The following is a 49,783-nucleotide window of genomic DNA, read 5'->3' as shown; positions in this document are numbered from 1 at the left end:
GGCGGGCTTGGGCAGGCGTGCTTGGGCCGGTGCGGACGAGCTTGGGACGGATCGGCAAGGATCCCTCCTCTTTGGGGACAGGCCCGCCCCGGGCAATCGGGGGCGGCGGAGCCGTCCCCAGCGCACAGGCCGCATGGGCCGACGCAGGTCTGCCGGAATCCGGCACCGTCACCGCAGACTCCTGCGGGTGGACCAACGGTTGGTCGGGTCGGTCGGGAAGCCGGTTGCCCGAGCCGGGTCGCCCGAGGAAGCTCTGCCTCGGGCGACCCCTGACGTGGGAGCCACGGCGGTGCTCAGTCGTCGAGGGCCTGGTAGAGCGTTGTCCAGAAGTCGTGCATGAGGTGTACGGAGTCCGGTACGGATGCCCCGACCTGGGTGAGCAGGATGCCCGTGAGCTGGTGCTGGGGGTCGGCGTAGGTGGAGGTGCCGCTTCCGCCGTCCCATCCGAACTGGCCGACGGGTGCGTAGTCGCCGCGGTAGGTGCGCACCGCCATGCCCATGCCCCACCCGCCGTGCTGCCCTTGGCCGAACGAGACGTGGACGTTGTCGCGGGCCAGGGTGTTGCGGGCGCTGCTCTGCTCGGGTGTGAGGCGGTTGGTGGTCATCAGCTCGACGGCGGGGCGGGACAGGATCCGCTCGCCGCGGTGCAGGCCGTGGTTGAGCAGCATGCGGAAGTAGGCGTGGTAGTCGTCTGCGGTGGAGACCAGTCCACCGCCCCCGCCCTGGAACGCCGGGGGCCGGCTCCACCGCCCGCCCTCGGCCTCGTCCCAGACGGTGAATTCTCCGGTGCGCGGGTCGGGGGCGTAGAGCGTCGGCAGCCGCTCGACCCGGTCTGCGGGGACGTGGAAGCCGGTGTCCCTCATGCCCAGAGGATCGAAGATGCGCTCGCGGAGGAATGTCTCGAACGGCTGGCCGGTGACGCGGGCGACGAGTACGCCGAGCAGGTCGCTGCTGATCTGGTACTGCCAGCTCTCGCCGGGCTGGTGCATGAGCGGGAGCGCGCCGAGGCGGCGCATCCACTCGTCCGGTTCGGGCATTGGCTGCGGCAGGTTCGGCGTGAGCCCCTGCTCGAAGACCGCATTCATAATCGGGGTGCCGAGCACCGTCATGTCCATACCGAGGCCGAAGGTGGAGGTCAGCACGTCCCGGATGGTGATCGGCCGCCTGGCCGGCACGGTGTCGTCCAATGGGCCGTCGACGCGAGCCAGCACCCGGGGGTCCGCGAGTTCGGGCAGCCACGGCTCGACCGGGTCGTCCAGGCGCAGCCGGCACTCGTCCAGCAGGACCATCGCCGCGGCGATGGTGACCGGCTTGGAGGTGGAGGCCATCCGGAAGATCGTGTCCCGGCGCATCGGCGCGCCGCCGCCGTGGTGCATCGTCCCGAGCACTTCGACGTGGGTCTCCTCGCCCCGACCGACCAGTGCGACGAGTCCGGGGATCCTCCCGGAGTCGACGTGCCGTTCCAGCACGTCGCGTATCCTGATCAGCCCGGTCTTGGAGAAACCGGTGTTGCTCGTGTCCATCACGAATCTCCTTGGGTATTGCGCGCCAAACCGTCAATTCCGCTGTGGGAAAGCTCCGTCGGGCCTGGCGGGCCGCGATCGGCGCGCCGGGGGACACCGTGGATGACACCCGTTGGTGGCCGGTTCCCCGACACCACCTCCACCTCGGGGTCGGTCCGGGTCAGGGTGGAGGAAAAGGCGTACTGCCGCAGGTGCGGATAGGGGCTGGTGACGCCGATCCGCAGGGCGGGATCGGGCGGGATCGCGACGAGACCCAGTGCCTCACGGGCATGGCCGGGGAATCGTCTCGGGGTACTCGGTGAGGATCGCGTCCTTCAGGTCGCCGTCGAAACCGGAGGAGTCGGTCTCCCCGCCCGGTCCGGCGATGAAGCCGTCGAGACTGCAGCCGATGTAGTAGGTGAGCCGGCGCATGAACCGCCTTTCACTTCGCCGGGTGAGTGTCGGGCCGCGGGCGACCGACGAGGACAGCCCGAACCTAGGCCCCGGTCACCGCCCCGGGCATCGGTCACGACGACCCAATGTGCCAGTCCGACCTGCCGGCCCTGCCGGCTGCCCTCGTCAGCCGTCAACCTGGACAGCCCCCGGATCGCGGCAGCGCTCCGGACGATCCGCCAGTGCTGCGACCACATAGGTCGCCGAGCTCGGAGTAACCGTGCGGCGTGTGGGCCGTCCGATGTACGGGCGCGCCGGCTTCAAGCTCTTGCGCAAACGAGTCCTGCTGGCATCCTGACGGGGCCGTCACGAGCCCTGCTGGAGTCGCTCCGCAGCCTGAGCAGGGGTGTCGTAATAGCCAGGCCGTGCCAGCAGCACCGAGTTGAAGAAGTAGCCCTGCTCTTCCTCTGGCTCGTCGTCGGCTGCGAACGGGCGCCAGAAGCTCAGGAGCAGGTCAGAGGCGATAAAAGACGCCGGGTCGTCGGGGTCTGGCTCGATCGAGGTGTACTCGCCCATGCGTTGCACCAGCTCGCAGGCCGGGATCGCGAACACGTCCAGGCCCCGGAAGATGACTCGGTCTGTCTGAGCCGCCGGCCTCCCGAGCTCAACGGCTTCGAGCACGTCTCGCATGCAGTGGATGCTGATCATCAGTCCACCGGGACGGAAGACACGCTGACCCGGCCGGTCGGACTCCGAGACCGCTGAGAGATCGCGGAACGAGTCCAGCGCCGTGTTGGCCGATTGCCGACTCATACCGATCCGCAATGGGCCAACACCGCTTGGTGGGGCGAGGTCGAAGTCCATGCGGGCATGATCCCAAACGGGTCTGTCAACGAGCCACGAAGGACCATCCACTCCCCAGGCGTTACAGAGCGTGAGAGCTCCACAGAAGTGATGCTGTTGGTGATCTCTAGGTTTGGAGCCTTCGGCAGAGTTGCGGGGCCGATCGCATCACGGAGGGCGGTCTCGCCCTCCACAACCCGGCGAAGATGCGGGTCGAGCGCTACCGCTTCCGCGGAGCGCAGATCAGCACGCCCTACAACATCGACGAGGTCGATCCAGACGGAGCTCGCTTCCGCCGGACCAGCCACGACGATGCGGCCTTTGTCGGCCAGGTCAGCGAATACCTCGCCTGATCCAGCGGATCACGTGGAGAGCCGGATGCTCGGCCAACGGGCACGTCCGGTTCGGCGGGCGGGGGCGGGAAAACCGACACCCGAGAGGGTGCACGGCGTCCCGTCCCCGACCCAACACATGGAACTCGACGAACGCGGCGCCGAGTTGTTGTTCCAGGTTTTGACCGGTTTTGGAGGCTGGACGAAAACCTTCACGGATCCCCGGCTCTGCGCGGCCATCGTCGACCGGCTCACCTTCGGCGGGAACATCATCGAGACCGGCACCGACTCCTTCCCCCTCGCCCAGACCCGAGCCCGCAATGAGCGCAGCAGCGACACCGACTGACGACCCGTCTGCTGTGAGGATCACAGATCAGCAGGTTCAGGCTCCGATGAACCTCACCGTTTCGGTCATGTCCGCCCGCCCGGTACGCAGCCGTGGCACGCCTTCTTTCTCAAATCCCACCGAGACACCGCAGAACAGCACGAGTTCGTCATCGGCTCCGACTATCTGGCTGACGGTCTCGCGATACATCGTCCACATCACCTGCGGACAGCTGTGCAACCCCTCCGCCCTCAGTAACAGCATGACCGTCTGCAAGTACATCCCCGCGTCCCCCCACTGCCCCGGCCCCATCGTCCGGTCGAGGTAGCAGAACAGCACCACCGGTGCCCCGAACGCCTCCGAGTTCAAAGCGGCGATCTTCACGGGCCGGGCGGGGTCGTCACGCTCGATTCCCAGCGCTTCGTATCGCTGGGCGGCCGCGGCGGAAAAACGGTCCAGATACGGCGAGGCCAGTTCGGCCGGGTACATCGGATACTCCCGCTCATCACCCGGGTCTCCCACCAGTGCCCTGGCCGTCGCACGCCTCTTCAGCTCCGCCAAAGGCTCACCGGTCACGACATACACATGCCACGGCTGCAGGTTCCCACTCGACGGGGCCCGCGTCGCTGCCGCCAGCACTCGTTCAAGGACAACTCGGGGCACCGGCTCATCGCTGAACGCTCGCACCGCCCTGCGACTGACCACGGCTTCATACACATCCACGTCTTGTGGTCCTCTCACTCCATGCCGGGCAGCGAAGACACGAAGATGATCATCGCACCCGGCCAGCAGGCCAGGCGGAGCCTTGATGCTGCCAAAACTCACCTGCATGCCTCCGCCGACCGATCACGAAGCGCTGCCAAAACTCACCTGCATGCACTGTCGGTTCTCAGCGACAAAGCCATCCCTGCTGTTCGTCCCGGACGGCTGTGGCGTGCATCCACGCGCCCGGGTCGCGAAGCTCCTCGGCCGGGGCGGGCCGCAACGCCCGCCGCTCGATGCCGCCCAGACCCCCGTCCCGGATGGCCAAGTAGCAGCCGCAGGCGCCGACGGCGACGGTCACCTCAGCACCGCAGTGCGGGCAGGACACCGGGGAGAAGTCGTCGGTGAAGTCCTCCAGGGCGGCGCTCCCGTGGTACTGCCCTTCCAGCGCGAGCAGATCGCCCACGATCCGGTGGTAGGGGGCCGGACGCGTCCGCAGCCGCTGCTGTCTTCTTCCGGGTCTTCTCGCCACGGTCTTCTCGGTCCGCTGCCGGGTGGTGTGCCCACGCCGGTGACAAGGGGATCCTTCCGCCTACAGAGGCTCGGCAGGCCGTGGAGCCGGTGCGGCATCCTCAGGAGCGCCCCGTTCGGAAGCCCCCCTCAACACCGTTCCCGGTCAGCCGAGGTGGAGGGCGCTCAGGGCGGTGGTCCAGTCGGTGACGATCGCCTTCTGCGCGGCGGCGAGGGTGACCTGCCCGTTGCAGACCGCGGTGTGCAGCTTGGTCTCCACCGGGTCCTTCTTATTGTTGACGCCGGAGCCCGAGCGGTGGCCGGGGTCGGCGGGTTCCACCCACAGATTGCGGTAGTCGTTGTGGTCGCCGCCCAGCTGAAGGCTGATCAGGTGATCGTACTCGGCATCGCCCATGCGCCCGGTGTAGCCATAGGAGGCTGCGTTCAGCCGCTTCTCCTTGCCCGTCACGTACGCGGACGGGCGGATGCCGGCGGTGTAGCCGCCCTTACGGCAGATCGTCGAGGCCAAGTTCGCCTGCGTGACCGCCGGGGAAATCGCACCCGGCGTTCTGCTCGAGCAGCGCGCCATTCGTGACCTCTGGCGCAGCGCCACCAGACGTTGCGCCGTGCCTCGTAGGGGATTTGGTCCGGTGTCAGGTCGTTGTGGCGAATGGGGTGCCACCGTGCTGCGAGTTCCGGGTGCTGAGTGGCGAGGTCGTTGCCGTATCCAACCTTTTGATCGGCACGGTACGGGCATTCGGAGCCCTGGGGCGGTGCGGTTCGCTACGGCTGCCCGCCACTCGTGACCGCAGGATCCCAGCCATCAAGCTTTCCGGTGGACTTGGGGACGATCCGGTATCGGGTTTCCGGTAGGACAGGACCAGGCACGCTCGCAGGGTTCCGGGGTGCCCACATGGCCGGGATCTGACGCAGCTTGGCTTGCCGTGTCGCCATCACGCTGAGCCAGACACCGCTTGCCCGCACCATTGACCACGTGTCAGCAACTGATGACCATGAGCCTGGCATCAGGCGGGCGCAGGATGCGGCGAGGGGGCGTGATGACGAGGGGGCGGCGGGGTGCGTCAGTTGCGGGGGCGGTGGGGCTCGTTTGCGGGCTCGCTCTGATTCTGGCGCTGCCTGGCGTGCTGCAGGCAACGGGCGTCACCACCGCGTGGGTGCTGGCGCTGGGCGTGGTGCTCGCCGGTCTCGCGGCTGCTTTCACCAGCATGGCGCAGCGCTCCCTGGAGAGCCGCTCGAGCAGCCGGGTGGCGGTGCAGGATGGGTGTCTCATCGTGCCGGGCGGCAAGGGGCTTCCGCGGGTGAGCGAGGTGGACGATCCCACGCTGCTGGGCGTGCGCCATGCCTGGCGGGCACCTGGGACGACGTCGCTGCCGCCCTATGTGCCACGGGATGTGCATGGCGAGCTGGTATCGCTGCTGCATGCAGGCATGTTCGTGCTGCTGGTCGGTGACCATCTGTCGGGGGCGAGGCGCACGGCCTACGAGGCGATGCGCGCCGCCGTGCCCGACCACACGCTGATCGCCCCGCATCCTGCGGTCGACAAGCTGCGGGTCATCCTCGATCGCGCCAAGAAGAACTCCCGCGCCGTCCTCTGGCTGGACCAGCTGGATCAGTATCTCGTGCCTGGCGGGCTCACGCTCAGCGATGTGCGGCACATCGTCTCGGCCAGCAGACAGCGGGCGATCATCGCCACGATCAGGCCCGACCTGCTCTCCCAGGTGGAGGCTGCCGGGTCGGCCTACAGCAGTGAGTTCGGGCCGTTGGTGCACGATGCCCGCCAGGTCTGGCTCACCCGAAGGTTTTCCACACACGAACTCGAGCGGGCCCAAAGCCGCACCGGTGATCCGCGCATCAAAGAGGCCCTGCAGTTCACGGCCGACTACGGTCTGGCGGAGTACATCGGCGCCAGCCTGACGCTCTACACCCACTGGCGCAGCGCGCTGGAGGCCGGACCCCACGCACGGGGCGCTCTGCTGGTGCGAGCGGCGGTCGACTGCCGGCGCCTGGGCCTGACCCGGGTATTGGGTCGTGAATTGCTGCAGGACCTGCACACCGCGTATCTGGCCGACCAACCCCGGTTGCAGCACGAACCGTTGGCCGCGGCCTGGGAGTGGAGCACCCAGCGGCGCGTGGGCACCCTGTCGCTGCTGCTGCCCCGCGGGGAGGGCGGGGGCGCTCCCGTTGATGTCTTCCCACACCTGGTCACCGCCACGCAGCAGCATGAGGAGCAGCGCGAGAGTCCTCCGCGGTGGGTCCGTGACGACGTTTTCGCCCAGGTTCTGGCCTGCACCACTGGGGACGAGGCGCAAACCCTCGCCTGGAGCGCGCACACCTACGGCCGGCGTCCGCTGGCACGCCGCGCCTACCAGCACGCCGTCGACGCCTCAATACGCCATCATGGCCTCGCAGATGAGCGCACCCTGCTCGCCCAGACGGACTTCGCCCGGTGGCTGCACCTGACCGGGGACTTTGCCCCAGCCGAAGACATCGCACGCACCGTTGTGCAGGCCCGCCGCCGACAGTGGGGCGCAGAGCACCCCACGACTCTGGCTGCCCGTCACCTGCTCGCAGTGATCATGTTCGAGACAGGGCAGCAGGACACCGCCCTCGCCGAGTGCGAAGCCGTGCTTGTCCTGCAGAGCAGGCTGCTCGGGGACGACCACCCGGACACCCTGCACACCCGCTTCACCCGGGATGCGCTGCGCGGAGAGCAAGAACCTCCGCACGTCGCCGTGGCCCGCCTGCACAGCGACCTCCAAGCCCGCATCAACCACCCGGAGCTGGGCGAGCACCACCCCGCGACCCTCACCACACGCTTCACTCTGGCCGTCACCCTGTGGCAGACCGGCCAGAGCCGGCAAGCCCTGGACGAATGCCGCACCGTCCTTCAAGGACGGCGCCACACCCTGGGAACGCACCACCCCCACACCCTCGACACCCTGAACACCATGGCGACCTGGCTGGGACAAAGCGGAGACGCCACCCAAGCCGCAGCAGCCTTCACCGAACTCCTCGCCCTCCAAGAGCATCTGAACGACCCCCGCCTGCACGACACCCGCGCCAGCCTGGCCCACTGGCTCGCGCAGATCACCGGCCCCGGCACCGCCTGACCGCGCTCGGCCGCACAGCCGGCGGGAGTACCCGTCGGCACCCGTCCAGGACTCCGAGACGCCACCTCCCCGCACCAGGGCCGTCACAGCGCGCCGGCCGCCGCGCGCATCGCGAAGGGCACGAAGGCTGGCGCGGGCTCCGTCCCGTCGTCGTGTGCCCTTCGTTCATGCCCTGGTAGGTCTTGGTGCCGCGGCGACGGCGCCGGCTTCGTCGACCCGGCCGTAGGGGTGCCGCCGGTCGCGGTGAGGATGATCCCGCCCTCATTTCCCCCATCACTTCCACGACGGCCGTAGGGTCGCTGCCAAGATGTCCTGAGCCAGCCGCTAGAGCAGGCCGAGAGCGCCAGCCCAGGCCCGCCCCACCCATGACACCGGAGGGATGAGGAATGAGCCGGCGATTCCGATGACCAAAGCAGCTCCTGCGCATGTGGCGAGCAGGCGATACACGTCTGCCTGCAACTGGCTGCGACGGGCCCTCTCTATGCTCGGCCACACCAGAAACACACACACGCCGAAGCCAACGGGGAACACCAGGACGACGTAGGCGTTGAGCTGGCCGAGGGTCAGCCCCGTGTCAGCCCGCCAAGTGGCCACGAACGCCGACAAATTCAGGCTGAGCACGGCTGTACTGAGCCCGGCTGCGCTCCGGCTGTAGATCTGCAAGGGACGATGCTGCCTCCAGCGTAGTGCCCTGGAGGCCGATGTCCGGCGGAGGAAACCGCCCGGAACGTCGCGCGTGATCGCCGCGGAGTCCGTACCCTCGCCTGCGGAGGCATCCGCCCTGACGCCACGACCCGGCGTCAGCTGATGTACGAGCTCGTGCAACCCATCGAGTCGGCCGAGCAGTGCTTCTGCTTGCCGCAGGTCTCGGGCGATGTCCTGCTGTGGCCTTGGCGAAGCAGTGCGATTTGACAACACCAAGGCCCCAAGGGCTATGCGCGCCCCGGCGCTGCTCAGCTCCGCACGCTTGCGCTCAGCCTCCAGGTCGTGCTCGACGCTTTCCAACTGGCGCCTCAAGTCCCTCACCTCGCGCTCACTATCCCTAAGCTTCTGCTCAAGGTCGTGAACGCGGCTGCGCGGGCCAGCGTTGTACCTGTGCTGCAGGTCATTCAACTGGGTCGTCAGCCGTTCGATCTCCTCCTTGGCCACCGCCAGCCGCACTTCCGCCGAACGACTGGCCTTTTGAGCAGCACGCCGCAGCGCATGCAGATGCTCGACGTCGCATGGTGTGCCTGATCCGATTCCACGCGATATGGCGAAGTCTCTGAGTCTGTCCACGAATTGCTGTGGAGCGATGCGTACACCGCTCAGGTAGTTGCTGACCGCAGCCTCGGAGAGGTAGGTGAAGCGGGCCAGGTCCCGCTGCGTAGCGCCCGTCTGCCGAAGACAGGCAGCGAGCGCTGCACCGTAGGCCCGAGCCTCCGGGCCCACTTTCTCCCGTCGCGGCGACGCGTCCTTCCCTCCCGCCACCCCGGCCCTCCCCCCGATGCCCCGGGCTGCATGTCCGCTGATCAGAGAGCGCAGCGAAGGAGTAATTGTCGCGCCATGGACGGGTTTCGTGAACCCTAATTCCCCCACGCCCTTGCCAGATGCCGTAAAACCGCTGGCAGCAGGCCTTTTTCGGTACGGAAAGGCGGATCGGTCGCCCATGCTGGCACCACCGCGGTCCAACCGACGAAGGGCACACCATGTCGCACACTCCCCGCCCCCGCCCCAGCGCCCCAGCCGTCGACCTGCGCCTCGGCGGCCTGCGTCTGACGATCCAACGTCTGCCCTATCCCCTGTTGACGTTCCTCACCGCCCTCGCGGGCTCCGCCGGCGGGGTGATGTGGTCCGGCCGCTGACAAGCTCCCAGCCAGACACGGCACTCACCGCCCGCCCACTCTTCCCTCAAGTCGAACGGGCCGCCCTCCAGCGGCTGCCGAGGATGTGCCCCGCTACGTCGCCCTCGCCTGCACCGACCAAGCCCGCACCAAACTACGCACCCAGCCGACACCCGGCGCGTACGGCGCTCTCGCCCACGCGCGCCGGCTCGCCTGCAGCCTGGCAGCCCTGTGCGACCACCACGAGGCGTTCACCGGCGTGGTCATGTGTCTGGCCTGCGATCAGCCTCTACGCCAGGACGAGGACACGCTGCCCTACGAGCACGTCAGCCCCAGCGGCCCGGCCGGGCGGGTGGGCCGTATCCACGCCCACTGCGCCCACATCCATCGCCGCCGCAGACCCGCACCGTGCCGGGCCCACCAGAACTCTGCAACAGCCGCTGCCCTTGACCGACAGCCTCTGTCACCCGCCCCAAGCCTCAATCCCGGACAGGTCGAGCCTCGCAGCGGGTCCCTCCCCCCTCAGCCAGCAGCCCCACGCCCACACCCTGAATCCCCTGCAGCGCGGCAAGCAAAGGCCTCGCCCGCACCGGGCAACCCACGACACATCACACGATCACAGCAGGCCGACCGCCACCGGCGCCCGCCCACCGGAGACCATCATCATGGACCCCCGCATCCACCCCACCCCCACCGAGTCCGCGCCCCTGCCCCTGCGCAGCGACAGACACCCCGATCCCCCCGAGGCCGTCAAGCACTGGCTCGCCACCGCCCGCTTCAACGCCATCCGCATCCCCGGCACCCTTATCCACGCCGCCACCGGCAGCGACCAGCCCGCCACCTCGCCCAGCCCCTGCAGCACACGCTCGAAAGGCCGGTCATCCACGACCACCTCACCACCGGACCCACCTACGACGCCCTCGTCCCCTACCGGCCCGGCATCCCCGGCGGATGGCCTGCTGGAGCAGGCCGTTTAGGTCGCCGGCGCCGGCTAGGCCGCGGTGCATGGGCGCGAGGTCTTCGGCCCCGTCATCACCCTCCAGTCCTTCGCGGACGAGGACCAGGCCGTCGAGTACACCCTCGCCTCCTCGGTGTGGACCAAGGACCACGGCCGCGCGATGCGCATGCCCAAGAAGCTCGACTTCGGCTGCGTGTGGATCAACACGCACATCCCGCTGGTCACGGAGATGCCGCACGGCGGCTTCACGAAGTCCGGCTACGGCAAGGACCTGTCGGCGTACGAGTTCGAGGACTACACGCGGTCAAGCACGTAATGACGTCGCTGGACAGCTGACACACCCGGCGCGCGGCCCCGGACGGGTTCACCTCCCCGTCCGGGGCCGCGCTGTTCCCCCCGATGGCGGCCGGGTGCTCGCCACGACGGCTCAGCGGCCGATGCAGCGCAGGTGCAGGGATACTCGTGTGCCCCAGTCCGGGTCGGGTGCCTGGACGATGATCCAGAAGTTGGCCGGGTCAAGCGGGCTGTCGTACCGGCCGCTGACATGTACCGTCGCCGACTGGCCCGGCTCCAGCGTGCCCGAGGACGGCTGGATGACCACGTCCCGCGCGATGTTGCCGGTGCTGTACTGCCGCTGGCTGCTCGGCGGGTCGTAGTCCAGGGCCACCGCCCGCCAGCGGGTCCTGGTGTTGTCGGGAGTCACCGTGAACTGTGCGTCGAGCGCCGAACAGCTGACGCGGTGACTGCCGTCGGCTTCAAGAGGCGGGCGCATGTCGTTGACGCCGGCGTAGCCCGTGTAGGGGTCGGGCGGAGGGGCTGCCCCGCCCCGGTGCGGGGAGGGTGTGGTGGAAGGCGACTTCCGGCCCTGGCCCGGGGGTGCGGAGCGGGCCGGGGCGGGGACCGAGGCCGCCGGCTGTCCGCCGCCTGGCGCGTCGTTCGTGCCGACGTCGCACTTCGCGGCTGTGGTCGCGAGTGCGGCCAGCACCGTGGCGGCGGCGAGATATCCCCGGTATGTGCGCATGCGTTCCTCCTGGTTGCCGTTCACGGGGTGGGTACGTCGCTGGGCGGGGCCGGTGGCGTGATGGTGGGCATGGGCAGGTCCGGGAGCTGCGGGCGGACCGAGTTCAGGAAGTGGTCGACGGTGCCGGGGTGGGTCACCGCGTAGATGATCACGCCGAGCGTGAGAAGAAACCCGATACCCGCTCCGGGGCCGCGGTAGTAACCGTCCCAGGTGAAGTAGCGGTTTCCGGCCATGGCATGCTCCTTCGTGTTGTCGGTCTGCGGTCAGGGCCTCGCGGGGCCCGGAGCCGGGCGGGACAGGACCACCATCCGCTCGGTCGCGGCCGGGCAGCTGGCGGCCTCCTCTGAGAGGGAGGGATGACCGCACCGCCCCCGACCGGGAACGATCAGCTCTTCCGCGCGGCGAGCAGTGACTTGACGATGGGAATCGACCCGGCGATACGCGCCGCGGCGATGGGCAGCGCCAGGGCGCCGATGCCGGTGACGATCGCGACCGGGAAGAATCCGCCCAGGCCGATGCCGACGGCCGCCCAGCGGGGGACCGATCGGGCCCGCCACAATGCCACGGCAAGCAGCACCGATCCGAGGAAGTAGAGCGGGAAGCACCACAGGACAGCCAGCGGTGGGCTGTCCAGACGGGTAGCGAGGTGATCGAGACCAGCATGGTCGTCGATGCCGTTCATGAGTACCAGCGGAACGCTGAGCATCGAATTGCCGTACATCGCCGCCAGGCCGAGCATCGACATCGCCAGTCCGGTGCCAGCCGTGAGCCGGGAGCGGCGCGCGGCGGCCGCAATGGCGACGACCGAGCCGAACAGGAACGGAAACGACAGCGCGGCCAGATTGAACGACCACATCAGCAGCGTGTGGCGGCTGTTGATGGTGCCGTAGTCGGGTTGGTTGCCGTTCCACGGGTCGACGAACGTGGCCAGGGCGAGGGCGATCAGAGCCGGCCCGGCCACCAGGCTGACGCTCGCGAGCAGGGCGCCCATCGGGCGGTTGCCTGCCCGTTGCGCCGTGGGAGTTGCTTGGAGTGTGGTCATGGATGGAACTGTGCGGCCTGGAAGGCCTCCCCGTCCTGGGTGCCGTCCGTGGACTTGACTCCGGGTTTTCCCTGAGGCCGAATCGGGGATCGCATCGCTTGTCACCAGGCGGCGTACCAAGGATTCTGCCAAGGTGGCAATCGCGGCGACGGAGGGACAGCGGCGGCTGGACGCACTGCGTGCGCTGGCGTTGGTCCTCGGGGTGCTCGGCACGCTGGTCGGCCTGCTCGGCCCGGTGTGGGCGGGAGCACCGGACGCAACGTCGCTGGTCGGCGTGGTGAGCGGGGCGGGCGCCTGCGTGCTGGGGGTGGTGATCTTGGATCGCCGGCCGGCCAACCGATCCGCGTGGGGATTCCTGGCCGGAGGGCTGCTGCTGGTAGCGACCACCGCTGTCTACAGCGTGGCGGCGGGACAGACTCGGGCCGGCGCCATGTCGCCGGCCGACGCTTCGACGGTGGCGGACCTGGCGGTGGTCGGCGAGGTACTCGGCGCGCTGGCCGGTGCGTCGCTGCCGCTGTTCCAACTGTTCTACCCCGACGGGCGGTTGCCCTCGCCGCGGTGGCGGCCCGTCCTCGTGCTGTACCTGCTCGGCTGGGTCGCGGGTGCGATCGCCGTCGGGGTCGTGGCCTGGCCGCGGCGCGACCCGGGTCTGCTGGCTGATCTCGGGGACGTCGACCTGACCGTGCCCGGCTCGCTGGACCCGGCGCTGCAGGTCATCGCGGCGACCGAGGGCTTCGCTGTGCTGGCGCTGGCGATGGGCGTGGCGGCAATGGCCGTGCGCCTGCGTCGCACGCGCGGGAACGAACGCGCACAAGTGCTGCTCGGCCTGTGGGGCATCGGTACGACGGCCTTCCTTATCGCAGCAACGGCCGTACTGTTCCAACTGGGGCTGGACGCGGCCTCAACCGTCGCGTCTCTCATCGCCCCGCTGCCGCTGCTCGTCTCGGTGGCCGTCGCCATGCGCCGGCACCGGCTCTTCGATGTCCAGCGGCTGGTCGGGCAGACCCTCACCTACGCGACGGTGACGGTGCTTTTGGTGGGGCTGTACGCAGCCGTGGCGGTGGGGCTCGGTTCTCTGGCCGACCACATCGGCCTTGGCTCCGGGGTGCCGGTCGCGGCGGCCACGTTGGCCACGGCGGCGGCCTTTCGGCCCCTGCTCGGGCTGGTGCGTACCGCGGTAGACCGCCGCTTCGACCGGCGTACCTGGCTGGCCGTGCGCACGATCGACGAGTTCACGGCACGCCTGCGTGCCGGAACCGCCGAACCGGCCGATCTCGTGGAGGCGCTACGCCGTGCCGTCGACGACCCCACCGCCTGCGTCGTCTACCTCGACAGTGCCCATGCCACCGGCGAGGTCGATTCCTGCCCGGTCACAATCGGGCTGGACGGCGCCCCTGCGGATCTCGGGGAACCCCGACCCGGGCGGATGCGCCGGACCGTGGAGGCGGGCGGAGCACCCGTCGCCCTCATCGATCTCGACAGCAGGCTGACCGACGAGCCACACCTTGTGCAGGCTGCGCTTACAGCGGCGTCGCTGCCCTTGGAGAACGCCGCGCTGCACGCGCGGGCCGCCGTACGCCTTGCGGAAGTTGCCGCGTCCCGGAGTCGTATCGTGGCCGCCGACGACAGCGACCGCCGACGGATCGAGCGCGACCTGCACGATGGCCCGCAGCAGCGGTTGGTGGCGCTCGCGCTGCGGCTGCGCATGGCGCAACGGCAGCCAGCCGCAGGCGACCGGGCGGCAGCGGACGTGCTGGGCGACGCTGTGGCGGAGCTGCGCGCCACCGTTGACGAGCTACGTGAGCTGACTCGGGGCATCCTGCCGCCGGTGCTCACCGACGAAGGGCTCGCCGTCGCACTGCGCACCGCGGCGGCCAGACTGCCCATACCAGTCACGCTCGACGTGAGCCCGCAGCGTCTGGCGCCCGGGCTCGAGGCGACGGTGTGGTTCGTCGCCTGCGAGGGCATGACCAACGCCGTCAAACATGCCGGGGCTCAGACCGTGTCCGTACAGGTGCGCTCGGACGCCGCAACCGTGCGACTGCTCGTACGCGACGACGGCGTCGGAGGCGCGGTGATCGCCCCTGGCGGCGGCCTGCAAGGCCTTACAGACCGGGTCGCCGCCGTCGGCGGGCGGCTGCGCATCCACAGCCCGTCGGGCAGTGGCACCACCCTGGAGGCCGAGCTGCCATGCGCATCGTGATCGCCGACGACAGCGCACTGCTGCGCGAAGGCATCGCCGGCCTGCTGACGCAGGAGGGCCATACAGTCGCGGCCACCGCAACGACCGCCGAAGAACTGCTCGTTCAGGTCGAAGCACACCACCCCGACCTGGTGATCGTCGACATCCGCATGCCGCCCACCCACACCGACGAAGGCCTGCGCGCCGCCGCCACCTTGCGCGAACGCCACCCGCAGCTGGGAATCCTGCTGCTCTCCCAATGGGTGCACGCCGGCCGGGCCCTGGACCTGTTCCGCACCGGCGGCTCCGCCTTGGGCTACCTCCTCAAGGACCGGGTGACCGACATCGACGACTTCCTCGACGCCCTGCGCCGCATCGTCCGCGGCGGCTGCGTACTGGACCCCGACGTGATCGCCGCCCTCATCCCCTCCCAACCCGCACAAGATCCGCTCCACGCGCTCACCGCCCGCGAACGGCAGGTCCTCGGCCTCATGGCCGAAGGCCGTAGCAACGCCGCCATCGCCGAACTGCTGTTTCTCGGCCGCAAGACCGTCGAGACCCACGTCAACGGCATCTTCACCAAACTCGGCCTCGGACCCACTCCCGACGACAATCGTCGCGTGCGCGCGGTTCTCACATGGCTGCAAGGCCAAGGCACGGTCGGTTGGGCGTCCGACACGAAGACAGAGTCCCCGCCCTCTTGAAGTGGCCGGTCGGCGGGGTGGCGCCTCGCTACCGTCCTTGGCCGAGGCCTACGAAATGCGCTCCCCTGTCCACTTCGGCGAGACGCGCACGGGGTGATCTCCACGCATCAAACCCCGGCATAGCCGGGGCTTTGACATTTCCAGACGGTGCGGCGGCCGCGCGTCTTGTCTCGCCGCGGACGAGCGGGAGCTATTTGATCTTGCGGTGCTATCTGCACCGGTTCAGTAGCCGCCGAAAGTCCGCCCAGATTGCGTAGGGCTCGTAGCCGAACATCAGTTGGCATCCACGGACTTGATCGGGGGCAGCAGGCCTTCGCCGGGCCACAGGGGAGATCCGGCTTCCACCCAGGCCAGTTGCCTGCCGACCTCGACGAGGACCTCGACACGGTCGGCCGGCCCGTACGTTCGATGCGCCCCGGACGTGGGGTCGATGGCGCGGATCTCGCTGTGCGGGCCCACGCACACCAGGGCGCGAGCGATTTCAGGCAGGCCCAGGTTGAGGGCGTCGCAGTCGTGGTCGCGGATGAGCTGCAGCAGGTTTTCGGGACCGTCTCCCAGTCGCCGACCTCCGGCCAGCGTGCGCCGCCGCCGAGTTCGTGGGTGAGCGTGGACAGCGGCACAATCTCGCCCGGCCGGCGGCCGCGGACGAGGAGCGCGTGGATGCGGGCGCCGTCGAGCTGCCGTACACGGGGGTGCAGCAGGCAAGCTGCGGCCACGACCGTGGTGTTGATCTCCTGCGCAGCGGCCGGGTAGTAGGGCTCGTGCGCGAACAGGAGGTAGACATCCAGAGAGCGGGCAACCGGGCTGGCTTCGGACGGGGGCATGGAGAGGGTTCCCTTCTGCAGTAGTGGGGTCGGTGCAGGACGGGGGCCCAGATGGGTCGCCGTCCGGGCGCCAGGCGACGGGCTCAAGCACCGTGCGAGAGCAGGCCTGGTTCGTGCCGAGTGCGTTGCCGTCCGCGGTGTGCTTGAGGATCTGGGCGACCTGGTGGGCGAGTTGGAGCATCAGCCGCTCGCGGACGATGAGGCCGCCTGAGGCCGAGCGGGTGTCCCGGGACCGGAGCAGGTGGGCGGCGCCCCACCCCAGGTGGTGGCCTATCTCGGCCGAACGGCGCAGTTCATAGCGGTCACTGCCGGCGGCGGCCTGGACGAGCCAGATGTGCCAGGCGGCGAGGCCCTGCAGGCAGCGGCAGGCAGCGTCGCCCTCGACGGTGCGGACGTGCTCGCGGGCCCGGCCATCCAGCCACTCGGGCAGGCGTTCGGCGAGCAGCGGGGCAAGGAGCACCGCCGGCAGGGCGACGCCGACGGGGACGTGGTGGCTCACGGCGACCAGGCCGACAACCAGACTGACGAGTGCGACGGCCGCGGCGGAGGGCCGCAGGGACCAAGCCCTGCCCAAGGTGATGCGCTGGGCGGGGCGCCGGGCGGCCAGCGCAAGGCAAGGCGCTGCGTACGCGTCGCGCCGGGGGCGAGCACCGCGATCCGGTAGGGGATCTCGGGCGGGCTGCCGTCGCCGGGGACGCTCCAGGCGAGCCAACCCCACCGGGTGCGCTCGTGGACGAGCACCGGCTCGCAGACGGCCGAGCATGTGTGGTCGCGGGTGTGGCCGGTCCGCAGGGCGCGGCAGCGTTCCCTTTCCCACCGGCCCGGCTCTGCGGTGAAGGGGCGCGCGTGGTGCCCGGCCGTGGCCGGGGGTGGGGTGTGGCGTATGGCGGTCACGGGCTGATTCCTTCCGGTTGGGCGCTCAAAGCCGAGGCGCACGTGGCGCAGCGGCCGTCGCCGTCGGGGTGAGCGCGCCGAGGGGTGGGGCCCGGGCAAGTGCGGCATCCCGGCCAGCCCAAGCAGGCCGGGCAGAGGTCCTCGCCCAGGGCGGTTGCGGGAAGGCCGCAGCCCGCGCATTCCACGAGGGCCCGGTAGGTCAGGGCCTCGCCCACCGTGCGCGTGGCAGCGGAGCCGGCCACCGGCTGCGGAGGCGGGTCGTCCCCCACCGGCACGTCATGGTGAGGGCCGGCGGCGCGGGCGGGCGGCGGGTAGGCCCGGGCGGCACGCAGACGGGCCGCGACGATCGCGCCGACCGTGGTCCGCACCGGATGCGGCAGCGGCCGGGCGGCGATCACCTGCCGCAGCTGCTCGCGGCTCCAGCCGGCATCCAGCATCACGCTCACCACGCGGCCCTGGTCGGTCAACGCCTGCCCGGTCAACAGCAGCTCGGGACGGGCCGCACCAATCTCGAGCAGCAGCCCGATCCCCGGATGCATCTCATCCGCAGCGGGCCCGGCCGGCGCGGACACCGGCGAGTTGGGCCGGTCCGTCCGTCCCGGTGCGCGCGACGCGTTACCGCGGCACGGACGGAGGGCTCTGGTCTTCTGCTGGAAAACCCGATCCTGGCTGTGACCTGCTGCTGTGCAGGGCGGGTAGGTCGGTGATGACATACGCGGCCGCGCCGAGGGTGCCGTCTGGTGCGCGCTCACGCTCCCTGAGCAGGAAGCCGTGCTTCTCCAGTTCCTTCAGCCCGCTCTTCACGGCTGCCTCCCCGTCGCGGCCGCGGCGGGCGATGTCGGTGACGGTCATGCGCCAGCCGTCCCGGTGCGTGGAGAGCAGTCCGAACAGGCCCTTGGCCTTGAAGGACAATTGGGTGGCGCGGAAGAGCCTGTTGGCGATCTGGGTGAACTGATCGGCGGCCATCACGCCCCGGCGGATCCCCGCCGGGCGGTCGTCGGCGTGTGCGGCCTCGGGGGCGGTGGCTGCCAGGCCGGCCTCGAGCAGCGCGATGTCCCAGGTGGCCGGGCGGTCCGTGATGCAGTAGACGATCTCGCCGAGGGTGCCGTCCGGGCGGCGCAGGCGTTCACGGACCAGGTAGCCGTGCGCCTCGAGCTCCTGCAGGCCGGTGCGGACCGCTTCCCGCCCGTCCGGGCCCATGCGGACCAGATCGGCGACCGTCACCCGCCAGCCGTCCCGGTGCGTACTGACGCACCCGAAAATCCCCTTCGCCTTGAACGACAACCCACCATCACGAAACAACGCGTTGGCGATCTGCGTGAACTGGCCGGCCGCCATCACACCCCGGCGGACCCCCGCCCCCAAGCCGCTCACCGCCGCGTCCCCGACGCCTGCCGCACGCCGTGGCCACAGCGGCACACCAGACCCGCCGAGACGGGCCGACCGGTACTCCTGGACGTGACAGCGCGCGGGTGCTCCATGACGCCAGCTCACCCACCGGCCCCGACCAGACCGACAGCCACGAGCCCCGACCACCGGTCACCAACCGGCAACATCCGCACTGGCCGCCGTGGTCGGGCTCACGGTCGGACCGACCACGACGCCTTCAACCCGGGCACTCCGCGACTGCGCAGCCGACTGCGCAGCCCCGGACGGGCGGTGCGCCACCGGGCTGCGCAACCGGCCCGGGGATCCTGCGCAGTTGAGTTGTGCCGGGTCGGCTGCGCAGTCGCCCCGCGTTTTTCGGTCTTCTCTTGCGCAGGTCCCTCTGGCGCACCGCGCAGAGGATGGATACGGCCCGGCCGGCTAGCGTCTGCGCATCGGTGTCCGGGCCCTGCGGCCGGCGGCGCGTGCCCGCCCAGCCGACGCCGGTCCGGGAAGCTCAGCGCCGGACACGCCGGCCTGCCGCCGGCGCCGAGCTGACCCGTGGTCGGGGTCATGGTCGGGCCGACCACGACCCCCACCATGGACTTCGTCTCCCCATCGTGACCATGGTCGGGGGTTCATGGTCGGTGGTCGGGTCGGGACCGACGGGTTCCTCAAGGTCAGCAACACCCCTTCTGACCTGGGAGTTCGACCATGTCCCCTGGCACGCAGGCCGCACAGGGCGAGACCGCTGCTGCGACGGCGGCCGGCGCCCGGCTGGAGGCGATGCGCCACCGCGTACGCCTTGCACGCGCAGCAGTCTGGACCATCATCGCCGACGGCCCCATCGCCCTCTGCGTCGCCGCCGCTCCCACCCCCACCACGGCCTCGGCGGCCCCACCGCCAAACCCACCGCCGTGCGCACCGCGACGGCCACCAACAACCCAGGCGGCTATGCGCACGTGTTCCTCAGCGCGTGGCTGCGCAGCAGCGCGGACGACGAGACGAATGCGCAGACGCGGCTTGCGCAATCGATGGCACCGGACATCGAACTGCCCGACCCAGCCCCCAGTGCGCAACCGGCACTCCAGTCGGTGACGGCGGTACGCAGCAGTGCGCAGCGCTCCACCGGCACGTGGTCAGTGACCGTGGCTGCACCACTCCCCACCCGAGGCTGCGCAGCGGCCGAGCCCACTGCCGGGCGCGCCAGCGCCCGGACACCCGCTCCGTGGAAAGAAGAGAAACGCCTCCCCCAGGTCCAACACTCACGTAGCGCCCCACCGGCGGCCGTCAGACCAGCCGCACAAGCGTGAGGCCGGCCGTTGGCCGGCATCGGGAAGCCCCCTGCCGGGGGCTTCGGACGGGAGCAGAAGCCGGGCCCCTGCCGGGGCACTCCAGGGCCGGTGCGGATCCGGGGTCGACGGCCCCGGACACCCAGAGCATGGGCTCACAACCGGCGGCACCGCGCGTCCGTAGGACGGCCCGGAACCACGGCGGCGGGCGGGTGGCCGCGGCAACACTGCCGTACGCCGTTGGTCCTCCGCCCCGAGCGCATTTCGACGAGCGCCGGCAGAGCGAAGTGATCAGGAACGCGATCGCCTCCCCGTACGCCATGGGCGGTCGGGATACCAGGGGGCGAGGCGCAGGAGGAGATGGAGGGTGTCACGCGCGGCCGTGCGGTGGGCCTGGTGCGGGGCGTAGGCGGCGCCCAGGGCGAGGACGGCTGTGAGGGCCAGGAGAAGCAGGAGGCCGGCGCCGGCGTATGTGAGGACGGTCCGGCCGGTGGGGCTGGGGGCGAGGAGGAGCACCGTGGCGGCAGCTGCGACGGAACGTGCTGGCCGGCTGGGGGTCTTGCCGGGGCGTCGGCGGGCGGACATGGTGGCGGCTCCTTCTCGACACGGTGGTGTGCGGGCCCGGTTCAGGCCTGCGCGGCGGCGGGTGTTGGGGCTAGTTCACCGGATTCGCCGTGCACGATTTCCGGATACCTTGCGGGGTTCTAAAGTGGCGCGGATGGTCCGAGGTAAGCCGAGTACGGCGGATTGGGAGCTGGTTGAACGCCTGGCGGCGCGCGGCCTGCAGGTGTCTCCGGCGCAGCTGGAGCGGTGGCGCGCGGCGAGGCTGCTGCCCCAGCACGAGCGGCGGTGGCTCGGGCGCGGGCGTGGCTCGGTGTCAGTGCTCGCGGAGCAGACGGTTCACATCGCCGCGGCGCTCGGCCAGCACGCGCGGCCGGGGCGGGATCTGCGCTGGACGGTGATCGCCTGGTACGCCTCGGCCGGACGCCAGGCGCTGCCCGGGGAGTTGGCGGTGCCGGAGCCGCCGTGGCCAGCCGTGCGCGAGGCCCTGGTGTGGGCCATGAGCCGCTCGGCGGAGCAGCGCCTGACCGTGGCCGCGCGGGCCGCGGCCGACAGCGGCGACGTGGCACAGGACGCCTTCTACGCCCGGGCCGGGCGGGTACTGGGACACGGTCCGGCCGGGCCACCCGACCCGCAGGAGATGCGGCGGGTGCTCGATGATCCCGATGCCGAGCTCGACCGCAGTCAGGAGCGCCGGCGGCGGCGCGGGGCGGTGCGCCTGGCCGCGGCCGCCGCCATGGGCGCCGGCGAGGTCGGCAGCGAGGCCCTCGTCGACGCGCTCGCCACCTTCACTCCCGGTCTCGACTGGAGCGACGTCGCCGCCACCGCACGGCGGGCCGAAAAGACGGGCGAGCTCGACGGGTGGATCCAGGCCGGAACCGTCGACCCGCTCGGCCGGCTCCAGGCGGCCGGCGCCGAGGAGATGGCCGCCGCACGCCGTACGGCGCAGCTGCTCGCCGGGATCGGCAGCCTCTACCTGATGCACGGACTCGGGATGCCCGACACCCCCGTCCTCGCCCGACTGCGCACCCAGCTGGAGGAGTCCGGGTTCGCTCTGATCGTGGCCCAGATGACACCCCTGATGATCAACCCGAGCGTCGTCGTGCACGCCCTGTCCATGTGCCTCGCCCCCGAAATCGCCGCCCTCGTAGCCTGGCTTGAGTCGGTGCCCACCGAACAGGCCGGCAGCCCGGGAGGGTTACTGCGGCTGCCCGGCGCCGAACAGGACGGGGCACAGGCGTTCATGCAGGCCTGGATCAGCCACCTCCATCAACTCGGCGATCGTGCACGCGCGCGCCGTACCGGCGACGACGAGGCGGCCGATGACGGCCGCGACACCGATGTCGCCGGGGCGCAGCCGTCCACAGGAGCGCGGGCGGACACGGGGCCTGCCGGGAGCAGCAGGGCGATGCGGGAGATGTGATCCGGTTTCCGGAGAGCTGTCATGGGCCCGATACCGTCCGGCTGGTCCCGGACTCGCTCACCACGTGGTGCTGCGGATCCGTGAGGCGTACGCCGCTGGCCCAGCTTCGGGCGTAGGTCACGGTATGGAAGCCGCCGGCGTGGTAACCGCTGCTGCGGATCACCACCTCGGTCTCCGTGACCTCCACGGTGAGCCTGCGCCGCGCCCCCCAGCCGCCCACCAGGTAGTAGTTGCCCGCGACGGCCAGATACCCGTCGTCGTCGGGCACTGCACGGCCCCGGGCACGCGGCTCCAGCAGCTCTGGCGCATCGGCGGGCGTGCGCATGGCGGAGCGTTCTCTGGCCCAGCGTGCCGGCGAGGTGGCGGTGGCGTTCACCTCGTCCACCCAGGCCTTGAGGTCGGCGGCGAAGGCGTGTGGGGAGATCACGGACGGCTCGGCCGGGAACGCTGCTTTAAGAGGTCCTAACAGAAGTGGTTGATGGTGTGACTGTTGGCTTGTCCGCTCGTTGGTCTGGTCGTGGGGAAACGTCAGTCGCGGCCGTGGATCGTGTCGGATGAACTGTGGGCGCTGATCGAGCCGTTGCTGCCCGTGCCGGGGCCGAAGCTGGTCGAGGGCCGGCCTCGTGTGCCGGACCGGCAGGCGTTGTGCGTGATCTTGTTCGTGCTGCACACCGGCATCCAGTGGGAGTACCTGCCCCAGGAGCTGGGCTTCGGCTCGGGCATGACCTGCTGGCGGCGCCTGGCCGCGTGGAACGAGGCCGGGGTGTGGGACCAACTGCATCTCGTGCTGCTGAAGAAGCTGCGGTCGGCCAAGAAGCGGGACTGGTCGCGGGCGGTGATCGACTCCTCCCACGTGCGGGCCGCTCGGCGAGCCCCAAAAGCGGTCCCAGTCCGGTCGACCGTGCACGTCCGGGCAGCAAGCACCACCGCATCGTCGACGCCCAGGGCATCCCGCTCGCGGTGTCGCTGACCGGCGGCAACCGCAACGACGTCACCCAACTCCTGCCCCTGATCGACAAGATCCCCGCCGTCGCCGGTACTGTCGGCCGACCCCGGCACCGGCCCGACGCGCTCCTCGCCGACCGCGGCTACGACCACGACAAATACCGCCGACTGCTCTGGGCCCGCGGCATACGCCCGGCCATCGCGGAACGAGGCCAACCCCACGGCACCGGTCCGGGCACCTTCCGCTACGTGGTCGAGCGCACGATCGCCTGGCTACACGGCTTCCGCCGCCGGCGCGACCACGCCCTGGTCAACTCGGCGACTCATCCTGAATGGCTTGCTGCGGGAGTCGGCAGACCAGCCACCCGCGGCCTGACATAGTGTCAGGTGGTGAGGTTGTCGTTGAGTAGCGCGCCGCTTGCGTGGACGACGTCCAAGTGGTGCACCTCGGGCTCGCCGTCGGGGCGCGAGCCACCGAAGGCCGCGTCCACAGCAGGGTGGATCCGCTCGTCGAACGCGCGGCCGCACTGTTCCTTGGACTCCCACACGTCGATGTAGCGCAGCCCGCCGTCAGGGCGACGCACGCACAGGTGGAGCAGCGAACCGTCCAGCGGCTCGGGCCCCAGCAAGTCGATGATCCGCTGGTACAGCTCCTCGCCGATCGGGACGTCCTGGATGTAGGCGTAGACCATGACAGCCTCCCGCAGGAATTGATCCGAATGCTATTCGGACGAATATTGGTAACGTACGGTCCATGAGTGATCAGGTCAAGGGCGGCAAGCGCGGCTACCACGCGCCGCGCCGCGCCGAGCAGGCCGCCGTCACCCGCCGCGCCGTGCTGGAAGCCGCCCGCGAACTCTTCGTAGAGCAGGGCTATGCCGCCACCACGGTCGCCCAGATCGCCCGGCGGGCCGACGTAGCGATGGACACTGTGTATGCCGCCGTCGGACGCAAGCCGGCCCTGCTGCGCGAACTGGTAGAGACCTCGCTGTCCGGCACAGACCACCCGGTCGAGGCCAGCCGGCGCGACTACGTCCTGCGTATCCGCGCCGCGCGCACCGCTGCCGAAAAGATCGAGATCTATGCCGCAGCAATCACGGAGCTCCAGCAGCGGCTTGCCCCCGTGTTCGTGGCTCTGCGGGACGCCGCGGTGACCGATGCCGAATGCTCCACCCTGTGGTCGCGGATCGCCGAGCGCCGAGCTCGCAACATGCGGGAGTTCGCCGCGGACTTGCGCGCCACCGGCGAGCTGCGCCCGGATCTCACCGACGACGAGGTCGCCGACACGGTGTGGAGCATGAACGCCGCGGAGTACTGGGTGCTGCTGGTCCACGACAGAGGGTGGAGTCCCGAACACTTCGGCGCCCGGCTCCGCGACTCCTGGATCCGAATCCTCCTGCCCCCCGAGCACTGGCCAAGCCCAGCATCGGAGTTGCCCATCGAACGGTGAACCGGCCCTGCGTGCCGGTCTCAGCTGTCGTCTTTCCGATCTCGGGCGGTGGCCCTCGAACGCAGCTTCCCTGGTGGGTGATCTCGCCGTGGCGAGAGCATGAAAACAGGGCCTCCTGACCAGCTCGTTGGTGTCGAATCACCGAGCAACATCAGGAGGCCCCCAAGCAGCCCATGCCCTCCCAATCACAGCAATGGTCACCACTGCGGTCAGCCCACCGAAGAGGACACCAACCCCAATTCCGCTGAACCAGCGGCTCGGAGGACTCGACGGCCCTGCTCCCACGATCATCTCCCCCGCCTCGCCTGGATGCGGAGAGTACCAACGCACTGAAGCAGCCCGCTGGGGCTCTGGCCTGCCCCGCAACCAGTCAACCTTTCTTGAACTGCACCGAACACGGCCGCAGCGACCACATCCCGCCCGCTCCAGTCCACCCAGTCATCTATTCCGCTCGCCTGCATCGCACCCTGGCCTGGTTCATCTTCCGCCGGCCACGGGGCTCGGTCGCCGCCGCCATCCAATACAGGCACTTCCGCGTCCAGATGACCCTCGGCTACGCCGGAAACTACGCCTCGGGCTTCCCCGACGAAATCGCCTTCGAAGACTGGCTGGCCCGGCTGGACACCCTCGCCGACGCACACCAGCGGATACGTGAAGGCGAGCAGGTCAGCGGCCCAACAGCCGAGACCACCGGCACCGGGTCCAGGCCGCCACTCGCTTCGTCGGCCGAGTCCTGCGCACCAAGCGGCATGCCAACACCATGCTCGCCAACCCCGACCTTCAGATCTTCCCCGGCAAGGGCATGACCTGCGTCTTGGATCCCAAGCGAGCAGCCTGCCGCCTGCGCAGTGAGGAAAACGGCACCCGCCGCACCCCCGACCTCGACGACTGCCGCCCGAACTGCGTCAACATCGCGCGGACAGATCGCGACATCGAACACGTCCTCGTCCAGATCGAGCGGCTACGACCGCTCGTCGACGCCCCGCTGGCTCCCGCCTTTCACTACGCCCGCGAACAGCACGAACTCGACCGCCTGGAACGCATCGTCACCGCCCACGACTCGACCGGAGAACCGCACGGTGGCCACTGACCACGACGACGAACGCGACGCCATCACAGCAGCGATCCAACGGCTCCTCGACGGCCGTCCAACCCGGTCCACCGGGGCACTCACCACGCTGCAACTCGCCGTCGAGGCAGACGTCAAGCGCTGGGTCCTCACGCACAAGCACGTCGACCTCAAAGACGAATTCGTCCGCCGAAAGTCCGAAGCGAACGGCATCCCACCCGCGTTGCAGCATCTGCACGCCCGCGCCATCGACGCCGAAGCCGTCGTCCACTGCGGGAGGACAACGGCCGGCTTCGCGAGCGCCTCGCCGTCTATGCCCAGGTCATCGATGAACTCCGGACCGAGCTGGGCCGGCGCACGACAACAACACCCAGTGCAGTCCCGTACGGAGCCTCCCCACCAGCATCACCTGATGCGCGGGAACGGCAGATGAACGCCGATCGCCTGACGGCCTTGTGCCCAACAGGGGTGTGTCTGGCCCAGAACTACCCGTCCGCACCACCGTCGAGTTCCTCGCCATCGGCCTCAAAAGCCGCTCATGGACCTAACGCAACAGTGCTGAGGCCCCAGCCCGTAGTGACGAGGGGCCTTCACCACGGCGCGCCCGGCCCGAACGGTTCGAAGAACATGACGTCCAGCGGATGCAGGTCCCGGCCGGTCAGACCGGGGAAGCCGGATGCGGCGGGGCCGCCGCGCAACCACGTGAGCAGGGTTGCGGTGAAGTCGCCTGGCAGGGGCGGTCCTTGGTCGCAGTGGCGTGGGTTTACGGCTACGCGCCATGTCTCGGGCGGGCCGTCCGCGCACCAGCCGATCTGGTCCCCGTCGATCGTCGACGCGAACGGCAGGAAGCCGCTGGGCTCGGGCCAGGCAGGCATCGGGTAGTACTGGGGATGGGCGGCGCGCAGTTGGCGGTATCCGTCAAGCATGCCCTCGACGGTGGCCGCGAGCCCCTGCTCCCGTGGCCGGTCCAGGGACAGTGGGGCGCTCATGTCCAGCCACCAGCTCCAGTTGCCCGCCCCGTACCGCTCCGCGAGCGCCACGAAGTCCGGCGGCAGCCGGGTACCGAGCCGGTCGAAGACCTGCCCCCATGTGCCCTCGCCCAGATACGGCTCCAGGGGCGGTGGAACCAGCGCCATGACGGCGTCGAGGCCCGAGCCCTCGGTGAGCGCCGCGTGCTGCCGTGCGTCCACGGCGGTGCCCGCAGGCGGTGGCGACCAGGGTGCGGCCCCGGCCAGCGGCGGCCAGACCCGTATCTGTGAGGACAGCGGGCCCAGCAGCCCGCCGGGCTCGCCCGGGTGCGGCACGCCGGTGCGCAGCAACGTGAACAGCAGCTCCAAGAACGGGACTTCGTAGTCCACCCAGGGCTCGCTCACCCCGACTGCCACATTCGTGGTCATGAGCGTGACCGGCCACTCGTCGGGGTCGTCCGACGCGCCCGTGTTCCAGAAGAGGTGGTCGCCGCTCCTCGTCGTGGCGAAGGCGAGCAGGCCGCCCTCCTCGGGCAGGAAGGGGCGCCGACGCGCGGTGAACATGCCGGGCCGGATCTCCGAGTGCCGGTGCGTCTCGACGATCCACGCCGCGTACTCGAAGCGGCCGTCGGTGCTGACGCACGGGGGGTGCAGCCTGATCGCCACACCCGGGCCGCCTATCTCGGCCGCACCGTACGGGGACACGAGCGCCTTGTAGTCACCGGCCAGCGGGGTGCCGAGCCAGCCCTCGACCGCCGCCCACTCGACGGCAGGCGCCGGGCCGGGCGGCGGTCCGACGAGACCTGTGAACGCGGTGATCCGCGCAGAGTGATCCATGGAGCCGAGGATGACATCCCCCACCGACAATGAGACGGGGACTTGGCACCGCTCGGGGTCTGACCCGCCCACTGACTGACGCTTCGGCTGTCCTCGGGTTGAATCGCTCGGCTCCCGCCGGTGCCACAGCGCGCGTGACCGGCCGCTGGACCTGACGCCGGTGGCCGAGCACCGACGTGGGAACGGCGCGATATGTACGAGGCGTTGAACCACGGCAACGTGGACGTGCCCCGGCTGCGGCAGGTGCTGGCCGGTCTGCCGATGCTGCGGGCCGCCGACGAGCGCCTGGTCCTGGCGGTCGACGTCAGCAACTGGCTGCGCCTCGACGCGCCGACTACGGCGTGTATCAGAAGTGGATCAAGTCGTAGTGGTGAGTTCGGCGAGGTGCTGGGCTGTGCCGGCAGGATCGATGATCTGATGGAGGTGTGCGCCGGGTAAGTGTGCCACGGCCCAGCCGCGTTGGCGCGCCTCGGCGGCAAGGTCGTCATACGGAGGACCGAACAGCAAGTAGGAGCAGGGATGGTCGTCCCAGCCGTCGGGGACCGGGATGTGCTGCTCGTAGTAGGACAGCGGCAGGGTGGGCTGCTCCTCAACGACTGTCTGCCGCACCCGCGGATCGGAGAACATGGGTGCGACGTCTGCCTCGTCCCACCAGTCGGTCCAGCGCGGCAGCCTGCCGTTCACAGCCATCGGGCGTAGGAAATCGAGCAGTTCGGGTGTGGCGACGGGGGTCGGTCCGGTCCGGGCCGGCAGCGCGGCATCGACGAAGATCGAGCCGGTCACCGGATGGTCGAGGCCCGAGCGGATGGTCGGGAGGAACAAGCCTGCGTTGCTGTGTGCCACCAATGTGACAGGGTTTCCGGCCGGGACCTGCCGCAGATCGTCGCGGACGGCGTCGACGATGCGAGGCCAGAAGGGCGGAGCACCGGCGCCTATGTGCAGCAGGGACGGCACCCGCACCTGGAATCCCGCCGCCGTCAAGTGTTCGGCCACAGGGTGCCAGGTCGAGGGACCTACGGACGGACTGTGGACGAGAACGAAGATCGGCTGCATGTGACAATCCTGTGGCCCATGCCTTCGGAGGCGCGACAGTCTTGGCTCACAGCAGAACGCTTCGCGTCGACGTAGCCGATGCGTCTCCACACCAGGGCGTTCACCACCATTCGTCGATGGGTGTGCCTCCTTGAGGGACGCCCCTGATCAGGCGGTTGAGTCAGCGGTGCAAGACTTCCTGTACTGCTCGTCCGCGGCGGACGTCCCTGACCAGGACGTGGCCCGAGCCCGCTTGCTCCAAACAGTGCGGACCGTGTAGGTCGAGATCCCCAAGTTCCGCGGGGAGAGCGAAGTGCGGCCCGACATATGCCGGGTCGAAGGCGAAGCTCACGCTCGTGCCGCTGCCTTGTGGTGGATGAAACGGTTGGGGGGCGGTGCGAGGCCGGATGCCGGTGTGGACCTGGCGCAACCCGCGCCCTGCGCACCACATCTCAACAGTCACCTGCCCGGACAGCGTGGCAGCAGCGGCCAATAGCCACCACTCGGGCCCAAGGAGGGAGCCGAAGTATCCGAGGACGGGAGCACCGGGGTCACGCCAGGCGTGCGGCTGGTCCATGCATATCGTGAAGCTGCTGTCGCTGGTGATCTCAAGAAGACCACGCAGTGTGTGCTCCCCGGCAACGCTTGTTGCTGGATGAAGCACACGCCGGCCCACCGCGCATAGCAAGTTGGCTGGCAGCTTCGGATTTCCGGATCCCACCCCGAAGTACATACCCGGCCGTCTGCGCACGGCGGCATCGAACTCGAGCACCTCGATGTCGGCCGCGTCATAGGAATGTTCCGTCACGACCACACGCTATCGGCCTGGCAGGTCCGTGACCGACCGGGACGGCGCCCGGGCACTTCTGCCAACGGCGGCAGGCAGTTTTCGGCGGCTGGCGCGGGTCTGGGCCGACGGCGGCTACACCGGCCACCTCACCGACTGTGCCGCAGCGAGGACGTCCGCGGCTTCCAGCCTGTGCCCCGCCGCTGGGTCGTCGAACGGTCCTTTGCCTGGTTTCTGCGCAGCCGCCGCCTGGTCAGGGACTACGAAAGCCGCACCGACACGAGCGAAGCCGTCATTCGCTGGTCGATGATCGCCCTCATGAACCGCCGCCTGGCCGCACAGCCTCATCAGTGCGCTGTTCTGTCGCCAGGGTGAACCTTCCGGGCTTCGTCTCCACCAGCCAGCCCCGTTCCACCAGCCTCTTCAACCGTGCTCTCGCGCCCTCGACGCGTGAGGCGGAGGCGCTGTCCCAGCCGAGCACCACGGCGGCCCGTCGGGCACCCAGCCCGTCGTTCCCGGCCTCGGCCGCGGCTGCCATAACCGCCTGGTAGTCCACCGACAGGTCTGCGACCCCGGCCGCATTCTCCCGATGCGGCACCGCACGGCGCGGGCCCACCAGCTTCCTCGGCGACGGGCCAACGATCGTCTCGGCCGACTGTTCCTCCTCGGCGAGCGCTTCCAGATACTGCTCGAGGCCGATCGTCCGAAGCCTGAGAACCTCCTCGGCCTCCACCAAGTCCGCCCGCACCCGCTCCAGTTCGGCTTCAAGCTCCTCTACCCGCACGGCAGCGGTCTTCCGCCGCGTTTCCAGGACCGCCCGCATCGACGGCATCTACCACCCCCAGGCCGACTCGATCAGCAACGAGTCGAGACTCCCACCACAGCCCCAACCTCATGCCTGACCAGCGGAATCCGCACACGGCAATCGGAAGCGAAGGCATTCCTTGCTCTCGATCGTCGATTCTTTCGCCCTGCTGGTCCTTGTGGGCGGTCTGCCCGCCGCACAAGGTGGGGAGCAGCCGGTCGCACGTGCCCGGCGAGCGAGGAGGGTTTCCGGTTGTGATCACCGTTCTGGAGGGCGCTCCGCCCATGGAGGCTGCCATCGGCGCGCTGCGCGCGAGCCTGCTCGGCGGGCTCGATCCGGAGGCCGGTCCGCCGCGCTCGGTCGTCCCGGTGCCGCATGGGCAGGTCCTGCTCATGCCCGCCCACCGGGGTTCGTACGCCGGGGTCAAGCTCGTGACCGTGGCTGCGGACAATCCGTCCCGGGGCCTGCCCCGGATCCAGGGCAACTACCTGCTGCTGGACGGTGAGACCCTCACCCCGCTGGCCCTGCTGGACGGGATCGCGCTCACCTCCGTACGCACCGCGGCGGTGTCGGCGGTGGCCGCGGACGGGCTGGCCGAGCCGGATGCGAGCCGGCTGGTGGTGTTCGGGACGGGGCCGCAGGGGCGGTCGCACATCGAGGCGCTGCGGTGTGTGCGGCCGATCCGGGACGTCGTGGTCGTCGGCCGGGACGCGGAGCGCACCCGCGCGTTCGCCGACGCCGTCGGGGCGCGCTCGGCGGCGCGGGTGACGTGACGCACGCGGACCTCGTCGCCTGCTGCACCACGGCACGCACTCCGTTGTTCGACGGTTCGTTGCTGCCGGCGACCGCGACCGTGGTGGCCGTCGGATCGCACGAGCCGGAGGCCCGGGAGGTCGACGAGACGGCCGTCGCGCGTTCCACGGTGGTCGTGGAAGCCATGTCGGCCGCACTGCGCGAGGCCGGCGACGTCGTTCAGGCCATCGAGGCGGGCGCGCTCGATCCGCAGTCGCTGGTGGGCCTCGCCGACCTCGTCAGGGGAAAGGCCGAACTCCCGCCGGGCCGACCGAGGTTCTTCAAGAGCGTGGGCATGGCATGGGAGGACCTGGTGGTGGCCGCGGCCCACTACGAGGCGGCCCGGGCATGAGGCCGTCCGCGCCCGACGCGGCAGCACAGTGGTCCCCGACTCCGTCGCCAGCACCCGAGGCGTCGTCGCCGCCGCCTTCGCGATGAACGCCCGCCCCTCCGGATTCCGGCCGGACACTGCCGCTGTCGTCGAGACGATCTCGACACGGCTGCGGTCCAACACGATCACCGTCCTCGACGAGGCCGAACGGCAGGACGTCACCCCGCACACCGCCGGCCGCGGTCTCGCCGAGGCACGTGTCCGCGCCGCGATGCACAGCAAGGGGCGCATCCCCTTCGGCTGACCACGCAGGACAGTCTCGTGCCGTTCCCGAGCCGCGCACCCGTCCTGTCTGCCCCCTCCGGGACCGTCGACAGGCCATGATGACGACCATGACCGAACCGACTGACTCTTCGCTTGTGGTCACTGGAGCCACGGGACGCCTGGGCGGGCGCGTCGCCCGTCGCCTGGCCGAGCGGGGTCTGGCGCCGAGACTGCTGGTGCGCAGCCCCGAGCGGGCGCCCGCACTGCCCGGCGCGACCGTCGTCCGTGGCGGCTACGGCGACCATGACGCCGTCCTGCGGGGCCTGAGCGGCGCGCAGACCGTGTTCATGGTGTCCGCCTCCGAGACCGCCGACCGTGTCTCCCAGCACAAGGCCTTCGTGGACGCCGTCGCGGAGGCGGGCGTGCGGCACCTGGTGTACGTGTCCTTCTTCGGCGCGGCGCCCGATGCCGTCTTCACCCTGGCCCGCGACCACTTCCACACCGAGGAGCACATCCGCGCGAGCGGCCTGGCGTACACCTTCCTCCGTGACAACATCTACGCCGACTTCGTCCCCGGCCTGGTCGGCGAGGACGGCGTCATCCGCGGCCCGGCCGGGCAGGGACGTGCCGCGTTCGTCGGCCAGGACGACATCGCCGACGCCACCGCGGCCGTCCTGACCCGGCCGGCCGACCACGCCGGCCGCACCTACGACCTGACCGGGCCCGAGTCCCTGACGCTGGACGCGGCCGCGGCGATCCTGTCCGAAGTGCAGGGCCGTACTGTCACCTACCGGCCCGAGACGGTCGAGGAGGCCTACGCCTCCCGCGCCTCCTACGGCGCCCCGCAGTGGCAGCTGGACGCCTGGGTGTCCACGTACACGGCGATTGCGGCCGGCCAACTCGACGGCGTCAGCGACGCCGTGCCGCGTCTCACCGGCCACCCCGCCACCCCGCTCGCCGACGTCGTCCGCGCCCACCAGGGCTGACCGTCCCGGTGGCACCGCAGGTACGCTGAGCGTGACCTGGCCGTCCTCGTTCAAGGAGTCCGACCTCGTGGAACTCGCCTTCTCCGGCCAGGTGATCGAATGGCGCGGGCCCGCGCCCTACTACTTCGTCCCGGTGCCGGACCAGGAGTCCGCCGACATCTGCGAGGTGGCCGCGATGGCCACCTACGGCTGGGGCGTGATCCCGGTCCAGGCCCGGATCGGCGAGACCGCCTTCGAGACGTCGCTCTTTCCGAAGGACGGCTGCTACCTGCTGCCGCTCAAGCAGGCGGTGCGGGGGCCGCAGGGAATCGGGGCGGGCGACGACGTGACCGTGGAGATGACCGTCCGTCTCTAGCCCGCTCGACGCCTGCCCGTCGTCGTCCTGGCCGGGCGCGAGGGACTGGGGCATCCGGCCGTCCCGGACCTGGTGGCACTCGCGCATGAGGTCCTCGCGGCCGGGAAGGCCTGAGCCGAACGGCCGGCCCGCCGTACCCGCCGTCCGGTCACAGACGGCTTCCTCGCGACCTTTACCGCCCTCCGAGCGAAAGCATTCGGATCCCTTTCCAACCTCTTTCGCCTTCTTTCGAAACACCCCGAAAGTGGCCTCCGTTGCCGGGAGAGAAAGGCGGTGGGAAAGAACCTTCCGGAGCCGCCGAGGGCGTGGTCAGCCCTCTTGACCGCCCTCGGGGGGCGGTGGATTCTGGGTTGGCTCGAAGGGATCGCCGGTCGCTGAATTCGCAACCAGTCAGGCCGGTAGGGGGGGTTCATGGGGGCTCTCAACGTTGCCGCATCATGGGTGGGCACCACCGCGCTCGGTCCGGGGCGGCGCTCCGTTGTGTGGGTGCAGGGCTGCCCCTTCCACTGCGCGGGCTGCATGTCCCCGGACTGGATACCGGACGTGCCCGCCCGGTCGGTCAAGCCGGCCGCGCTGGCCGCCGAACTCCTCGCCGACCCCGGCGTCGAGGGACTGACGTTCTCCGGCGGCGAGCCGATGCGCCAGGCCGCGGGCCTCGCCGAACTGATCCGCGCGGCGCGCCGCATCCGTGACACCACCCTCGTCTGCTTCTCCGGCTACACCCTCCGGCACCTGCGCACCCGCCCGCCCACCCCCGGTGTGCCGGATCTGCTGGACGAAGTCGACGTCCTCATCGACGGGTTGTACGTCGCCGCACTCGACGACGGCCGGGGGCTGCGCGGCAGCGGCAACCAGCGCGTGCACCACTTGTCCGGGCGCCTTGCGGACTGCGGCTACGACTTCGCGGGCCGCGACCGCAGCGCCGAGATCGCCGTCGACGGCCGCGAGGCATTGCTGATCGGCGTGCCGCCGCCCGCCCTGCTCACGGTGTTCGACGCGGCCGTCGATCACGTACGGCAGTCATCCATCGGGGGAAGAGCATGAGCGGCAGGAAACGCATCCAGGTCGACGAGTCGGCGTGGTACCGCCAGCAGCGCGAGCTGTCCCGGTACAAGGACGTCGTCCGCAATCTTCCGGCCATGATCGACCAGGTGCGCCGGCAGACGCACGCCGACCTCGAGCAGGTCTTCGGCGTCATCGAGGACCGTCAGCGCTCGGTGGAGCAGGTGGTCGAGGGGCTCAGTGAGCAGACCCGCCGCCTGGAGACCGAGACCCAGCAGCGGCTCCGCGCCCAGGCACGCCGCATGGCCGAGGATCTGCGGGCCACCGCGGGAGAACTGCGCAAGGAGACCAGGGAGCAGCTCGCCGAGCAGGAGCACCGGCTGCAGAGCGAGATCGCGGCCGAGCGGCAGCAGCGCCGCGAGGACATCCGGCGGATCACCACCGAGCTGGGCGAGCTGGTCCAGGACCGCGAACGCGCGGCCGTCGTCGCCCGCCAGGCCCTCTCCGACGCGCGAGCCATGCATGGCGTCATCCGCGACACCCTGCCGCACGAGCGGTACGCCCCCGGCAGGCTGGCCGGCCTGGAGGTGACCCTCGACCGGGCGCAGCACAACATCGCGCAGGGCCGGTTCGACGCCGCTCTGGCCACCGCGCAGGGCGCCTACCAGGAGCTCAGCGAGCTGCACCTGGACCTGGAGCACCGGGAACGGGAGCGGCAGGCACTGCGCGTACAGGCGCGCGGCCAACTGCTCCTGGCCCACCTGCTGATCGAGGACAGTGCACGGCAGTACGCGCGTGACGAGAAGGGCGAGGTGCTGGAGGAATTCGACCTCGACGTCGACTACTGGACCCGAGGCGACCTCGCTGCGCTGCGCGAGGAGACCGAGGCCCTCCAGCGGCGCGTGGAGGACGAACAGCGGCCACCGGCGCCCGACGAACTGCGCGACATCCTGGAGCACCGGGCGCCCGCCCTGCGGGAACGCCTCGAACAAACGGTCCGGCAGGCCGGTGCACGACAGCTCGCCTCCCAGCAGCGGGTGAATCTCGCCGAGGCGGTCGTGCGGACCCTCGAGGGCATGACGGGGTACGAGCTCGACGCGACCACCTATGCGGGGGACGACCAACGCGACGCGTTCTTCGCCCGGCTCATGCACGGCAACCGCAACGCGATCGTCGTGGAGGTCGCCCCGGCCGGCGCCGACTCGGGGGCGTCCGTGCTCAGGGTGCTGTCGTACGACCACGACACCGCCGCGCGCACCGAACTCGAGGAGCGGGGCGTCGAGTTGACCCGAGCGCTGCAGGAGCACGGCTTCCCGGCCGCCGAGCCGCGGGAGGAGCCCGGTTCACCGGATCCCGTCTATGCCGACTTGGCGTCGCTGCGCGAGCTGCCGAGCCGGGCCGCGGAAGGCTGATCCGGGATGGCCCGCCCGCTCGTCGAGCGCCTGGAGGGGTTCCGGCTGCCGGCCGGCGATCCGCTGTTCGTCGTGCACGGCCAGGGCGTCGACGACATCTTCGTCGGCCACGACTACCGCGTACGGGGAATCGAGGAACTGTTGTGGGAGGTGCTGCATGAGGCCGGTTTCGCCCGGATCGTGTACTCCTCGCTCTCGCGTCCGCTGTACTTCCGCGACCGGCCTTCCCGGGACCTCGCCCGCCGTCGGCGCCGGCCCGCTCCCGCGGCGGAGCCCGGGCTGATGCGGCCCGAGTTCACGGGCCCGTTGGGCCGCCGTATCGTGCGCGAACCCGCCTCGCCCGACACCGCGCAGGCACAGGCACCGGCACCGGCACCGCCGGCCCTGACCGATCAGCACCGGGTGATGATGCTCGACCATCTCATGAAGCAGAGCGAGCACCGCACTGCCGTCGTGGTCGGTCACGCCGAGGAGTTGCTGCGCTACGACCGCGCCGAGCGCACGTTGGCGGGGGCGCTGGCGGAGTGGGCGGAGCACGGTGACGACCGCAATCTGTGCGTGCTCCTCTTCCGCCGCGACACGCTCGACGACGTACGGGAGTTCGTCCGCGCGCTGGGCCGCCTCCCGCGCCTGGAGAGCTACCTCGAGGACCAGCGCGGACGCTCCGCGGGCGGCGCCACGGCGGCCATCGGCCTGCCGCAGGCGGCGGAGCTGGAGCGCCTGATCCATGTGCTGCGGCTCCGCGAGGGACTGCGCATCGGCAACTGGCGAGAACTGCCGCTCACCGTGCGGGCGATGGCCGCCGCACCCGAGCGGGCCAGGAACTGGCGGGCCCACCTGCGTCAGCTGGCCGATCAGGGACGGCCGCTCGAACTGGCCGAACTGCGCACGCGACAGTGGGTGAGCGGCAGCTACCAGGACGACCGCAGTGTCGCCGACCGCATTCACGACATGGTGGGGCTCGACTCGGTCAAGGAGCATCTGGAGCGGCTGCGCTACCGCGTGGAGGCGGATGCCGGACTGCGCGCCCTGGGCCTGGGCGCCTCGGTGCAGACGGGATCCCCGCACCTCGTGTTCACCGGCAACCCCGGCACCGGCAAGACCACGGTCGCCCGGCTGGTCGGCGAGATCTACCGCGATCTCGGGCTGCTGCGGCGCGGGCACCTGGTGGAGGCCGAGGTCCCCGACCTGGTGGCCGGGGTGGTCGGCGGCACCGCGGTCCGCACCAACCGGACGGTGGACCGGGCGCTCGACGGGGTGCTGCTGGTCGACGAGATCTACCGGCTCAGCGACCAGGGCCGCGGCTTCGGCCAGGAGGCCATCGACACCCTGCTCACCCGGATGGAGAACGACCGCGACCGCTTCGTACTGATCGCCGCCGGCTACCCGGACAAGGTGCAGGAGTTCCTCGGCTCCAACCCCGGTCTGCGCAGCCGGATCCCGACCGGCAACATCATCGACTTTCCCGACTACGCACCGCCCGAGCTGCATGCCATTCTGCTCGGCCAACTGCGCGAGCTGGGGCTGACCTGGACGCCCGCACTGGAGGGGCTGCTGCGCCAGGTGACGGAGGGGATGTACGCGCGGCGCGACGGGGAGTTCGGCAACGCGCGCGCCATGCGCGACCTCGCGCACGAGCTCAAGGACCGCTGGGCCCAGCGCGTGCGGGCCGTCGTGACCAAACCCCTGGAACCCGTCGACCTGCCGGACCGCTACGCGGTCCACGTGCCCAGGGCCGCGCCTCCCGTGGACGAACTCCTCGCCGAACTGGACAGGTTGGTGGGTCTTGAGCCCGTCAAGGAGATGATCCGGGACCTGGTGGGGCGGCAACGACTGCGTCAGGCGCACGGCGCATCGGCCATCGCCCCGCCACATCTGCTCTTCGTGGGCCCGCCGGGCACCGGCAAGACGACCGTGGCGCGCCTGCTCGGCGGCATGTTCCGCTCCCTCGGCCTGCTCTCGCGCGGGCACATGGTCGAAGTGACCCGGCCCGAACTCGTCGCGGAATACATGGGCCAGACCGCGATCAAGACGAAGAAGGCCGTCCACTCGGCGATCGACGGCGTGCTGTTCATCGACGAGGCATACAGCCTCTCGCACAACAAGCAGGGGTGGGACTACTACGGCGCAGAGGCCATCGACACACTGATGCGGGAGATGGAGGACCTGCGCGGGCGGCTGGTCGTCGTCGCCGCCGGATACCCCCGCCCCATGGAGGAATTCCTGGCGGAGAACCCTGGCCTGCGCTCGCGGTTCACCGAACGCGTGGAGTTCCCGCACTACTCGGGCCTCGAACTCGTCGAGATCCTGCGCCGGATGGCCCGCGACAGCAAGCCGGGCTACGAGGTTTCGGACGCCGTGGCCGGACGGGCCCGGACCTGGCTGGAGCGCCAACGCGTCGCGCATCCTGAGGAGTTCGGCAACGCCAGGACCGTACGCGTGCTGCTGGACCGGATGGAGGCCAGGATGGCCCGTCGGCTCGGCCCAGACCTGCCCGTCGGCCGCCCACCGGCCTTCCTCCCCCAGGACGTGCCCGATGGCGCCCGGTGAAGCGGCCACCGCGACCGCCCAGGGCTGCCCGGTGTGCCTGACGCCCTTCGCCGACGAACCGGCGTGCGCGCGCTGCCGGTGGGTCCTCCACGGACCTCCGGTTCTGGGCCGGGTGACCCCGGAGATCCGCCGCGCCTTCGACGAACGGCTCGCCGCCGCCCGCCGCCGTCTCGACCTCACCGCCGCGGCCCGGGCCGCCGGCCACCCCGGGCACAGCGCACCCGAGCGGCTGGCCCGGCTGGAGGCACTGGTCCGGCATGGGCCGCCGCCCCCCGGTGAACGGGACGCCGTGCTGCGGGAGTTGGAACACGACGACACCCCGGCGGTCGAGGAGACCAGGAGCCTGCCGGACGGGGTCGTCGCCGAGATCACCGTACGGGGGCTGAGGGCCGCGACCGTCCGTCAGGGCATCGAGGACGCCGAGGCCACCGAGTGGGGGTGGGACGAGCTGCTGCCCGACCTGCCGCGGGACGAGGACGAGCGGCTGTTCCTGCTGGCGGGGGGCGTCGGCCACCGGACATCCGCCACCCCGGCGGTGCGTGAGCCCGACGATCTCGGTGCCGCACGGACGGCGACCATGCTGATCAGCACCTTGCCCGGCTGGACGGTGCCCGAACTGCTGCTGGCCCGTCTCGAGCAGCGTCTGCCCCACGCCCGCGCCCGGTACCTGCCCGCCGCGGAGCCGCAGCCCGCTCCGCTGCGCCACGCGGCCGGGCTCACCGCGGTCGCCTGCGGCAGCACCCCGAACACCGACGGCGTGCAGCTCGCGGGTGGCAGCCCGGACGGTTCCGTGACGGTCTGGCAGCTGTGGCAGCCGCAGCCGGTCGCCTCCCGGGTGCTGCACGACAGGCTCGTCACCTGTGTGAACCTCGCCGAGGACGGGCGGTCCGTGGTGACGGGTGGGCAGGACGGAGCCGTGCGGCTGTGGTCGTATGCCGGATCCGGCCGGGTCCGCGTGCTGACCTGGCACGACGGCTGGGTCAACGCGCTTCGGCAGCGGGGCGGTGTGGTGTTCAGCCTCGGCGACGACGCCCGGATCCACCGATCGGTACTCGGCGACGCGGTGATCGACGGCGGCCCCCTCACCCGGGTCGGCTGGGCCTCCGCCACCGCGCTCGAGGCGACGTCGGACGCCCGGACCGTCGTCGTGGGGGGCTCCGACGGGGCGAGCCTGTGGGACGGCACGAACGGCAGCCTCCTCGGCCGGTTCTGCCGGGACCACGCCGTCACCGCGCTGGTGCTCGCCGCGGACGACCGGCTGCTGGCACTCGGCTGCGCCGACGGTGTCGTACGCGTCTTCGACCTCGCCGGAGACCGGGCCTGGGAGGTCGGTGGCCACGGTGGCGCGGTGCGCCAGGTGGCGTTCGGGCCCGGCGGGGCACTGGCCACCGCGGACGACACGGGCACCGTCCGGTTCCGGGCCGGGGACGGCGGGTGCACAACAGTGCTGGGCGCCCACCCGGACCGGATCCGGGGCCTCGCCTTCACCGCGGACGGGCACCTGCTGAGCGCAGGCGGCGACGGACTCGTACGCACCTGGCCCGTCCCGTCCCTCGACCGGCGCCACACCTTGGGCAAGGAGGGATCATGAGTGAAGGCTTCCTGGGCGACGCCTTCCGGCAGCCGCGCACCGAACTGGAGCTGACCCTCGACGACCAGTCCGGCACGGAGCATGTGCGGAAGGCCCTGCGTGTCGCACTGATCCGGCTGGCGCACGCCGCCGAGGAGGACCCCGAACTGGACGAGACCGCGCGACGGCAGCTCGTCGCCGCCGTGGACCTGGTGCGTTCCGCGGTCGTCGGCACGCTGGCCGCGGTACGGGCGCCGGCCGTGCCGCCGCCCCGGCGCCCGCCGCCCCGCAGGTCCCCGTTCCGCTTCCCGCTGCCCTTCGGCGACGACGAGGAGGACAGGCGCCGGGAGGACGAACGGCAGGAGGAACTGCGCCGCCCGCGGCGGCCGGTGGTACATGCGGCGACGCTGCTCGAGCAGGTCCAGGGCGCACTGGAGGCAGCCGACCGCCTGCTCGCCTATGCCGAGCCGCCACCGCCGGTACAGGTACCGATCGCCTGGCACGAGGACGCCGAACTGGTCAACCTCATACGGGACTTGATGACAGCGCACAGCGAAAGCGACGGAGAGCTCGCACTGCGCCGGATCGACCGGCTGCGCAAGGATCTGGCGCTGCACCACGGCATCACGGTGATCGACTTCGACGGGACGAACGAGCAGTTGTTCACCCTGGGCGGCCACCCGGACCCGCCGGACAGCCGCTACCACACGGTGCAGCCCGCCCTGATGACGACGGACGGCCGGATCCTGCGCCGCGGCGAGGCGACGGCACCTCTCGCCGTGCCTGAGGCGCCGCAGACCGGGGGCGGACCCGGTCGGCTGCCCGCACCGGCGGAAGAGGCCGGAAACAGCAACGACGAACCGCCCGGTCGGGGCGGAGGCACGGAAACCAACGGGGGCAAGGAGAACGAGCATGGCTAAGGTGTCCGGCAGCACCGTGATCGTCGGATTCGACCTCGGACACGGCGAGACCGCGCTCGCCAAGACCTACGCCGACAAATCCGCACCGCCCGTCGTCCTGGACATCGGGTCGACCGGCGCGGGCCGGCAGCACGTCACCGCGGTCGCCGAGCACCCCACCCGCGGGGTACTGGTGGGCCGCGAGGCGACCGAGGCACGTGGGGTGACCTCGCTCTACCTCGCGTTCAAGTCGCCGGAGATCGACCGCGACGACGTACGCACCCCGGTGCACCTCTTCGTCGACAAGGTCGGCCGCGACGCCCGGGAACGCGACCAGGACCTCACCGGAAGCCGCCCGGTGAACTGGGTGTTCGGCGCGCCGTCCGGCTGGGACGCGGACCTGCGCCGCGCGTACGCGGAGCTGCTCGGCCGGACGGGCCTGCCGAACGTGGAAGTGGTGCCGGAGTCCCGTGCCGCCATGCTGTACGCCCGCGACTCGGGCGAAGTCCGCGTGGAGGCGGGCCAGTTGGAGGGCACCGTCCTGGTCGTCGACCTGGGCTCGTCGACCGCCGACTTCACCAGCGTGTTCGGCCACCGCACCGGGCCGCCCATCGACGCGGGTGTGCAGCTGGGTGCCGGACTGATCGACCGGACCATTCTGGAGCGCCAGCTCGACCGGCATCCGATGCGCGACGCTCTCCGGGAGACCCTGCAGGACTCGCGCTTCGAAAGGTTACGGCTGGAACTGCTGTGCCGGGAGGCGAAGGAGACGTTCTTCCGCACGGATCCGAGCAGGTTCGTGGACGACCCCGAGGCCACGGTCGGCGGAACGCGGAAGGTGGCCACCCGCACCGGCAACGCCTATTTCGAGGTCGAGCTGACGGCCGCCGAGATGACGGCGGCGCTGGACGCGGCGCAGCCGAGCCTCGGCGGCCGCTCCTGGCGCCAGGCCTTCAGGGACGCGCTCGACGAGGCGGCCGACAGGCTGGGACGACAGCCGGACATGGTGCTGCTCACCGGCGGGGCGTCCCGGATGCACTTCGTGCAGGAGGAGGCGCGGGAGGTGTTCGGTGCGGACAGGGTGCTCCTCGGGCTGGAGCCGGAGGTCGCGATCGCCCGCGGGCTTGCACTGGCCGGCCGTATGAGCCTGCGCGCCGCGGGGTTCCGCGCGGACATCCGCAAACTGGTCAAGGGCGACCGGATCGGCTCCCTGGTGCAGGACCGGCTGTCCTCGCTGGGCGACCGGCTGGGCGCGGCGGTGGCCGACGGGATGACGGAGCGCCATGTGATCCCCGCCTTCCGCCGCTGGCGCACCGGGGAGATCGCGACGCTCGACGGCATGGCGGCGGGCATCTCCCGCGCGCTGCATGCCGAACTCACCGAGCCCGGCAGTCCGCGGCTGACCGGGGTGATCGCCGAGTGGCAGAACGAACTGCGGCCGGAGCTCGAGGAGTTGACCCGTCCGATCTGCCATCGCTGGCACATCCCGCCGTCGGCGATGGAGCTGCCCGCCGTGCAGGTGAGCGGCAGCGAGATCGCCGTGCCGTTCGACTCGGCGGCGGCCACGCAGGTGCTCGACAACATCGCCAAGGTGGTGAACGTGGTGGTCGCGGGCGTGATCGCCATGACCCTGTTCGGTGCGGGCACGGCACTCATCGCGACGACGGGACCGATCGCCGTCGTCATCGCCTTCGTCGTCCTGCTCGCCGGGGCCGACGAGGCCCGGGAGGCGGCCATGGCGCGGGCCCGGCAGGCGAACATCCCGGTGCTGATGCGGAAGGTCGGCGGCGAGAACCGGCTGGTGACCAAGTTGCGTCAGGGGGCTGCGGCGCAGGAGGCGGAGCTGGCCGCGGCGTTCAGCGCGCAGTTCCTCGACGACGGCGGGCAGAAGCTGGTCAGCGAGATCGCCAAGGGCATCGCCGACGACCTCGAGGCGCTGGCGCGCGAGGCCGAGCTGCTCATTTCCTGAGTCACTTCACGGGGTGGGGCGCCGGGCCCTCGTCGTTCCAGGCGACGAGTGCCCGGCCCGGGCCGACCGCCCGGTCACGGGTGTCCAGGGCCCGGCCGAGCACCGCCTCCAGGTCGTGCACGCGGGTCTCGACGGCATCGATCAGGGTGCGGGCCTGTTCCAGGGCGCCGTCCGCGTCCTTCGTGCGGGTGGGATCGGTGAAGTCGGCGAGCGCCTCGACGAGTTGCCGGTCGGCGCGGGCGCAGGCGGAGAGTTCGGCGAGCCGCTCGTCGCGTTCGACGCGCACCTGGGCCAGCCGGGCGGTGGCGGTGGCCGCGTCCCGTTCCGCGTCGGTCAGTTCGGTCTCGGCCGCGGCGAGCTCGCGCTGCGCGGCCGAGGTGCGCTCCAGCGCCTCGCGCACCGGTGCCGCCAGCCGGGACAGCCGGTCCTCGGTCAGTCGCAGCAGTTCGGCACTGCCGAGCTGCAGGGCGTCCTCGGTGCCGTCGGCGTGCCGGCGCAGCAGCGCCAGCCGTTCCTCGACGGCGTCCTGCTGTGCCCGGATCTCGTCCAGTGCCTCCACGAGTCTCGCGAGACGGCGCAGTTCCGCGACCTGACCGCGCAGAGCGTCCAACTCGTCGAGTCGGCGGCGCAGTTCGGCCTCGGACTTGACCAGTGACTCGTGCTCCTGACGGCAGGTCAGGACCTTGTCGCGGATCTCGGCGAGTTCACGCTGCTGGTCCTCGAGGTAGGCCACCGCGTCCGGCCCGGGCTCTGCGGCCGCCAGCAACTCGGCGACCGCGCCGGTCAGTTGGGAGGATGCGGTGAGCGCGTCGTCGAGAAGGAACACCGCCTCCACCGCTCCGGTGCCGGAGGGGGTGCCGGCCAACCGCGCGACGGCCTGCGCCGACCACTCCAGGGACGAGCGCAGTGCGTGCAGCGCGTCCTGGTCCCCGCCGCGCGCCACCGCCTCGGCGATCCGTGTCCTCGCGTCGTCGTCCACCCCGTGCCCCCCGTCAGTTCCGTGTCGTCTCTCCGGGCGGGCCGCCCAGCGGGACCAGCACCGGCTCCCCTGCGTCGTCCGGGCGGAACACCAGCACGCCGAACCCGTCGGCGGCGCTGTGCATGCCCAGCCGGTATCGCCCGCCCCGCAGGGCGGGGCACGGCACCTCGAACTCCCGCCCGCCTGCCCGCACCCACACCTCCGGGCGGTGCGCGCCGGGTACGTCGACCGTCACAGCCCGATCGTGGTCCATCACGGTCAAGGGCACGGCCTGCCCCTCCACGGTCAGCGCAATGTCCGCCCCGACGAGCAACCCGCCGCGAATCCGGTGCACGCTCAGGCCGACCGCGTACTGGGCGGCGGCGGGGGCCCGTACAGAGCCGCGCGCCAGGCGCAGCGCTCCGAGTGCCGTGGCATGCGGCTCCAGTACGAGGGCGGGGGCGCCGCCCGTGGCTTCGCGCACGGCGTCCTGGGCGAGCGGATGCCCGCCGAGCCGGCCGTGGACGAGGATCTGCAGGCCGCCGTCCTCGGCCGGCTGCCCGTGCCGGGCCCGTATCGCCAGGACCGCCGATCGCAGCGCCGCCTCGACCGGAGCGAAGCCGTCGAGTGCGGCCCCGGCGGTCACGTGCCCGGCCGGGCTCAGCGGTGCCGCCCGGTAGCGGGGCTGCACCCGCGCCCTGGCCAGCAGGAGTGCCGCCCGGCCCGTTTCCCACGAGGGCACTCCGTCGCCTACGAGTACGGTCTGGGGGTCCGCGGACGTCGTGCGCCACTCGGCGCCGAGCAGTTCCACTTCTCGCCCGGTGGCCCGACACAGCGCTGCCCCGGCCGTCTCGGCGTCCAGCCGGCACACGAGGTACCTGCCCAGCGGACGTTCCACCGAGGCGGTGACCGCCACCGAGCCGGGTACGAACTGCCGCAGGCCGAGTCCCTCGGCCAGCTCCCCGTACAGCGCCTCCCGGGGTGCGGCACCGGCTGCGTCGAAGAGCTTTTCGGGCAGGGCGAGGACGAGGCCCTCCACGGGCTCCGGAGCCCGGCGCAGATACTCCCCCACTCCTGCGGGCAGCGACTCGGGGGGCCGTGCGCCGTCCGTGCCGCCGGCCACGGCGATCCCCGCCTCGACGTCGATTCCCACGAACACGGGCCACCACCTGTCCGCGCCCACCACACGCCGGTGCGCTCCCCGTGCGCACCGATCGGCCCAGGTTAGCCCTTCTCACCAACACCCGCTGCTCTCCTGGAAGATGATGTCATTTCGGAATCAACCGTGAAGAGTCAGGACTACAATCAGAGCGCACTGGGGCCGGGGCGGACAGGCATGGGGGCGGCGCATGAGCGATCTGGTGCGATTCGAGACGACGGACGGGGCGGCCATGGTCGTCGAGATCGAGGACACCTCGCCCGGTCTGGAGAACGTGGCACGTGGCGAGGGCGGCATCCTGGAGGCGGGCCGCCGCCTCGACGAGATGCTCACCGGCGCCCGTCCGACGATCGAGGCCGTGCTCACGCTGCTGCGCCAGCTGGCGCCCGACGAGTACGAGGTCGAGTTCGGCATCAAGCTGAACGCCGAGGCCGGAGTGGTGGTCGCGAAGACCACCGCCGAGGGGCACTTCGGCGTACGGCTCGCCTGGCGCCGCGACCACACGGCCGCCGGGACGGACTAGGGCGGCCGCCGTGGCGCATTGGGAGCGGGCCCCGTGGCTGGTGGGCATCGCCCGCGCCGAGGGCGGGCCGCCGATCGGCGGGGGCGTGCTCGTCACCGACCGCCATGTGGTGACGTGCGCCCATGTCGCCGCCCCGCACGGCGCGCACCCCGAACCGCCCCCCGGACCCGTCTTCGTCAGCTTCCAGTGGGCCGGTACCCACGATCCGGTGCCCGCCGTGGTCGTGGCGGACGGCTGGCACCCGCAGGACACCAAGGAGCGCAGGGGCGACCTGGCGGTCCTCGAACTCCAGGGCCCCGCACCGGAGTCCGCCGGACCCGCGCGGCTCGTCTCCACCCGTGGCGGCACCTTCGGCCACCGGTTCTATGTGTACGGCTATCCGGAAGGCCACAAGGAGGGCGGAGTGCCGGCGGACGGTGTGGTCCGCGGCCCCGCGGGACACGAATGGATCGAGCTGGAGTCGGGGTCCACGCTCGGCCACCGCCTCGCGCCCGGGTTCTCCGGCTCCCCCGTGTGGGACCTTCCGCTGGGCGGCGTGATCGGTGTCGTGGCCATGCGTGACAAGCCGGTGGCCGGCCAGGACCCGGGCACCGCCTACGCGATCCCCGTCGAGACGATCGCCGGGTACTGGCCGCCCCTGCGGCAGCTGATCCACGACCCGGTCACCGAGGAGCAGCGGGCCAGGATCGACTCCCTGCTGGCGCGCCCGCTGGACTCCGCCGGCGAGCTGCCCAGGATCCGCGACATCCCCATCTACGACATCGGCGTCACCCAGTCCAAGGACCTCGGCGACCGGCCGGACCCGCCCTACGTCCCCCGTCTCAAGGAGGACCGCGAGCTCGACCAGGCCCTGCACAGCCAACCGTTCGTCCTGCTGAGCGGCGATTCGAAGGCCGGCAAGTCCCGCACCCTCATCGAGCGGCTGCGCGAGGCACTGCACCCGGACACCCGGCTCATCGTCCCCGGACCCGTTCCCTCGGCGCCTGGCGAACTGGCCGCCCTTCCGCTGCCCACCGGCGGCGACCGGGCCGTACTGTGGCTCGACGACATCGACGAGTACCTGCGGCCCGGCGGTGTGGACGTCCGCGTCCTCGAGGCCTACGCGGCCATGGAGCCTCCCGTCACCGTCGTCGCCACGATCACCTCGGAGTGGCTCAGCCGCCTCAAGGCCCCCCAGGGCGAGGTCAACCGCACGGCACGCCAGGTACTGAACCGGGTCACGCCGATCGTGCTGCCGCGGCTCCTGCGGGAGGAGGACCTGCCCGAGGCCCGGCGTCTGTATCCGCAGGAGGACTTCACCGATCGCGGGATCGGCGAGCTGATGGTCGCCGCGCCGCTCGTGGAGGCGCGCTTCAACGGCGGGCGTGACACCTGTCCCGAGGGCTGGGCGGTGGTCCGGGCCGCGGCCGACTGGCACCGCATGGGCTGTGAAACACCGCTCACCGGGGACGCGTTGGCGCAGCTGTTCGCGCGCTACCTCGCCGCCGGCCCCAGCAATCGCGCCATGACCGAGGCGGCCCTGGGGACCGGCATCGCCTGGGCGACGGAGCCGGTGGCCGGAAGCATCGCGCTGCTGCGCGAGTCCCGGGACGCGGACGCGGGCCCGTCCCCGAGCGGTGCCGGAGCCGAGGACGGGGACGACCGCCGCTACGAGGCCTTTGCCTACCTTCCCGGCTACCTCGACGGCCGCGACGACCCGGAGACCTCGCCGGTCCCCCGGTTCGCCTGGGAATGGGCCGTGCGCGCCGTACCGCCCGACCACCTGCTCGGCGTCGCGTTCGCCGCGTTCACGCGGAAGGAACAGGACGTGGCCGTCGGCGCGCTGGAACGTGCCCACACCGATGCGACGAACCGCGGAGTCAGGGCCTGGGCGGCGCTGATGCTCGGCGAAATGGCCATGTATCTCAAGGACATGGCGCGCGCCAAGGTGCTGTTGGAGGAGGCGGCGGGTTCCGGATCGTCCGACGTCCTGCCGTTGGCCCAGGTCGACCTCGCCGCCGTACTGCAGGTCACGGGTGACATGGCCGGCGCACGCCGGCAACTGGAGGCGGCGATCGCGTCCGGCGATCCGCAGGCGGCTCCGCTGGCCCGGGCGAGCCTGGGTGGCGTGCTGCTGAGCCAGGGCGAGACCGAGCGGGCCCGGGAACTGCTCGAATCCGCACTGGAGTCGGGAGACTCCCAGGTCGTGCCGATCGCACAGTCCGGTTTCGCCGGGTTGATCGTGCAGCGCGGCGAGATGTCCGGCGCGGGGGCCCGGGCGAAGCGCGCCCCGTCCGCCGCGCTCCCCTCCGGCGCACAGTCCCGCCTCGTCGGCACGGAGCCGCTGAGCCTGCCGCGTGCGGTGCGCCAGTCCGCCATCGCGTCGGCGGTACCGCTCGCCCAGGTCAATCTGAGCGCGGCCCTGCTCGACGAGGGCGAGCTGGACCGCGCCGACGAACTGCTGGCTGCGGCGCTGTCCTCCGGGAATCCGCTGGTGGTGCCACTGGCCCAGGCGAACCTCGGTGCGCTGTGCATCCAGCGGGGCGAGCTGGACCGGGCCCGCGATCTGCTGGACGCGGCCGCCGCGTCCGAGCATCTCTTCGCCTCCGAACACGCCCAGGTCACCCTTGCCTGGCTGTACTGCCTGGAGGAGAGACTGGACGAGGCCGATGCCGTCCTGGAGCGCGCCGTCCACTTCACCAATCCGGAGCAGGTGCTGCGTGCCCAAGGCCTGCTCGCCGCGGTGCAGGCGGCACGTGGCGACTTCGAGGCCGCTGCCGAACGGCTCCAGAGGGTCGTCGACTCAGGCCACCCCGGCTGGGCCGCCGTCGCCCGCTCCGACCAGGCGATGTACTGGGCCCAGGCCGGCTACGACGACCGCGCCCTGGCCGCGCTCACCGAGGTCGCGGAGTCCGGTCACCCGGATCAGGCTCCCCGTGCCGCGGACCTGCTGGGCGACGTGAAGACAGCGCTGGAGGACTGGCCGGGCGCCGAGGCCGCCTACCGCGCCGCGATCGCCTCGGGCCACCGGGTCTGGGCCCCGATGGCCCGCCTGGACCTCGCCCTGTTGTTCATCAGGCTCGGCGACGAGCGCGGGCCGGACCTGCTCACCGAGATCATCGACTCCGACGAGCCCGATCTGGCGCCGCGCGCCGCCGACCTGCTCGGCGACACACTGGCCGCCCGCGGCGACTGGGCGGGGGCCGAGGCCGCCTACCAGCGGGCCATGGACTTTGGACACCAGCACTGGTCGGCCGTCGCCCGGATCGATCTGGCGCTGATGCTGGCCGAGCGGGAGGACGGAACTCGGCGCGCCGAGGCCCTGTTCACCGCGGAGGCCCGGTCGGGCTCGGCACTGGCCGAGATCGCCGAGGCGTTCCTGGGCATCCTCCTCGTGCAGGAGCAGCGCACCGAAGAGGGTCGCCCGATCCTGGCCCGCATCGCGGAGTCCGACTCCGAGGAGGCAAGGGACCTCGCAGGCGTCCAACTCGCGAAGCTGGCAGCCCAGGAAGGCCGGCCGGAGGAGGCGGCCGAGCGCTTCGAGGCGCTGCTGGCCTCCGACAGCCGGATCGCCACGTCGTTGACCCCGCTCGCCCTGGCCCATCTGGGGGCGATCAAGCTGCAGCAGGGCGACGTGGAGGCAGCCCTGGACCTCCTCGACGAGGCGACCGCCTCCGGGCAGACGGACGCGACGGCCGTCGCGCTCCTCGGCCGCGGCGAGTACCTGGTCGAGGTGGGCGACATGGCGGCGGCCCAGCCGTATCTGCGGGCGGCGCTCGACCTGGACGAGCCGGACGTCACCCCGCGGGCGCTCGCCCACCTCGGCTGGACGCAACTCGCCGAGAACGACCTGGAAGAGGCCCGTGAAACCCTCACGCGGGCACTGGCCACCGACACGCCCTCGATCGAGCCGCTGACCCGCCGCCTCCTCGGCAGCGCACTCGCCCGGCTCGGCCGTCGCACAGAGGCCCGCGAGACGCTTCTTCCGCTGGCCCGCTCGGACGACCCGGAGCACCGGCCCCAGGCTCTGGTGATCCTGGGCCGGTTGGCCATGCTGGACGGATACACGGCCGAGGGGCAGCACTGGTTGCGCGAAGCGGTCGCATCGGACGACCCGGACGCCAGAACCCTGGCCCTGACCGCCCTCGGCGACGCCCCCGTCGCCTCGCGACCGGCTCTCGTGCCCGCGGGCTCGGACACCCGACCGCGGGAGATCACCACCACCCCGGGCAGGAGCGACGCCCCCGCCCCGGACGTACGGCCCTCGTCCGCCCCCGAGGAGCCCGCACGGCCGGCACCCTCGGGCGACGGCCCGCCCTCCGTCGGCCTGCCGCCCGGCCTGTTCCTGCTTCTGGGTCGCATCGCCGAGGGCGAAGGTCTCCCCGACGAGGCCCGCTACTGGCTCGAGAAGGCCCTGGCCGCCGGCCTCACCCCGGACGCCGCACGCCCGCTGCTGACGGCGCTCCCGGCCGACGACACCACCATCTGAGCACGCAAGCGGCCCATGCTGCGGCCCAGCAGGGAGGACCGACACGGCGCCGCGGCGCGAGCCCATGCAGCGCGCCGCAGCGGGTCACTCCGGCGCGGGGCCGGAGCGGCGCTCATGTTGCGGATCCTTAGGTCTTCGTGAGCGATCACGTCGTGGCCCCTGACGAGGTCCCGCGCGGTCTTGTGGGCATGGTCCAGGCGCTGACGGCGTACCTTGCGATGCAGCACCGCGACACGTTCCACGGCCTTGCGGCGTCGCTTCGAGCGGCGCTTGCAGCGGGCCAGGGCCTTCTGCGCTATCTCCAGCTACTTCGCGGCCCTGCGCCCGTGGCGGGGCCGCCAGTTGGTGTCGCCGACGGCAAGGACGTCGAGGACTGCGACGTGGACGGTGAAGTCGGCGCCGCGTCGCGGGCCGCGGCGGCCGGCCCGGCTCTGCAGTCGGTCGAAGGCCACGCCGGAGCCGTCATTGAGGACCGCGACGAGCTCACCGTCGAGGACGGCGTCCGGCAGGCCGGCGGCAGCGTCGGCGATGTCGGAGAAGGGGCGGGACAAGTCCGTGCCGTGTCGGCTCCACACTCGTCGGGTCGCCGTGTGGATCTGGCATCTCCAGCCATCCCATTTCGGCTCGAGCGCACAGATCGGCGACTCGGGAACGGCAGTGACTGCGCGTGCCAGAGCGAGCGGGGCGGGCAAAGCGAAGGGCGGCACCAGGACCTCCTGCGGTTCCTTCAGCCTAGTGTCCCGGTCTTGAGTTCTGGTCTCGCCTCGTGAGTCGCCTTCCGTTTCAGATTCGGGCGTTTGCCAGTCGCGAGGTGGCTGTGGGCGG

Annotated in this window: 49 protein-coding genes and 5 pseudogenes; 29 read left to right on the top strand and 25 right to left on the bottom strand. The window is 71.1% G+C overall.

What is annotated here, in order from left to right:
* Window positions 1-293 precede the first annotated feature (293 nt).
* From ABT254_RS44405 to ABT254_RS44395, 3 genes are all read right to left on the bottom strand, one after another.
* Complete coding sequence (locus ABT254_RS44405) at window positions 294-1,523, bottom strand: serine hydrolase domain-containing protein (protein ID WP_351483413.1); 1,230 nt, start codon at window positions 1,521-1,523, stop codon at window positions 294-296.
* A gap of 261 nt (window positions 1,524-1,784) precedes the next feature.
* Entirely contained in the window at window positions 1,785-1,934 is a 150-nt protein-coding gene (locus tag ABT254_RS44400) for a hypothetical protein (RefSeq protein ID WP_351483412.1), read from the bottom strand.
* A gap of 327 nt (window positions 1,935-2,261) precedes the next feature.
* Window positions 2,262-2,759 carry a hypothetical protein gene (locus ABT254_RS44395; RefSeq protein WP_351483411.1) on the bottom strand — a complete coding sequence of 166 codons (498 nt, stop codon included), beginning with the start codon at window positions 2,757-2,759 and terminating at the stop codon, window positions 2,262-2,264.
* A gap of 185 nt (window positions 2,760-2,944) precedes the next feature.
* Between ABT254_RS44395 and ABT254_RS44390 the strand changes: the two genes are divergently transcribed.
* A complete protein-coding gene (locus ABT254_RS44390; RefSeq protein ID WP_351483410.1) occupies window positions 2,945-3,091 on the top strand; it encodes a hypothetical protein in 147 nt (48 codons plus the stop codon).
* Between the two features lie 115 nt (window positions 3,092-3,206).
* A pseudogene (locus ABT254_RS44385) lies at window positions 3,207-3,416 on the top strand (ATP-binding protein); the annotation flags it as partial.
* A gap of 36 nt (window positions 3,417-3,452) precedes the next feature.
* On the opposite strand, the gene ABT254_RS44380 reads toward ABT254_RS44385, so the two are convergent.
* The 3 genes and pseudogenes from ABT254_RS44380 to ABT254_RS44370 all read right to left on the bottom strand — a co-directional run.
* On the bottom strand, window positions 3,453-4,118 hold the full coding sequence (locus tag ABT254_RS44380) for a nitroreductase (protein ID WP_351483409.1): 666 nt from the start codon (window positions 4,116-4,118) through the stop codon (window positions 3,453-3,455).
* Between the two features lie 166 nt (window positions 4,119-4,284).
* Window positions 4,285-4,629: a hypothetical protein gene (locus ABT254_RS44375; protein ID WP_351483408.1), complete on the bottom strand. Its 345-nt coding sequence runs from the start codon at window positions 4,627-4,629 to the stop codon at window positions 4,285-4,287.
* A 144-nt stretch (window positions 4,630-4,773) separates the two neighbouring features.
* Window positions 4,774-5,175: pseudogene (locus ABT254_RS44370) on the bottom strand (hypothetical protein); the annotation flags it as partial.
* 574 nt (window positions 5,176-5,749) lie between these two features.
* Between ABT254_RS44370 and ABT254_RS44365 the strand changes: the two are divergent.
* Entirely contained in the window at window positions 5,750-7,738 is a 1,989-nt protein-coding gene (locus tag ABT254_RS44365) for a tetratricopeptide repeat protein (protein WP_351483407.1), read from the top strand.
* A 324-nt stretch (window positions 7,739-8,062) separates the two neighbouring features.
* On the opposite strand, the gene ABT254_RS44360 is transcribed toward ABT254_RS44365, so the two are convergent.
* Window positions 8,063-9,388, bottom strand: a complete 1,326-nt coding sequence (locus tag ABT254_RS44360) for a hypothetical protein (RefSeq protein ID WP_351483406.1) — start codon at window positions 9,386-9,388, stop codon at window positions 8,063-8,065.
* Between the two features lie 38 nt (window positions 9,389-9,426).
* On the opposite strand from ABT254_RS44360, the gene ABT254_RS44355 reads away from it, so the two are divergent.
* Entirely contained in the window at window positions 9,427-9,582 is a 156-nt protein-coding gene (locus tag ABT254_RS44355; protein ID WP_351483405.1) for a hypothetical protein, read from the top strand.
* Between the two features lie 85 nt (window positions 9,583-9,667).
* Window positions 9,668-9,802: pseudogene (locus tag ABT254_RS44350) on the top strand (DUF6415 family natural product biosynthesis protein); the annotation flags it as partial.
* A 375-nt stretch (window positions 9,803-10,177) separates the two neighbouring features.
* On the opposite strand, the gene ABT254_RS44345 reads toward ABT254_RS44350, so the two are convergent.
* Window positions 10,178-10,447, bottom strand: a complete 270-nt coding sequence (locus tag ABT254_RS44345) for a hypothetical protein (RefSeq protein ID WP_351483404.1) — start codon at window positions 10,445-10,447, stop codon at window positions 10,178-10,180.
* 124 nt (window positions 10,448-10,571) lie between these two features.
* Here ABT254_RS44345 and ABT254_RS44340 point away from each other — a divergent pair.
* Window positions 10,572-10,855 (top strand): annotated as a pseudogene (locus tag ABT254_RS44340) (aldehyde dehydrogenase family protein); the annotation flags it as partial.
* 91 nt (window positions 10,856-10,946) lie between these two features.
* On the opposite strand, the gene ABT254_RS44335 reads toward ABT254_RS44340, so the two are convergent.
* From ABT254_RS44335 to ABT254_RS44325, 3 genes are all read right to left on the bottom strand, one after another.
* A complete protein-coding gene (locus ABT254_RS44335) occupies window positions 10,947-11,540 on the bottom strand; it encodes a hypothetical protein (protein WP_351483403.1) in 594 nt (197 codons plus the stop codon).
* A gap of 20 nt (window positions 11,541-11,560) precedes the next feature.
* Window positions 11,561-11,773, bottom strand: a complete 213-nt coding sequence (locus tag ABT254_RS44330; RefSeq protein ID WP_351483402.1) for a hypothetical protein — start codon at window positions 11,771-11,773, stop codon at window positions 11,561-11,563.
* Between the two features lie 152 nt (window positions 11,774-11,925).
* The gene (locus tag ABT254_RS44325) at window positions 11,926-12,582 is read right to left on the bottom strand and encodes a hypothetical protein (protein ID WP_351483401.1); all 657 of its coding nucleotides are present in this window, start codon (window positions 12,580-12,582) and stop codon (window positions 11,926-11,928) included.
* Between the two features lie 133 nt (window positions 12,583-12,715).
* Between ABT254_RS44325 and ABT254_RS44320 the strand changes: the two genes are divergently transcribed.
* Together ABT254_RS44320 and ABT254_RS44315 are read left to right on the top strand one after the other, a co-directional pair.
* Window positions 12,716-14,785: an ATP-binding protein gene (locus tag ABT254_RS44320; RefSeq protein WP_351483400.1), complete on the top strand. Its 2,070-nt coding sequence runs from the start codon at window positions 12,716-12,718 to the stop codon at window positions 14,783-14,785.
* The gene (locus ABT254_RS44315; RefSeq protein ID WP_351483399.1) at window positions 14,773-15,468 is read left to right on the top strand and encodes a response regulator transcription factor; all 696 of its coding nucleotides are present in this window, start codon (window positions 14,773-14,775) and stop codon (window positions 15,466-15,468) included. The genes ABT254_RS44320 and ABT254_RS44315 overlap by 13 nt, the downstream gene beginning before the upstream one ends.
* Before the next feature lie 273 nt (window positions 15,469-15,741).
* Here the strand turns inward: ABT254_RS44315 and ABT254_RS44310 are convergent, their stop codons facing one another.
* A complete protein-coding gene (locus ABT254_RS44310) occupies window positions 15,742-15,927 on the bottom strand; it encodes a hypothetical protein (protein ID WP_351483398.1) in 186 nt (61 codons plus the stop codon).
* 699 nt (window positions 15,928-16,626) lie between these two features.
* Between ABT254_RS44310 and ABT254_RS44305 the strand changes: the two genes are divergently transcribed.
* A complete protein-coding gene (locus ABT254_RS44305) occupies window positions 16,627-16,956 on the top strand; it encodes a hypothetical protein (protein WP_351483397.1) in 330 nt (109 codons plus the stop codon).
* Between the two features lie 226 nt (window positions 16,957-17,182).
* Here ABT254_RS44305 and ABT254_RS44300 read toward each other — a convergent pair whose 3' ends face one another.
* The 3 genes from ABT254_RS44300 to ABT254_RS44290 form a co-directional block, all read right to left on the bottom strand.
* Entirely contained in the window at window positions 17,183-17,725 is a 543-nt protein-coding gene (locus ABT254_RS44300) for a hypothetical protein (RefSeq protein ID WP_351483396.1), read from the bottom strand.
* A 76-nt stretch (window positions 17,726-17,801) separates the two neighbouring features.
* Window positions 17,802-18,560 carry a hypothetical protein gene (locus ABT254_RS44295; RefSeq protein WP_351483395.1) on the bottom strand — a complete coding sequence of 253 codons (759 nt, stop codon included), beginning with the start codon at window positions 18,558-18,560 and terminating at the stop codon, window positions 17,802-17,804.
* 1,574 nt (window positions 18,561-20,134) lie between these two features.
* Window positions 20,135-20,428, bottom strand: a complete 294-nt coding sequence (locus ABT254_RS44290) for a hypothetical protein (protein WP_351483394.1) — start codon at window positions 20,426-20,428, stop codon at window positions 20,135-20,137.
* Between the two features lie 133 nt (window positions 20,429-20,561).
* On the opposite strand from ABT254_RS44290, the gene ABT254_RS44285 reads away from it, so the two are divergent.
* Window positions 20,562-21,827, top strand: coding sequence for a hypothetical protein (locus ABT254_RS44285; protein ID WP_351483393.1), 1,266 nt, complete (start codon window positions 20,562-20,564; stop codon window positions 21,825-21,827).
* 19 nt (window positions 21,828-21,846) lie between these two features.
* Here ABT254_RS44285 and ABT254_RS44280 read toward each other — a convergent pair whose 3' ends face one another.
* On the bottom strand, window positions 21,847-22,254 hold the full coding sequence (locus ABT254_RS44280) for a hypothetical protein (RefSeq protein ID WP_351483392.1): 408 nt from the start codon (window positions 22,252-22,254) through the stop codon (window positions 21,847-21,849).
* Between the two features lie 90 nt (window positions 22,255-22,344).
* Between ABT254_RS44280 and ABT254_RS44275 the strand changes: the two genes are divergently transcribed.
* Window positions 22,345-23,153, top strand: a protein-coding gene (locus ABT254_RS44275) for an IS5 family transposase (protein ID WP_502972147.1) whose coding sequence is annotated in 2 segments (ribosomal slippage) — window positions 22,345-22,690 and window positions 22,690-23,153 — 810 coding nt in all. Because the reading frame shifts where the segments join, the coding sequence is not laid out codon by codon here.
* Between the two features lie 2 nt (window positions 23,154-23,155).
* Here the strand turns inward: ABT254_RS44275 and ABT254_RS44270 are convergent.
* Window positions 23,156-23,464 (bottom strand): hypothetical protein, encoded by a 309-nt coding sequence (locus ABT254_RS44270; protein ID WP_351483391.1) that lies wholly within the window; start codon window positions 23,462-23,464, stop codon window positions 23,156-23,158.
* 62 nt (window positions 23,465-23,526) lie between these two features.
* Between ABT254_RS44270 and ABT254_RS44265 the strand changes: the two genes are divergently transcribed.
* The 3 genes from ABT254_RS44265 (at window position 23,527) to ABT254_RS44255 (ending at window position 25,724) form a co-directional block, all read left to right on the top strand.
* Entirely contained in the window at window positions 23,527-24,222 is a 696-nt protein-coding gene (locus tag ABT254_RS44265) for a TetR/AcrR family transcriptional regulator (RefSeq protein WP_351483390.1), read from the top strand.
* Between the two features lie 760 nt (window positions 24,223-24,982).
* A complete protein-coding gene (locus ABT254_RS44260) occupies window positions 24,983-25,312 on the top strand; it encodes a hypothetical protein (RefSeq protein WP_351483389.1) in 330 nt (109 codons plus the stop codon).
* Window positions 25,302-25,724: a hypothetical protein gene (locus tag ABT254_RS44255; RefSeq protein ID WP_351483388.1), complete on the top strand. Its 423-nt coding sequence runs from the start codon at window positions 25,302-25,304 to the stop codon at window positions 25,722-25,724. The genes ABT254_RS44260 and ABT254_RS44255 overlap by 11 nt, the downstream gene beginning before the upstream one ends.
* A 157-nt stretch (window positions 25,725-25,881) precedes the next feature.
* Here ABT254_RS44255 and ABT254_RS44250 read toward each other — a convergent pair whose 3' ends face one another.
* The gene (locus ABT254_RS44250) at window positions 25,882-27,096 is read right to left on the bottom strand and encodes an SMI1/KNR4 family protein (RefSeq protein ID WP_351483387.1); all 1,215 of its coding nucleotides are present in this window, start codon (window positions 27,094-27,096) and stop codon (window positions 25,882-25,884) included.
* Window positions 27,097-27,238: 142 nt separating this feature from the next.
* Here ABT254_RS44250 and ABT254_RS44245 point away from each other — a divergent pair.
* Window positions 27,239-27,510 (top strand): annotated as a pseudogene (locus tag ABT254_RS44245) (transposase); the annotation flags it as partial.
* Here ABT254_RS44245 and ABT254_RS44240 read toward each other — a convergent pair.
* Window positions 27,454-28,149 (bottom strand): alpha/beta fold hydrolase, encoded by a 696-nt coding sequence (locus tag ABT254_RS44240; RefSeq protein ID WP_351483386.1) that lies wholly within the window; start codon window positions 28,147-28,149, stop codon window positions 27,454-27,456. The pseudogene ABT254_RS44245 and the gene ABT254_RS44240 overlap by 57 nt on opposite strands.
* 160 nt (window positions 28,150-28,309) lie before the next feature.
* Window positions 28,310-28,936: a hypothetical protein gene (locus ABT254_RS44235; RefSeq protein ID WP_351483385.1), complete on the bottom strand. Its 627-nt coding sequence runs from the start codon at window positions 28,934-28,936 to the stop codon at window positions 28,310-28,312.
* Between ABT254_RS44235 and ABT254_RS44230 the strand changes: the two genes are divergently transcribed.
* Entirely contained in the window at window positions 28,925-29,290 is a 366-nt protein-coding gene (locus tag ABT254_RS44230) for a transposase (protein WP_351483384.1), read from the top strand. The genes ABT254_RS44235 and ABT254_RS44230 overlap by 12 nt on opposite strands.
* Here the strand turns inward: ABT254_RS44230 and ABT254_RS44225 are convergent.
* Window positions 29,232-29,747, bottom strand: coding sequence for a hypothetical protein (locus ABT254_RS44225; protein WP_351483383.1), 516 nt, complete (start codon window positions 29,745-29,747; stop codon window positions 29,232-29,234). The two genes, ABT254_RS44230 and ABT254_RS44225, sit on opposite strands and share 59 nt — an antisense overlap.
* A gap of 227 nt (window positions 29,748-29,974) precedes the next feature.
* Between ABT254_RS44225 and ABT254_RS44220 the strand changes: the two genes are divergently transcribed.
* The 11 genes from ABT254_RS44220 (at window position 29,975) to ABT254_RS44170 (ending at window position 41,850) form a co-directional block, all read left to right on the top strand.
* The gene (locus ABT254_RS44220; protein ID WP_351483382.1) at window positions 29,975-30,493 is read left to right on the top strand and encodes a hypothetical protein; all 519 of its coding nucleotides are present in this window, start codon (window positions 29,975-29,977) and stop codon (window positions 30,491-30,493) included.
* The gene (locus ABT254_RS44215) at window positions 30,490-30,864 is read left to right on the top strand and encodes a hypothetical protein (protein ID WP_351483381.1); all 375 of its coding nucleotides are present in this window, start codon (window positions 30,490-30,492) and stop codon (window positions 30,862-30,864) included. Before ABT254_RS44220 ends, ABT254_RS44215 begins: the two co-directional genes overlap by 4 nt.
* 28 nt (window positions 30,865-30,892) lie before the next feature.
* The gene (locus ABT254_RS44210; protein ID WP_502972146.1) at window positions 30,893-31,147 is read left to right on the top strand and encodes a hypothetical protein; all 255 of its coding nucleotides are present in this window, start codon (window positions 30,893-30,895) and stop codon (window positions 31,145-31,147) included.
* 88 nt (window positions 31,148-31,235) lie between these two features.
* Complete coding sequence (locus ABT254_RS44205; protein WP_450752949.1) at window positions 31,236-32,093, top strand: SDR family oxidoreductase; 858 nt, start codon at window positions 31,236-31,238, stop codon at window positions 32,091-32,093.
* Between the two features lie 67 nt (window positions 32,094-32,160).
* Complete coding sequence (locus ABT254_RS44200; protein WP_351483414.1) at window positions 32,161-32,448, top strand: DUF1905 domain-containing protein; 288 nt, start codon at window positions 32,161-32,163, stop codon at window positions 32,446-32,448.
* Window positions 32,449-32,859: 411 nt separating this feature from the next.
* Window positions 32,860-33,492 carry a 4Fe-4S single cluster domain-containing protein gene (locus ABT254_RS44195; RefSeq protein WP_351483380.1) on the top strand — a complete coding sequence of 211 codons (633 nt, stop codon included), beginning with the start codon at window positions 32,860-32,862 and terminating at the stop codon, window positions 33,490-33,492.
* Window positions 33,489-34,862, top strand: a complete 1,374-nt coding sequence (locus tag ABT254_RS44190; protein ID WP_351483379.1) for a hypothetical protein — start codon at window positions 33,489-33,491, stop codon at window positions 34,860-34,862. Before ABT254_RS44195 ends, ABT254_RS44190 begins: the two co-directional genes overlap by 4 nt.
* Window positions 34,863-34,868: 6 nt before the next feature.
* A complete protein-coding gene (locus tag ABT254_RS44185; protein WP_351483378.1) occupies window positions 34,869-37,412 on the top strand; it encodes an AAA family ATPase in 2,544 nt (847 codons plus the stop codon).
* Window positions 37,399-39,003, top strand: a complete 1,605-nt coding sequence (locus tag ABT254_RS44180; protein ID WP_351483377.1) for a WD40 repeat domain-containing protein — start codon at window positions 37,399-37,401, stop codon at window positions 39,001-39,003. The genes ABT254_RS44185 and ABT254_RS44180 overlap by 14 nt, the downstream gene beginning before the upstream one ends.
* Window positions 39,000-39,902, top strand: a complete 903-nt coding sequence (locus tag ABT254_RS44175) for a hypothetical protein (protein WP_351483376.1) — start codon at window positions 39,000-39,002, stop codon at window positions 39,900-39,902. The genes ABT254_RS44180 and ABT254_RS44175 overlap by 4 nt, the downstream gene beginning before the upstream one ends.
* Window positions 39,895-41,850: an Hsp70 family protein gene (locus tag ABT254_RS44170; RefSeq protein ID WP_351483375.1), complete on the top strand. Its 1,956-nt coding sequence runs from the start codon at window positions 39,895-39,897 to the stop codon at window positions 41,848-41,850. The genes ABT254_RS44175 and ABT254_RS44170 overlap by 8 nt, the downstream gene beginning before the upstream one ends.
* A gap of 1 nt (window position 41,851) precedes the next feature.
* Here the strand turns inward: ABT254_RS44170 and ABT254_RS44165 are convergent, their stop codons facing one another.
* Both ABT254_RS44165 and ABT254_RS44160 read right to left on the bottom strand, forming a co-directional pair.
* Entirely contained in the window at window positions 41,852-42,829 is a 978-nt protein-coding gene (locus tag ABT254_RS44165; protein WP_351483374.1) for a coiled-coil domain-containing protein, read from the bottom strand.
* A gap of 13 nt (window positions 42,830-42,842) precedes the next feature.
* Complete coding sequence (locus ABT254_RS44160; protein ID WP_351483373.1) at window positions 42,843-43,967, bottom strand: hypothetical protein; 1,125 nt, start codon at window positions 43,965-43,967, stop codon at window positions 42,843-42,845.
* A gap of 190 nt (window positions 43,968-44,157) precedes the next feature.
* Between ABT254_RS44160 and ABT254_RS44155 the strand changes: the two genes are divergently transcribed.
* Together ABT254_RS44155 and ABT254_RS44150 are read left to right on the top strand one after the other, a co-directional pair.
* Window positions 44,158-44,490, top strand: a complete 333-nt coding sequence (locus tag ABT254_RS44155; protein WP_351483372.1) for a CU044_2847 family protein — start codon at window positions 44,158-44,160, stop codon at window positions 44,488-44,490.
* A gap of 10 nt (window positions 44,491-44,500) precedes the next feature.
* Complete coding sequence (locus ABT254_RS44150) at window positions 44,501-48,958, top strand: tetratricopeptide repeat protein (RefSeq protein WP_351483371.1); 4,458 nt, start codon at window positions 44,501-44,503, stop codon at window positions 48,956-48,958.
* On the opposite strand, the gene ABT254_RS44145 is transcribed toward ABT254_RS44150, so the two are convergent.
* Window positions 48,865-49,200 (bottom strand): hypothetical protein, encoded by a 336-nt coding sequence (locus tag ABT254_RS44145; protein ID WP_351483370.1) that lies wholly within the window; start codon window positions 49,198-49,200, stop codon window positions 48,865-48,867. The two genes, ABT254_RS44150 and ABT254_RS44145, sit on opposite strands and share 94 nt — an antisense overlap.
* 63 nt (window positions 49,201-49,263) lie before the next feature.
* The gene (locus tag ABT254_RS44140) at window positions 49,264-49,533 is read right to left on the bottom strand and encodes a hypothetical protein (protein ID WP_351483369.1); all 270 of its coding nucleotides are present in this window, start codon (window positions 49,531-49,533) and stop codon (window positions 49,264-49,266) included.
* Between the last annotated feature and the right edge of the window lie 250 nt (window positions 49,534-49,783).

This window comes from Streptomyces sp. NPDC001137, from assembly GCF_040298885.1.
In the GTDB taxonomy this organism is placed as follows: domain Bacteria; phylum Actinomycetota; class Actinomycetes; order Streptomycetales; family Streptomycetaceae; genus Streptomyces.
The sequence above is the reverse complement of the archived record's forward strand: the minus strand, read 5'-3'. Positions and strand labels throughout refer to the sequence as shown.

Coding starts and splice junctions, on each gene's coding strand:
- ABT254_RS44265 (WP_351483390.1), top strand. CDS start 23,527: ATGAGTGATCAGGTCAAGGGCGGCAAGCGCGGCTACCACGCGCCGCGC.
- ABT254_RS44330 (WP_351483402.1), bottom strand. CDS start 11,773: ATGGCCGGAAACCGCTACTTCACCTGGGACGGTTACTACCGCGGCCCC.
- ABT254_RS44180 (WP_351483377.1), top strand. CDS start 37,399: ATGGCGCCCGGTGAAGCGGCCACCGCGACCGCCCAGGGCTGCCCGGTG.
- ABT254_RS44155 (WP_351483372.1), top strand. CDS start 44,158: ATGAGCGATCTGGTGCGATTCGAGACGACGGACGGGGCGGCCATGGTC.
- ABT254_RS44270 (WP_351483391.1), bottom strand. CDS start 23,464: ATGGTCTACGCCTACATCCAGGACGTCCCGATCGGCGAGGAGCTGTAC.
- ABT254_RS44205 (WP_450752949.1), top strand. CDS start 31,236: ATGACCGAACCGACTGACTCTTCGCTTGTGGTCACTGGAGCCACGGGA.
- ABT254_RS44405 (WP_351483413.1), bottom strand. CDS start 1,523: ATGGACACGAGCAACACCGGTTTCTCCAAGACCGGGCTGATCAGGATA.
- ABT254_RS44290 (WP_351483394.1), bottom strand. CDS start 20,428: ATGTCCGCCCGCCGACGCCCCGGCAAGACCCCCAGCCGGCCAGCACGT.
- ABT254_RS44355 (WP_351483405.1), top strand. CDS start 9,427: ATGTCGCACACTCCCCGCCCCCGCCCCAGCGCCCCAGCCGTCGACCTG.
- ABT254_RS44175 (WP_351483376.1), top strand. CDS start 39,000: ATGAGTGAAGGCTTCCTGGGCGACGCCTTCCGGCAGCCGCGCACCGAA.
- ABT254_RS44185 (WP_351483378.1), top strand. CDS start 34,869: ATGGCCCGCCCGCTCGTCGAGCGCCTGGAGGGGTTCCGGCTGCCGGCC.
- ABT254_RS44335 (WP_351483403.1), bottom strand. CDS start 11,540: ATGCGCACATACCGGGGATATCTCGCCGCCGCCACGGTGCTGGCCGCA.
- ABT254_RS44325 (WP_351483401.1), bottom strand. CDS start 12,582: ATGACCACACTCCAAGCAACTCCCACGGCGCAACGGGCAGGCAACCGC.
- ABT254_RS44260 (WP_351483389.1), top strand. CDS start 24,983: ATGCTCGCCAACCCCGACCTTCAGATCTTCCCCGGCAAGGGCATGACC.
- ABT254_RS44230 (WP_351483384.1), top strand. CDS start 28,925: ATGTTCCGTCACGACCACACGCTATCGGCCTGGCAGGTCCGTGACCGA.
- ABT254_RS44395 (WP_351483411.1), bottom strand. CDS start 2,759: ATGGACTTCGACCTCGCCCCACCAAGCGGTGTTGGCCCATTGCGGATC.
- ABT254_RS44390 (WP_351483410.1), top strand. CDS start 2,945: ATGCGGGTCGAGCGCTACCGCTTCCGCGGAGCGCAGATCAGCACGCCC.
- ABT254_RS44360 (WP_351483406.1), bottom strand. CDS start 9,388: ATGGGCGACCGATCCGCCTTTCCGTACCGAAAAAGGCCTGCTGCCAGC.
- ABT254_RS44315 (WP_351483399.1), top strand. CDS start 14,773: ATGCGCATCGTGATCGCCGACGACAGCGCACTGCTGCGCGAAGGCATC.
- ABT254_RS44170 (WP_351483375.1), top strand. CDS start 39,895: ATGGCTAAGGTGTCCGGCAGCACCGTGATCGTCGGATTCGACCTCGGA.
- ABT254_RS44400 (WP_351483412.1), bottom strand. CDS start 1,934: ATGCGCCGGCTCACCTACTACATCGGCTGCAGTCTCGACGGCTTCATC.
- ABT254_RS44285 (WP_351483393.1), top strand. CDS start 20,562: ATGGTCCGAGGTAAGCCGAGTACGGCGGATTGGGAGCTGGTTGAACGC.
- ABT254_RS44195 (WP_351483380.1), top strand. CDS start 32,860: ATGGGGGCTCTCAACGTTGCCGCATCATGGGTGGGCACCACCGCGCTC.
- ABT254_RS44300 (WP_351483396.1), bottom strand. CDS start 17,725: ATGCATCCGGGGATCGGGCTGCTGCTCGAGATTGGTGCGGCCCGTCCC.
- ABT254_RS44240 (WP_351483386.1), bottom strand. CDS start 28,149: ATGCAGCCGATCTTCGTTCTCGTCCACAGTCCGTCCGTAGGTCCCTCG.
- ABT254_RS44250 (WP_351483387.1), bottom strand. CDS start 27,096: ATGGATCACTCTGCGCGGATCACCGCGTTCACAGGTCTCGTCGGACCG.
- ABT254_RS44190 (WP_351483379.1), top strand. CDS start 33,489: ATGAGCGGCAGGAAACGCATCCAGGTCGACGAGTCGGCGTGGTACCGC.
- ABT254_RS44225 (WP_351483383.1), bottom strand. CDS start 29,747: ATGCCGTCGATGCGGGCGGTCCTGGAAACGCGGCGGAAGACCGCTGCC.